This window comes from Pseudomonas sp. WHRI 8519, from assembly GCF_040224055.2.
GTDB classification, from domain to species: domain Bacteria; phylum Pseudomonadota; class Gammaproteobacteria; order Pseudomonadales; family Pseudomonadaceae; genus Aquipseudomonas; species Aquipseudomonas putida_X.
Genome location: NZ_CP167996.1, coordinates 3,424,150 through 3,481,820, shown reverse-complemented (window position 1 = coordinate 3,481,820; position 57,671 = coordinate 3,424,150). Strand labels below are relative to the sequence as shown.

The following is a 57,671-nucleotide window of genomic DNA, read 5'->3' as shown; positions in this document are numbered from 1 at the left end:
GGCGATGTAGTTGAGCATGATGGTGGTGAGGATTTCGTTGGCATTGAAGTGCGTGCGCAGCCAGGCTGCGAGTGCCCCCCATAGCGCACCGGCCAGCGTGCCGGCGAGCAACACCCAGACCAGCGCCCAGCGGCTTTCCCACTCGATGAGGTGGATCGCCACGGCACTCCCGGCCAGGGCGCCGATCAGCAGCTGGCCTTCGGCGCCAATGTTCCAGATGCGGGCTTGGTAGGCCACAGCCAGGCCGAGGGCGCAGAGCAGGATCGGCAAGGCTTTGAGCAGCAGTTCCGAGAGGCCGTAAAGGTCGCTGATGGGTTCGATCAGCAACGTGTGAAAGGTCTGCAAGGGGGCATGCCCCTGGGCGCTGAACAGGATCGCCCCGCTGAGCAGGGTCAACAGGGCGGCAAGCAGGGGTGACACAACGAGCATGGCACGGGACTGCTGGGTACGGGGTTCGAGGGATAGCAACATGAGGGGTTCTCGTCAGGCGGCGTCTTGCGGGGCATCGAACTGGCCGGCCATCCAACCGCCGACCTCCACGGTATGGGCCTGCGCGGTGGCCTTGAGCGGCGACAGGCGGCCACTGCACAGCGCGCCGATGCGGTCGCTGATCTGGAACAACTCCTCCAGGTCTTCGGAAATCACCAGGATTGCTGTGCCGGCGTCGCGCAAGGCAATCAGCGCACGGTGAATCGCTGCGGCAGCTCCGACATCCACACCCCAGGTCGGGTGGGCAGCGATCAGCAGCTTGGGGGCCTGCAGGATTTCGCGGCCGAGGATGAACTTCTGCAGGTTGCCCCCGGACAGGCTACGTGCCGTGGCCCGGGCATCCGGCGCTTTGACCGCGAAGCGCTGGATGATCTGCTCGGCCAGCGCGAACACCTTGCCTGAACGGATCAGGCCGCGGTTGACCAGGCCCTGCTGGAAAGCGGTGAGCAGGGCGTTGTCGGCCAGGCTCATGTCCGGCACCGCGCCATGCCCAAGGCGCTCGGCCGGTACGAAGGCCATCCCCAGGGCGCGGCGGGCGTCGGGGTAGAGGTGGGCCATCGGCCGGTTGTCGAGGGTGATGCGTTCGCGGTCGCTGGCGGGCAGGCGTGTTTCACCACTGAGCAGGGCCAGCAGTTCGTCCTGGCCGTTGCCGGCGACCCCCGCGATGCCTACGATCTCGCCGCTGCGTACTTCCAGGCGCAGGTGTTCGAAGGACGTGCCGAATGGGTCTTTGTTGCGCCAGGTCAGGTCGTCCACCCGCAGGCGTGGCAAGCCCCCGGCGCTTTTCGGGTAACTTGCCTCCAGCCCTTCGGCATCGCCCACCATCATTCGCGCCAGTTGCAGATCGCTGCATTGCGCCGGGTCGCAAGCGCCGGAGACCCGCCCACCGCGCAACACGGTGGCGCCATGGCACAGGGCACGCACTTCGTTGAGCTTGTGGCTGATGAACAGGATGCTGCAGCCCTCTGCGGCGAGTGTGCGCAGGGTGACGAACAGTTCGTCGACCTCTTGCGGGGTAAGCACCGAAGTGGGTTCGTCGAGGATCAGCAGCTTGATCGGCTGCATCAGGCAACGCACGATTTCCACGCGCTGGCGTTCACCGATCGACAGGCTGTGCACCAGGCGCTCAGGTTCCAGGCCCATGCCGTAGCGTTGGGACACTTCGCGGATGCGCGGCGCCAACTGCTTCGGCGTACCGGCATCGCGGCCAAGCGCCAAGGCAATGTTTTGCGCGACGCTCAGGGTTTCGAACAGGGAAAAGTGCTGGAACACCATGCCGATGCCCAACGCGCGGGCGCGGGCAGGGTCGCGCATGTGCACGGGCTGCCCCTCCCATAGCAGCTGGCCGGCATCCGGCGCCGTGACGCCGTAGATGATCTTCATCAGGGTGCTCTTGCCCGCGCCGTTCTCGCCGAGCAGGGCATGGATTTCACCGGGCGCGATGCGCAGGTCGATGCGGTCGTTGGCCAAGGTGCCCGGGTATCGCTTGGTAATGGCACGCAGCTCGAGGCGCAATTGCGAGGGGGATGTGGACATGGGACTGCTCGGGGTCAGGGTGATGAGCAGTTGCACAGCAAAAACATGGCCAATTGGTCAGATTATTGTTCAAGGGCTTGTGTTAGAGGGGCTGCAGGGCGGGAAGGGCGCACGCTTGGTGAGTGGTCTAGCAGCGGTATGTGTGGTTTTGGGGCGCCAAGGTGCCAAATTGGGGCGCCGGGAGCAGGGGCTTGGGCGGCGCGGCAAGGTAGTAGGGTTGTGGCGTCTTAAGGGTGTGTTGGCGCCTTGAAAGTCCGGGTGACTGGGCTGGCCCGATCGCCGGCAAGCCGGGCTCCCACAGGTTCACCGGGGGCCTGAGGGCGTGTGCAACCTCAGGGGCGGCGCTGTAGTAGAGAGCGTGGGGGCGGGGACTATCTGCAACGGCGTGAGTATCTTTTGGGACTACAGGAAAGGGAATAAAACTGAATCCTTTACCCGTCGGCTGTAACGGCATGTAGCGCAGGCCGGTGTCCTTCTGGCTACAGCAGTATCCTCGAGATCGAGTGTCGCCCGCTTGGCGCTGAGCTCAAAGGTATTGAAGGTTCTGCGGCAAGACCCTATGACCTTGACAATTTATTGGTTAACAAAAATAATCGTTAACAATGTTATCCACATACCAATAACAAAGGATATTCTGTGCTCATGCAAGCGTTTATTGCACGTCCCTCAGCGGTCGCCGCTCGGTGCTGTCAAGGATTCCCGCCTCTGTGGTGTGGCGCATCTCGGGGCCTGAACCCTACACACTCCAATATCCATTCACTGCAGGAGGCAGCATGATGAGCCTTGGCAGAGGATTGCTCGTGCTGCTGCTTGGTGTTTGTACAGGTCTTGCCCAGGCTGCCAGTTACGCTCCGCCCCCGCTCAAGCTCGAACCCCTGGCGCGCTTCACGGTGGACCTGGTAGCGCCGGTGTGGGAGTTGGGCGAAACCAGCGCGCAGGGCAAGCGGCGTATCATCCCGATCACAGGCGGCCATTTCGAGGGGGCCAGGCTCAAGGGCACAATCCTCAATAACGGCGCCGACTGGCAGATCGTCAGCCCCGAGGGTGTGGCAATCATCGACACCCGCTACCTGCTGCAGACCGACGACGGTGCACTGATCTACCTGCGCACCGAAGGCTACCGTTACGGGCCGGCTGAGGTCATGAAGAAAGTTGCCGCTGGCGAAGATGTCGATCCCAGCCTCTACCAGTTCCGCATCACACTGCGTTTCGAGACATCGGCGCCCCAGTACGCCTGGCTTAACCGCACGGTCGGCGTGGGTAGCGCAATGCGCTTGGGTAATGCAGTGGTCTACGATGCGTTCGAAGTGAAATAGTTATCTGTATAAACTATCGTTTCACCGCTGCCCGCTTTGTTGCAGGTGAGCAGGCTGTGCTGACGGGTTCATACCGAATCGCCCCAGGCTAGGAAGCACCGGGGGCAGGACCTGCCTGGCTGTCCGGACCATGACGCTGGCCTGGTCCGGGTCGCCTTTTCAGCCTTTAACAAAGCGCTGGAAAACTTCTTCGCCTTGGACGTCGTAACGCACATTGACGAACCGATTCAGGGGCAGCCCGCAAAGTCAGACGATGAAGTTCACCAATCTGTTAGGTACCACGATCATTCTCTCAGCGCCCACCAGATATTTGCTCAATACCGCATCGCAGAGTGCCTGGCCACGGATCGTGTCGTGGTCGGCGTCGGCTTGGACGAGTATTTCCCCACGCAGCTTGCCGTTGACCTGCACCATCATCCTCACTTCATCCAGTTTTAGCGCTTCGCTGTCCGGGGTCGGCCAGGCACTATCATAGATCGCGCCAGGGAACGCGAGTGCTTCCCAGAGTGCTTGGGAAATGTGCGGAGTCACCGGATGCAGCACCTGCAGGAGAATGGCCATGGTCTCCCGACAGACTTGTCGGCCAGCACCGCGGGCTGCTTCGAGCACTTTGAGCATCTTCATCGCGCCCGAGACGACGGTGTTGTACTGCAAGCGCTCATAATCGTAATTGATCTGTTGCAGTAAGCTATGGGTCTGGAAACGCACACGGCTAGCTTGCGCGGCATCCGTCACCAGGTCGTCACTTTCCTGCCAGCGCGCTTGCTCGTCAACGGCGAAGTTCCATAGACGGCGCAGGAAACGATAAGCCCCTTCGACACCGCTGTCGCTCCAGATCGTGCTCTGGTCCGCAGGCCCTGCGAAAATTGTGAACAGGCGGGCGGTGTCTGCGCCGTACCGGTTGATGATGTCCTTGGGTTCGACCACGTTGTTCTTGGATTTGGACATTTTTTCCACGCCGCCCAGGCTTACGGGCATGCCATCTTCGATCGCTGTGGCGCTGACCGGGCGGCCCTTTTCATCGTGGTGAACCGATACCTCGGCGGGGTAAAACCAGCGTCGGCTGCCGTCTTCAGCTTTGCGATAGTAGCTCTCCCGCAGCAGCATGCCCTGGGTGAACAACTTCTTGAACGGTTCACTGAAGTCCACCAAGCCCTCGTCGCGCATCGCCCTGGTCCAGAATCTGGCGTAGAGCAAGTGCAGCACCGCGTGCTCAATGCCGCCGATGTACTGGTCGATGGGCATCCAGTAGCGATTGCCAGATCCGACCATTGAGGTGTGGCAGTCCGGGTCGCAGTAGCGCATGAAGTACCAGCTGGAGTCGACGAAGGTATCCATGGTGTCCGTTTCCCTAAGCGCGGGAGCGGCGCAACGCGGACACGCGACGTGGCGAAACGCATCATGCTGCTGAAGCGGATTGCCAGTGCCGTCGGGAATACAGTCAGTTGGCAATACTACCGGCAGATCCGCATAAGGCACTGGCACATCGCCACAGTGGTTGCAATGGATGATTGGGATCGGCGTTCCCCAGTAACGCTGTCGGGAGATGCCCCAGTCACGCAACCGCCAGGTGGTGGCTTGCTCGCCGCGTCCCAGCTCGGTCAAGGCTTCGCAGATGGCGAGGGATGCCTGCTCCACAGTGAGGCCATCGTAGGTGCCTGAATTGATCAGGCGACCTTCACGACTGGCATAGCGATCCGACCATGCTTCAGGGACGTAGGCTGCTCCTTCGAAAGCGACCACAGGGCGTATGGGCAAGCCATACTGACGGGCAAAGTCGAAATCACGCTCATCGTGGGCAGGCACTCCCATCACGGCGCCTTCGCCATACTCACCGAGCACATAATTGGTGATCCAGACGGCGATTGTCTCCCCGGTCAATGGGTGCTCGACGTGTAAGCCGCTTGGGATGCCGAGTTTCGCTTGGGCAACGTCGGCGGGGCTGGCCTGCGCCGACTGCCGCAACGCCTGTACCTTCGGTTCCAGGCCAGGATCGAGCTCGATGGCTCGCTTTGCCAGAGGATGATCAGGGGAAACTGCGCAGAACGTCACACCCATCAGCGTATCAACGCGGGTGGTGAACACGTACAGCTTGCCCGCGTCGATTAACCGCCCGTTGGTATCTTCGATCGCGTGGAGGAAGGCCAGGCGGACTCCACTGGCCTTGCCGATCCAGTTACGCTGCATGCTGCGAACCATGTCCGGCCAGTCCGCCAGTGTATCGATGGCCGACAGCAGTTCTTCGCCATACTGCGTGATGCGCAGGTAGTAGCCAGGAATCTCACGCTTTTCCACCAGCGCTCCTGACCGCCAACCCCGCCCGTCTACCACTTGCTCATTGGCCAACACGGTTTGGTCGATAGGATCCCAGTTCACTATCTGGGTTTTCTTGTAGGCCAATCCCTTTTCCAGAAGCTTCAGGAAGAACCACTGGTTCCACTTGTAATATTGCGGATCGCAGGTGGCGACTTCGCGTGACCAGTCGAACGCCAGGCCGAGCGGTTGCATCTGGGATTTCATGTCGGCGATGTTCATCCGAGTCCACTCCGCTGGAGGCACTCCCGATTGCATGGCGGCGTTTTCCGCTGGCAGGCCGAACGCATCCCAACCCATCGGCATAAGGACGTTGTAGCCCTTCATTCGCAAGTGGCGGGCCAGCATGTCATTGATCGTATAATTGCGCACATGGCCCATGTGCAGTTTCCCGGAAGGGTATGGCAGCATGGAGCAGGCATAGAATTTTGGCCGGCTTTGGTCTTCGGCAGCCTTAAAGACTTCATCGCGAAGCCATTTGGCCTGAACCGTGCTTTCGACCCAGGCGGGATCATACTGCTGTCGCATAGACGCTCCTCAATGTTAGTGGCGCCGAGTGGCGACCAACCGTTTGGCATATTCGTTTTTGTTGAATATCACTTGGCCTAATGAACTACATCTGTCACCGATGTAGGGGGGCAGGGCAGTTTGATAGAGATCGGATTCGTCAAGGCAGTCTTGGCGTACTGCTCGGGGTGCAGCGCGGAGCGCTACAACAGGCTTCTCGGAGCGGGCTGGCGCATCGTCAAGCGCTCACCCATGGGCAACCGGCAGCCCCTGGCGGGCCCGCTCGACCTCGGCGCGTACAGCATGAACGGACGCTGTCCATCGGTAAAAATGCCGACTGCCAGCAATGGCAACGATGCTACGACCCCCGCGCTGAATGAGGTTGCGGTGAAGACGCTGCACTTGCAGTGGGCAGACATTGCCTGCTCTAGTTCATCCAGTTCTTTCAGGCGGACGCGGATGCGGGAAGTCGGCAGATTGACGGTACCGCTTTGTAATACATAGTCCGCCGCGCGTCTGGCCAGGCGAGGATCGATCTCCAGCCCGAGATAGGAACACGAGCACATGCTCATGAAAGCGTGCCCGTTCTGATCGACCATGCGGCTTCGCTCGGCATGCCTGACGCTCAAGTCGGTCGATCCGGAGTTCTGTGCGAGTTGCCAGGAGGGATTACCAATTTCGACCGTCCTGGCGGTATTTATATATTGATTCTTCACGTCAGACATAAGCCTTCCATTTGCCTTGGTCAAACATCAATAGAATTGTCTTTGTGTGTTCCGAGCGTTACCCGGCATCTCTGGGGTTCATCGTGAAGAAACTGACCTGATGTAAAAGGCCGGTCACCGTCGAGAGTGAGCGGTTGGTTGGTCGGTGAGGTTGAATATGGCCAGCGTCTAACTTTGATGTCAAGCGTTTCTTTTAAGAATGTACGATGAGCTTTGAATAGTAACGCCAAGGGTGATTGTTGTTGAATCATCTAATCCTGGGTGCATGGGCGGCGGTCTCAGGGCTTGGGTGCGTGGTCTCTGAGTATGCTAAGGCCCAATGTTTCTGGTTCGTTGGAAAAGATCGTTGACATGTTTAATAGTGTCGATTGAGCTGTAAGAAAATTCCCGGGAATAAGTAGGACTAATTTCCGCAGTGTTTAGTTTTTGCTGCGGCTCTTGATATCTCCATAATGTCGACTGTAGACGGTTGTTGGTCCAAGTGGCCATCAAGATAGATGCCGTCTAATTGTCGTATGCATTGCGCGGGCATGCGTTCGATGGTGGCAAGTCCATGGTGCTAATCGTCGGCATTATGTCGCCATCGGAGAAAAACCTATGGCCTTGAGCCTCTCTTCTTTCGTGAACTTTACTTCCCCTGCGAAGGCGTGAGGACGATGGACAAGACGGATCAGTTCGGCGCGTATCACGGGCTTGGCCGCCAGAGAGGAGAAAGCGCAGCGGTGTTCCGTTGGCGTCGCAGAACATGTGGGTTTTGAGAGCCAGGCCGCCGCGACGTCGGCTTAGAGCATGAAGGGCAGGCTCGTCAGGCCCCTTTTCCCGGCGCCAGATAAGGCTCGGGTTGCGCGTACTGCGGTTGAGTCGATCATCCAGGTTTGCGGATCGATCAAGCCCTGCTTATTCAATCTCAGGTGCAGACGGTTGAGCACCTGCTCGAACGTCCATTGGTTTCGCCAGCCCCGAGACCGTTGATAGGCCGTTGACCATGGGCCGAAGCGCTCAGGCATATTTCGCCATGCAGCACCCGAGCAGAGCACCCTCAGCACGCCATCGAGCAGCAGTCGGTCGCTCAGTGGGGGCGGCCCCGGCCATGGGTTTCGATGAAGAGATCGGAGACCACATCCGTTAATGGCGCGTGACTATACAAAATCTCAGCGCTGGAGGCGATGATTAGGTTTCACGGGTTTCGTACCGAGCCTAGGTCAATTGCAAAGCGTTCGGCGACGAGCAGCGAGTGATTGTTCAAAAAGCGGGTTGTTGATCGTTAGGCTGGTCTACGACGGGTCTGAAGTCAGGTTTACCCCGTTGCCCGCATCGGCGCGGATGGTTTGCGCCAAGTCCTCCGGCAGGGTGGTGATATTGCGCTCACTCCGGATATCAGCCCCAGCAAATCCAGGAATGCACCGATGCCAGGGGCTTCATGGGAGGCGTCTACGCGGCTGGCAACGACTCCCCCGCGCTTAGGCCGAATGCGATCCTGCCACCAGTGCAGCCGGCATTAGCGCCCGCGATAAGTTGGCTTGCGTTTTTCCAGGAAGGCGGTCATGCCTTCTTTCTGGTCCTCACTGTCGAACAGTTGCACGAACGCGCTTCTCTCAAGCTTCAACATGCCATGCAGGGGCGCATCCTCACCGGTCGACAACAGTTCCTTGATTGCCAACACAGCCAGGGGCGGCTGACCGGCGATACGCGCTGCGATTGCACACGCGCGCTGCAATGCAGCCCCCTCGTCGCACACTTCTGAAAGCATGCCGGCATTGAAAGCCTGTTCAGCGGTGAGAGGTTCACCTGTGAGAGTCAGCAACGCTGTCCGATACTTGCCGATAGTACGCAGTAAGCGCTGAGTACCGCCCGCGCCTGGCATGATGCCAACGTTGATTTCCGGCTGACCCAGGCGCGCCGTCCGCGAGGCAATGATGATGTCGCACGCCAAGGCAAGCTCGCAGCCGCCCCCCAAGGCGTACCCTTCAACTGCGGCGATCACAGGCTTTTTGCAGCGGTCGACGACTTCGAACAAGCGTCCGGTTTGCAGGGCCGTGTGTTGAGTGGGGGTCATGTCACGCATCTCGGCGATATCTGTCCCAGCAACGAAGTAGCCACCGGCACCGGTGATCACCAATGCATGAACGCGTGGGTCGCCTGCCAGCGTCGCTACGGCCTCGGCGAGCAGGTGTTTGATTTCCAGGTTCAGGGCGTTGCGACGCTCAGGCCGGTCGAGGGTAATGATGGCGTAGCCATCTGGATGAATTTGCTGGTGAACTGGGTTTGTTGAAGGCATTTGCGGGCTCTATTCAGCGTGGGTTCCAGGGCGTGTTGGTCAGTGCCTTGCGGCGCAGTAGCGCACTGGCGCGGTAGCGGCCATCGGGGTAAGCCCGGGCCAGGTTGTCAAGGGTTGTGACCACGTTGTGGCTGCCGAAGCCGTCGGCCCAGGTCAGCGGGCCGACGGGATAGTTGACGCCCTTGAGCATGGCAAGGTCGACAGCCTGAGCAGTGGCGATGCCTTGACTGACGGCTTGCGCCGCTTCGTTGGCAAGCATGCAAAGCGTTCGTGTCACGAGCATGCCCGCCACGTCGTCGATCATCACCACCTGCTTGCCTAGCGCCTGGAAAAAGCCGACCGCGCTGTTCACAGAGGAGCGTCTGCAGGTGTCTGCGCTGCTGAGCACAACCAGGGAAGCCGCTTCAAGATTGGTGGAGGCGTCGAACAGGACAACCTGGTCGAGTGCCTGAGCGGTCGCTATCTCAATAGCGGTCACTCCGAGGGACGGGCGTACCTGCACACCGTCAACCATCAGATAACCGTCGCCGTTGTGCCTTTCGATGCGGCATCCGTGCTGCTCGGCCAAGCGCCGCAATGTTTGCGCGCCAGGGAAGTCGCCAAATTGCTGCACCAGGGTCGGCGCCGGGCAGGCGGGTTCGAAGGTGATTTCATTCGGGTTCGACGGCTGGTCGTATCGGTAAAAGCCCCGGCCGGTTTTCCGCCCCAGCCACCCTGCGTCTACCAGTGCTTGCTGGATCAGCGAAGGACGGTAGCGGGGGTCTTGGAAGAAGGCGTCGTAGATGCTTCGCGTCACTGCAAAATTGGTGTCGTGGCCGATCAGGTCCATCAGCTCCAGCGGCCCCATACGAAACCCGCCTGCATCACGCAAAGCGGCATCGATGACCGCAGCAGGCGCAACCCTGTCCTCCAGCGCAAGCAGTGCTTCGGCGTAGAACGGCCGGGCGACGCGGTTGACAATGAAGCCTGGCGTCGACTTGCACTCGACAGGGCTTTTACCCCACTTGATCGCAAGTTCACTGACCTGCGCTATGACGGTTGGGCAGGTGGCTTCGCCTTTGACCACCTCAACCAGCGGCAACACCGTTGCCGGGTTGAAGAAATGCATACCGACCATGCGCTGAGGCTTCTGCAAGGTTGCCGCGATTGCCGTGATCGAGATGGATGAGGTGTTGCTGGCCAGGATCGCGTGTTCGCCAACGACTGCTTCGAGCGCTCTGAACAACTCTTGCTTGATTTCCAGGCTTTCAATGATCGCTTCAACCACGAGTGAACACGAAGACAGTTCGCTCAGCTCGGATGCGAGGGTCAGTCGTGCCAGACATTCGTTCCTTTGATCGCCAGTCAGGTGCCCGCGCTTGACCCATCGATCCAGCGATGAGGTGACGCTTTCGGCGCCCTGGGTCAGCGCTTGTTGGCGGGTGTCGTGCAGGTACACGGCATGCCCGGCTCGTAATGCCACCGCGACGATGCCCGCACCCATCGTGCCTGCTCCTATGATGCCGATGCTAGCTGCTGTGCTCAGTGCGGTACTCATACGTGATATCCGTGTAACAGTGCGAATGATGGCGCTACTGTACGTACACCGGATTTAAAAGGTCAATAGGATGACCTATAGAATTAATTGCGCCCAAAAGGCTAATAATGCAAATCTATGGTTTATGCGATACTGACGGCGCGCGATCAAGGCATGCCCTGCGGGGCTCACAGATGAGACGAATTGATGAAAGACCTAGATGCATTGGCCAGCAAGTCAGGCATTGATTTCAGCCGTAGTGGTGTGGCCCGTTACATTCAGCTAGCCACTTTATTCCGCCGCAGGATCGAGCAGGGGTTGTGGCCGGTAGGGGGGCAGATTCCCACGGTGGATGACCTGGCAGCGGAGTGCAGTGTGGCTCGCGCAACTGTTCGGCAGGCACTGGACATCCTCGAAGAGGACAAGCTGATACGTCGTTTCCGTGCCAAGGGCACCTTCGTCATTCAGCAGCCACAAGAGCAGATGTGGTGTGAAGTGCCCACTGACTGGTCGGGCCTTCTGCTCTCACCGGAAGGGGTCACGACAGAGGTGTTGTCTTTCGACGTCAAGGCCCAGCCTGTAAACGTGCAGCACAAAATCGGTGAAATGGCGCCGGAATACCGGTGCTGGCGGCGTCGCCATCTGCGCGAAGGCAAACCGTATTACATTGGTAACGCATTCATCGACTCGCGGCTGGTGCGCAAGATTCCGGCGAAACTGCTCGAAACCCACACCACCTTGCGAATCCTCAAGGACCTGCCCGGCCTGACGCTCAAGGAGGTGCACCAGACGATCACCATTGGTACAGCGGACCTTGCGACGGCAGAAGCGCTGGAGATCCCGCTCAATGCACCGGTCGCCTATTGTTATCGGTCTGCGATAGATGACCAAGGGCGGTTGGTCTTTGTCGGGGATGGCGTGTACCGAGGAGACGTGGTCAGGCTCGACGTCAAGGTCAGCGTATGACTGCCATGATGACGCTTCATTGGTCGCCACTTTCGCCCTTCGTGCGCAAAGTCATGTGCGTGATCCATGAACACCGGCTAGCAGACGAGGTGCGCTGCGTGCGCACCAAGGTCTCACGGCACGTGCCCAATCCCGCGCTGCTGGCTATCAACCCGTTGTTGCGCATTCCTACCCTGGAGCTGAGTAACGGCGCGGTCTTGTTCGACTCTGTAGTGATCTGTGAGTACCTCGATACGCTGGGGAACGGCGCGAGCCTTTACCCGCAGCAGCCCGACAGGCGCTGGCAGGCCCTGCGCTGGCAAGCCTTGGGGGATGGTTTGTGTGACACGCTGATTCTTTGGCGGCATGAGCGTGAGCGGCCCGAGGCTCAACAGCAACAGGACTTTCTGAAGGCCTCCGCGCTCAAGCTCGCGTCGACCCTGCAGTTGCTGGAGCACGAAGTCGCGCAACTGGACGCGGTTGAGTACGGTATTGGCCATATCGCGATCGGCTGCGCCCTGGGCTACTTGGCTGTTCGTTTCGATGACTTGCCGTGGCGGGACAACTATCGCCAGCTTGCCCGGTGGCAGCAAGGCTTCGAGGCTCGCGAATCCAGCCGGTTGAGCGCACCTCCTCAAGCCTGAGGAAAAAATCATCGGATAGGGGATGGCAAGCCCGTTTCAGATAGGTCTATACTTAAAAGGTCATAAAGTTAGCACATAGGATCAAAAGTGACCTTTGCCTCTTCTTCCCGCAGTGCAAGCGAAGCAATGACGCTGCACTGGTCGCCTCGCTCGCCGTTCGTACGCAAGGTGATGATCGTACTGCACGAAACGGGTCTTCTCGACCGCGTCACCTGCGTGCGAAATGTCGTGGGTATGAATCAGCTCAATGAGCAGGTCATGCACGATAACCCTTTGAACAAGATTCCGACGCTGCTGTTGGCAGATGGCCGCAAACTCTACGACTCGCGCGTCATCTGTGATTTTCTCGACGACCTTCACAGTGGCGCCAGGCTGGTCCCAGTGGATCGTAATCAGTATCTGCAAGCCATGATCTGGCAAGCGCTGGGCGACGGTTTCATCGATGTGCTGTTGCTGTGGCGCAATTGGTATATCGACCGTGGCTTGCCCTACGACTGGCCAGAAGATCCCTTTCTTCATGCATTCAACTTGAAATGCAAAGCCGTGCTCGCGGCCCTGGAAGCCCAGGCTGCAGAGCTTGAAGCTGCACCTTTCGGGCTAGGTCATATCGCTATCGGTTGTGCGCTCGGCCAGCTGGATTTTCGCTGGTCATTCATCGATTGGCGCCCTGGGCACCCGGCTCTGGCGCACTGGTATCAGCAGTTTCAGTCGCGACCCTCCGTAGTTGCGACCGCGATTCGTGATGACAATGCGCCCAGCGCCATCTAATTCTGGAGTCCATAACATGGCAGGTCCACTTTCACATATCCGTGTTCTCGATCTGAGCCGGATCATGGCAGGCCCTTGGTCGGGGCAGGTTCTGGCTGACCTTGGCGCTGATGTAATCAAAGTCGAGCGCCCCGACGTCGGTGATGACACCCGTACGTGGGGGCCTCCCTTCCTAAAAGACAAAGCAGGCAACGCGACGAAAGAAGCCGGCTACTACCTCTGCGTGAACCGTGGCAAACGTTCGGTCACCGTCGACCTCGCGGACCCGGCAGGGCAGCAGGTGGTCAGGGAACTCGCTGCCGCGTCGGATATCGTCCTGGAGAACTTCAAGGTCGGTACCTTGAGCCGCTACGGGCTTGGTTACGATGATCTTAAAGCGGTAAAGCCCGATATCATCTACTGCTCCATCACCGGGTTCGGTCAAACCGGCCCCAAGCGTGACAACGCCGCATACGACTTCATGATTCAGGCCATGGGTGGCTTGATGAGCGTGACAGGGGAGCGAGATGACCTCCCTGGTGGTGGCCCGCAGAAAGTCGGCATCCCGATTGTCGACATCATGACTGGCATGTATGCCACCGTAGCGGTTCTGGCTGCATTGGCCCACCGCGACCGCACCGGTGAGGGCGATTACATCGACCTGGCCATGCTGGATGTACAGACGGCGGTACTGGCGAACCAGGCCATGAACCACCTGGTATCCGGTAAGACCCCGCAGCGCGCTGGCAATCGCCATCCGAACATCCAGCCACAAGACGTATTCAAGTGCGCTGATGGCCATATCGTTCTGGCGGTGGGCAACGATGGGCAATTCCGGCGCTTCTGCGAAGTCATTGCAGAGCCAGCACTGGCCGACGATCCACTCTATGCCACCAATCAGGCGCGGGTCGACAACCTGCCTTCCTTGCTGCACCTCATCTGCGAGCGGTTTGCTGAACGCCCGCTGCAGGAATGGCTGCGCGCGCTGGAAGCGGCAAAAGTGCCGTGCGGCCCGATCAATACGGTGCCCATGGTATTCGCCGACGAGCAGGTCCAGGCACGAGAAATGCTGCGCGAGCTTCCCCACCCCCTGGCAGGCGTGGTTCCGCAAGTGGTCAGTCCGATCCGCATGCGCAATTCCAGCCTGGATTTCAACCGTGCACCGCCCCTGTTGGGCGAGCACACGGCTGAGGTGTTGCGTGAGCTTGGCATCAAGCTAGATGTCCCATCCGCCGTCTCGCAGGAGTGAGTCATGGCCAGAATTCCGTTGTTCGATGCCCGCACCATGTCCGAGGCGCAGGCTGAGGTTTATGAAGCGGTCGTCCGCGGCCCTCGCGGGCGCCTTGTGGGGCCTTTGCGGGCTGCCATGCATAACCCGGTGCTGGCTGACCGCTGGCAGCGCCTGGGGGAAGTACTGCGTTACGACACGGTGTTGCCCAAACGCCTGAGTGAGCTGGCGATCCTGGTGACTGCTCGCCGCTGGAATGGGCAGTTGGAATGGCATATTCACGCCGATGACGCGGCTAAAGCCGGGTTGCAGAGCCAGGTCATCGAGGCGATCGCAGCGGGTGAGGCGCCGGTTTTCGAAGACCCGGAGTCCTGGGACATTTATACCTTCACCCGACAGATGCAGCTTCATGGCGACGTCCAGGAAGATGTGTACGAGCGGATTCATCAGCGCTGGGGGACGGTGGGCGTGGTCGAATTGTCATCGGTGATCGGCTACTACACACTGGTTGCCATGACACTGAACGTGCACCGTATTCCGCTGCCCGATGAGGTCAATTCGCCACTGCACGTGGTAACCGATACCCAGTGCGGTTTACCGCGTCTGACAGAGCCTGCGCCGGCTGTTCTTCAGGCTGGCGCACACCCTGCGATGGGAGAGCGCTGATGGACACGATCGAACCGCGCATGCCTGTGCACACTGCTCGAGGCGTGCCAGCGGGCGCATGTGACGTGCACAGCCACGTATTCGGCCCGCTCGACACCTTTCCCCCTGGCCCGGCCACGTATGCCATCCCGTTGGCGGCGCCTGGGGTTTATCAAAAGATGCTGGACAGCGTCGGACTGGACAGGGGCGTGCTCGTTCAACCGGCACCTTACGGCACCGATACTCGCGCCCTGATCAATGCCCTTGGTGAGCTGGCTGGCCGGGCGCGAGGTATTGCCGTAGCCGATGCGGGCATCAGCGATGCCTCCCTTGATGCTCTGCATCGAGCGGGTGTACGCGGGTTGCGCTTCATTGAGATGCTCGACCCCAGCAGTGGCAAACGCTACGCAGGCAGCATTGGCGTCGATACGCTGCGCCAATTGGCCCCACGCATGCGTGAGCGGGGCTGGCACGCTCATATCTGGGCCAAGGCCCAGGACTGCCCGGGTGTCTTTGAATCGATCAAGGACCTCGACATGCCGATCGTGTTCGATCACATGGGGCAGTTCGATGTGGCGGCAGGTGTCGAAGGGCTGGCCTTCCAGCGCTTTTTGAGCCTGTTCGAAAGTGGCCAGGTCTGGACGAAGCTGTCGCTGTGCCGCGTGTCCCGGCAGTCGCCTGCGTACGACGAGCTGCAGCCATTTCATCAGGCCTTGGTGAACAAGCGGCCAGACAGATTGCTGTGGGGATCTGACTGGCCCTTTGTGCGCATGGCTGAGCAATCGCCGGATGTTGGGCAGTTGCTGGACGTGTTCATGAACTGGGTAGGGGACGATGCACTCATTCGTCAGATTCTGGTGGACAACCCTGCCCATCTTTTCGGTTTCGATAGTGAAGGAAGCGTGTGATGCAAGACTTGAAGCTTGAGATCAACGATGGCGTGGCGGTAGTCACGCTGGACCGTGCGCCGGTGAACGCAATCACCCTGGCCCACTACCAGGCTATCGGCGAATTGTTCACCCGGCTGGGTGATGACCCGGCGGTCAATTGCGTGATTTTTACCGCCGCCGGTGATCGGGCCTTCTGTGCCGGCCTTGATCTGCACGAGTTCCTCGCCGCGACCGTCGATGAAGACCCTGCGCGTGCGGCTGTAGTGCGGCAATGCTTCGCGGCGGTACGCCAGTGTGCAGTGCCGGTGATCGCTGCGGTGAATGGCCCTGCGTTGGGCGCCGGAACGGTCCTTGCGGCGGTTTGTGATATCCGCCTCGCTTCGCAGCGGGCAAAGTTCAGCATGCCGGAGATCAACGTTGGGCGCTGTGGTGGCGGCGCGCACCTTGGGCGTTTGATCGGGCAGGGCAACCTGCGCAAGATGTTCTTTACCGGGTTGCCGATCGATGCAGCAGAGGCGCTGCGCATTGGCTTGGTAGAAGAGGTTCTGGCGCACGAGGACTTGATGTCACGAGCCTTGGAGCTGGCTCGACTGATCGCAAGCAAGAGCCCACTGGGCTTGCGCATGGGCAAGGCATCGCTCAATGAGATCGAGTTCATGCAGGTTGAAGAGGGTTATCAGGTAGAGCAGGGCTACAGTACGCGCCTGATGGCCACAGAGGATGCCCGTGAAGCGACCCGGGCCGTCGTGGAGAAGCGGGCGCCGGTGTTTGTCGGTCGCTGATCAGACGGGGTAAACAAAAGGGAGATCATCGATGATCTCCCTTTTTTTCGTTAACGTTACTCAGGCAACCCATCAGCCCAATCGGCAATGGCATCGGCGGTTTCCAAAGGCTTCTCCGCCGGCAGCGCATGGCTTGCATGGGGGATGACCTTGATTGTCACACGGTCTGCGAATTCCTCTTTGGTTTCCATGCGGGAGCGCTCGGGCCGAAACGGGTCTGCGTCAGCCTGCAAGTCCAGAATCGGAGCGGTCCCGCCTGCCCAATAGCTTTCTTTGGGAGTATTGGCACGTGCCTCACGCTGGCTCAAGGTGACTTGCGGGTGCCACCCCGTAAGCCAGGGGCGGGGATCATTGCCTTCGGCGAAGAACGCCAGGCGCAACGCGGCTAGCTTTTCATCTTGGGACGTTTGCTCGGAGTTGATCCGGGTGATGGCATCTGATAGCTCGCTTGGCCACTGACGCGCACCACCGGCGAGCAGCACGATCCCGCGGACAGCCTGTGGGTGATCGCTGGCGATGGTTTTGGCGATCCACTGCCCGTACGCATGCCCGGCAACGATTGCCGGGCCGCCTTCGGCGGCAATCACTTTGGCGAAGTCATCCCCGAAGTCATGGAAAGTCACGTTTTTCATTGGCCCTTTACTGCCTGCCACACCCCTGGGCTCGGGTAAGACCACGCGATAGCCGCGGCGCACCAGCTGCTCGGCCAATGGGGCGAATTCGGCACTACCTCGGCCAGTGGATGCGAGGATCATCACCAGCGGCCCCTGGCCCTGTACCGAGTACGCGATGGTTGCCTCGGCATTCTGGACTGTACGGTGTGCGATGTTGTCCTGCGACCAGGCGGCAGGAGCGAGCGCTACTGCGCACAAGACGCCCAAGGGCGCGACTAATTTCGACAGTTTCATTGAACAGCTTCCGGTTGTGGAGGACGCCTCTGCAGCCCACCCGACAGAGGGTGGGCCGGAGTGGGGAGAGGGTGGAATGCGCTTGTTTAGAATTTGAAGCTGTAGTCGACGATCAGGCGATCCTGTTCGCTGTTACGCTGGTAATTGCTGCGCATCACGCCATGGCGCCAACGCACGCCGAGGTCTTTGAACGTGCCGCTTTGCACCACGTAGCCGATATCGGTATCGATTTCACGCTCGCGGCCTTCCTGCTGGAACCCCACGACCTGGGCGTCGTCGCTCTTCACATAGCGCACGGTAAGGATCAGCCCGGGAAGGCCTGCAGCAGCGAAGTTGTAGTCATAGCGCGCCAGCCATGAAGCCTGGTTCTGCTTGGCGAAGTTGGTGATCATCATCTCTGTGTGCAGGTAGGTGGCAGTACTCTCCAGCTGAGGGTATGCGCCTTTGCCATCGACTTTCTGATAGCCGGCCTGCAGCGTGTGGCCGTTCCACTCATAGCCGAACAGCCCGCTGTAGACCCAGTTGTCGATAGTGCCGGCGTCGCCGGCGCCAGCTTCCTCTGAAGCAAACAGCCTGACGTCGCTGACGAAGCGCCCCGGCCCCGCCGGGAATTTGCCTTTGATGCCGATGAAGTGTTGGCGATAGACGTCTTCCAGCTCACCGATGTTATAGCTGAGCACTACATCCTTGCTGACTGCGTAGTCTGCTGCGGCATAGTTGAAATCCCGGTTATCGGTGCGTGGGTACTGCCCGTTTGCGTAGGCGATACCGATGCCCTGGTAATCGGTCGAGTCCCGATGACGGGCCCGGTCGAGCTTGCCGGCCCGCAGCGTCAGCCCGGTTATCGAGGTGTTGGTCACCTGGGTGCCGCGGAAATCTTGAGGGAAGAGCCGCGTGGTGCTGGGTTGCAACACGCCCAGGCTCGGGCTGATGGTACCGACCAGCACTTCCGTGTCCTGATAGAGCCTGAGCTTCGCTGTCAGCGCGAGTTTGCTGTATTCGTCCTGGGACTCGCGGGCATAGCTGGGGCGACCCGGGCGGCTCTCGGCGTCGCGCGGTAGAAGACCTGAGCCGCTTCGCTCTGGACTTGAGTCGAGCTTGAAGCCGTACATCAGTGCAGCATCCAGGCCCAGCCCGATGTCGCCCTGCGTGTAGCCGGACTGGAAGCGAAAGGTCAGGCCTTGGGCACTTTCCTCAACGCGGTTCTGGCCGCTGCCGTCGCGGTAATCGTTCTGGAAGTAGAAAGTTCTGGAATCGACCGAGGTCTTGCTGTCATCGAGAAAAGCGGCTTGTACGCCTGATGAAACGGCGAAGGTGAGCGTGGTCAGCGTCAGCAGCTGCCGGTTCAGGTTTGTTGTCATTGTTACCTGTCCTATGTGGGGGCATTTCTGTCAGCTGACATTGAGTCAGCCCGCCACAATTACCGGCGAGGACGGCCTAAAAGTCAATAGGCTATAAAAATGACCTATTGACTTTTAGGTCGTCCAGCGGTCTCATGTGGCCACAGCAAGCGCCCAGGGCTTGGCTGATAGCCGTACACTGAGCGGCACGCTCATGTGATGGCAAAACCGATAACAACAACAGGGCAACCCACAATGATCACAGCGCGCGAAAGTGCAGATGCCGTCCAGGCTTTCACCGACGAACAGTTCGCCCAGCGGACGTTCGCTCGTGTGAAATGGAAGATCCTGCCACTGCTCATGATCTGCTACGTCTTGGCACTGATTGACCGGAACGTCATCGGCTTTGCCAAGCTCGGCTTCATGACTGACCTTGGTTTCGGCGAGATGGTGTACGGCATTGGTGCCGGCATCTTCTTTGTCGGCTACATCCTTTTCGAGATCCCCAGCAACCTGATGCTGCAGCGCATCGGTTTCCGCAAGACGGTGCTGCGCATCATGATCATGTGGGGTATCGCCTGTGCGGCATTCTCGATGATGCAAAGTGAGACCATGTTCTACATCCTGCGCTTCGCGCTGGGTGTGGCCGAAGCGGGATTCTTCCCGGGTGTGTTGCTGTTCCTGACGCTTTGGGTTCCGCGTAACCGTCGAGCGAGCGTAACGGCGATGTTCATGGCTGCGATCCCTATTTCAGGCATGATCGGTGGCCCGCTGGCGGGCGGCATCATGCAGCACATGGACGGTTTGTTTGGCCTGAAGGGATGGCAGATTCTGTTTCTGGTCGCCGGTCTGCCGGCCTGCGTGATGGGCGTCGGCACCTACCTGCTGCTGGACAACTCGCCCAAAGAAGCCAAGTGGCTTTCCGAGCAAGAGCGCAAGGTCATCCTCGACGAGTTGGCGGCAGATGACACCAGCAACGCCAATGAACACCATTCCCTCTGGGGCGCGCTCCGGGACAAGCGTGTGTATGTTTTGGCCTTCACCGCGCTGGCCGTTTTCAGTGGCGCGGTTGCAGCTGCTTTCTGGGTGCCGACCATCATTCGTAAAACTGGCATTACCGACCTTTTCCATGTTGGTCTGCTGTCGGCGCTTCCTTTCATGGTCGGCGTGATCGCTCAGTATCTTGTAGGCAAGCATTCGGACAAGGTCATGGAGCGCCGCTGGCATGTTGCGGTCTGCTTGAGTATCTCGGCGCTAGGCTGGTTGACCCTGGCCATCCTGCAACCCAGCACAACCGTCTCGGTCATTCTGCTTATTATCGCCACCGCATCGGTTCTGGGTGCGACCGGTCCGTTCTGGACATTGCCCGGCAGCCTGCTCACCGGTAAGGCAGCAGCAGGTAGCATCGCTTTGGTCACCACGCTGGCCGGTGTCGGTAACGTGTTCATGCCGGCGCTGGTGGGCGCTTTGATCGATGTTACCGGCAGCATGGCCGCATCCCAGGCCGCCTATGGCGTGCTGATGCTGACCGGCGCCGCAACGATCCTGCTGGGTACCCCGGCTGAAGCCGGCAAGCCAGTCGTCAAAGCCAACTGATTCGATTCAAGATCTGCACAGGAACGACACACATGCGTGATGTTTTCATTTGCGATGCGGTCCGTACGCCAATCGGGCGTTTTGCTGGTGCCTTGGCGGGCGTGCGCACGGATGACTTGGCCGCTGTTCCTCTTAAAGCGTTGATCGAACGCAACCCTGGGGTCGACCCGAAGGCCATTGACGAAGTGTTCCTGGGCTGTGCTAACCAGGCGGGCGAGGACAATCGTAATGTTGCGCGTATGGCCGCGCTGCTGGCCGGGTTGCCGGAATCTGTGGCGGGGGTGACGTTGAATCGCCTGTGTGCCTCAGGGCTCGACGCTGTTGGCACTGCCTACCGGGCGATTGCTTGCGGCGAGATGGAGCTGGCAATCGCGGGTGGCGTCGAGTCCATGTCCAGAGCACCTTTTGTGATGGGGAAGGCTGAGGCCGCTTTTTCTCGTGCGCTGAGCATCGAGGACACCACCATTGGCTGGCGCTTCGTCAACCCGGTCATGGCAGAGCAGTATGGCGTCGACAGCATGCCCCAGACCGCGGACAACGTTGCCGCGCACTACGGTATTTCCCGTGAAGACCAGGATGCCTTTTCCAGCCGTAGCCAGGCACGCGCGGCGCAGGCCCAGCTCAGTGGTTTCTTCGCAGAAGAAATCGTCCCTGTAGTCGTTCGCCACCGCAAGGGCGAGCGGATCGTCGCACAGGACGAGCACCCACGCCCGGAAACCACCGTGCAGACGCTCTCGGCGTTGAAGCCGGTCAACGGGCCAGGCAACACCGTGACCGCAGGCAATGCATCGGGTGTGAACGATGGCGCTGCCGCCATGTTCATTGCCAGCGCAGCTGCGGTCGAGCGCCACGGCCTCACCCCACGAGCACGCGTGCTGGGCATGGCCAGCGCGGGGGTTGCGCCACGGGTCATGGGTATCGGGCCTGTGCCTGCCGTGCAGAAACTGCTTGCCCGACTTGAACTCGAAATTGGCGACTTCGATGTCGTAGAGCTCAACGAGGCGTTCGCCAGCCAAAGCCTCGCGGTGGCCAGGGCATTGAACATTGCCGACGATGCCTTGCAGCTGAACCCGCATGGCGGCGCTATCGCTCTCGGTCACCCACTGGGCATGAGCGGTGCACGGCTGGTGATGACCGCCATACACGCCCTGGAAAAGCAGGGCGGCCGACGCGGCCTGGCAACGATGTGCGTAGGGGTCGGCCAGGGCCTGGCACTGGCCTTCGAGCGCGTCTGATGCGATACCTCGAGCCAGGCTTTGCTTGAAGGAAGCCCGCGAGCTCGCCCGGCGGACAGCCCGATTTATCGTTGCTGGCGATGAAGTACCAGGTTTGGTACGAAAAGTAAGGTCATCCAAGATTGTGGGCGCTTGCTTGCCCCGCAAGGGCACTCGCGGCATGGAAGCGTTAGGAATGGACTATGGGCACGGTGAGGTGGTGGCCAACCACTGCCACGCCGATGATCAGCTGATCTACGCCGCCAGAGGTGTGATGCGAGTGAGCAGCGACGGCGGCAGGTGGGTGATCTCCTACGGCCACGCGCTGTGGGTTCCAGCGGGGTAAGCCTGGAGATCCGTATGGGAGGCGATGTCTCCCTGCGCACCTGCTGAGCTCGCAGGTCGACCCCTGCCAGATGACCGTGGTGTCCGGCTTGTTGCGCGAGCTGGAAACGGCGCAGCGGATCAACGCGTTCGTAGCGGTGCCACACCCCGCGAGACTGCGTGCTTGGTGTGAACACTTCTTCGATGAACCCGTGCAGGACCTCACACTCGACAGTCAGGCCAGACTTTTTGCGGCAATCTATGGGTTGGCCTCTTCCCAATCGCTTCGCGTTGCAGTAATCAGCGCATCCCAGTCATCAGCAGGGTTGTCGCGGCCCAGCATCTTCTCGAATACGGCTTAGGGATCGGATTTACTGCCTGCGGAGCGTAGCGTGTTTTCGTCTTTGACCCCTGCATAGACGATGACTTTGGACCTTGAGTCATAGCGAAAGAATAGCCGAAAGCGCCTGCCGATTTTTGCACGGCGCCAATGTCGGTAGGCGGTGCCCAGCGTATTGCCTTGGCGGAACTCATCACGGCCCGGATCGGCAGGCACAGCCTCCAGGATCAGATGGCTCAATGCCCGAAACAGCTTCACGTTGGCGTTGCTTTCAAAACCTTGCGGGTCGTTCTGCTCGGCCCGGGCGGCGGCTTCTTGCAATTTGCGTAGCTGTAAAATCACACCTTCATGGAACAACAGTGTCCAGCCATGTCGCAGCATCAGAGCGCGACCTCACCATCGATATCTTCGTCCAGGTTTACGGAGTGGTTTGCGTTGGCGAGCATGGTGTGCGCCAAGTCTTCCGGCAGGGTGGTGAGGTTGCGTCCGCTTCGGATATCAGCCTCTAGCAAACCCAGGAATGCACCGATGGCAGGGTCTTCGTGGGTGGTCTCTACGCGGCTGACCACGATTTCGCCCCCGCGTACGTCGAATGCGATCTTGCCTCCAGTGTCTATGCCCAAAAGCTGGCGAACGGATTTGGGCAGTGTGATCTGCCCCTTCGAGGTTAGCGTTGCGATTTCGTGGATGGCAGGCATGTGCGTTCTCCCGGATGTATTTATTGGAGGGTAAGGAATAATCCTTACTTGGTCAATCTTGGTTTTCTGCTGACCAAGCATAAGCAGAGTGAAAGCTCGGAAGCACATCCGGATGAGTTACACCACCTCCTGGGACACGATCCAGTAAATGTCACGAAGCATTGGGCGCGACAGACGCTGCGATCGCGCAAACGGAGGCAGCGCTTGAGTCGTGCCAGGCAGGCAAGTATAGGGATGCGTTGTCGGGGAGGTTGGAAGAGCTGAAACGGCGAGCAAGTACCCACTGACCGAGGACTTAGAATTGCCTCGGGCCATTCTCAAACGGCTGCATTTGTCCGATTTCTGCCGATGGACACAGGCAGCAATCGGCCGACTTCAGGCGGTCTAGGACAAAGCCCTAGAGGCTGTCAGGGTCGCCAAAAAACATTTGGACAGGGCTCTAGGGCGGTATTTCTTTGGTGAAGAAGGAGAAATGTACCCCCAGAAATACCCTCTGATACCCGCAGCAGGATGCGCGATCGAGAATGGCGATTTTTGACAGCTGTCGAGGTGGCGCATACAAGACTTCAGTGTATCTCCATGGCGGGTGGCCTGGAGCAGGGTGGGGCTGCATTCGTATGGGGCCGTTTGTCACGAACGGCAGCTATCGACCCATAGCTGCCGTTGGGGGCGTTCCATAATCACCGCTTGCCTCAGGATCAACTGGCGCCCTGTATGGACGGGCAGTACCCTGCACACTTCGTTAACATATGGAATGCCGAAGGATCACTGCGAATGACCCGCCAAGCCCTCAAGTTCTGGTATCTGGTGCACAAGTGGACAAGCTTGGTCTGCACCATGTTCCTGCTCCTGTTGTGCCTGACTGGCATGCCGCTGATCTTCCACGAGGAAATCGAGGCGGTCTTCGATTCGCACCCGGCGCCCAAGGCGCTGCCCGTCGGTGCGCGAGCCATCGATTACGACAAGGTCATCGCCGGGGCGCTCGCTGCGCGCCCAGACGAGGTGGTGCGGTTTGTCGGGCTGGATCCGGACGACACCTACGGTGCGGTGTTCACTGGAAAGACCTTGATACCGCCGCCGCTGGACGGCCATGTGCACTTGTTCGACAAGCGCAGCGGCGACCTGTTTGCCCCCGAGGCGCCCGAAACTGGATTCATGGATGTGGTGCTACGCCTGCATACCGATCTGTTCATCGGGCTACCTGGCTATTTGCTGCTGGGTACGATGGGGATATTGCTGGTGGCTTCGCTGGTGTCGGGCGTGATTGTCTACACGCCGTTCATGCGCAAGCTGGAATTCGCCACCGTGCGCACCGGCCGCAGCCGCCGGCTGCAATGGCTCGATCTGCACAATGTATTGGGCATGGTAACGCTGGTATGGGTGATGGTGGTGGGCGTGACTGGGGTTATCAATACCCTGGCGCTGCCTATCGTGGGGCTCTGGCAGAACGGTCAATTGGCCGAGATGACTGCGCCATACAAGAACGCGCCGCCGCTGAAAACACTCGGCTCGCTGCACGCGGCGCTAGAGACGGCGCGGGCCGCAGCACCTGAACTGGAGCCAGTTTTCGTCGCGTTTCCCGGCACCCTGTTCAGCAGCCAGCACCATTATGCGGTGTTCATGCGTGGCAAAACCCCGGTGAGTTCGAAGCTGCTCAAGCCAGCATTGATCGACGCCCAGACCGGGCAACTGACCGACATGCGTGACATGCCGCTGTATGTGCGTGCGCTGCTGATCTCGCAACCGCTGCATTTCGGTGATTACGGACGTTTGCCATTGAAGTTCGTATGGGCGGTGCTCGATATGATCGCCATCGTGGTCTTGAGCAGCGGCGTTTACCTGTGGTGGGGGCGCCGTCGTTTGGTGCCGGGAGCCGAACCGGTAGTAGAGCATGAGGCAAAGGCATGAGGCGCGGGCTATGGATGATCTTTCGCTGGCCGCTGCTGATCGGCCTGGCGGCAGTGTTGGGGGTGTTGTCGGCATTGCTGGGCGATGGGGTTTACGACGTCGTGTCTTGGCTCGCACTGGGGTTGCCGCTGATAATCGTTGGCGCAGTTCGGATGTGGCGTCAAAAACGCCTTAAACATCGATCGCCTAAAGCTCAGCGCGTTCCTTTCTAGCATCCTGCCGTACGAAGGGTTCTATGAGCGGCCCTCGTGTTCGCTTCTGATATCGTGATAATTACAGCGCCTTCTCCCGGCAATGCTGCAATGCATCGCGGATCATTGCATTTACCAGCGATGGCGACACGTCGAGGATCTTGGCGATCTCCCGTTGCGTCATGCCATGGATCCTGCACATCTCAAAAGCCTTGCGGGTGCGCTCGGGCAGGTCGGCAAGGGCTCCGGAGACGCGTTCCAGCACTTGCTGATCCGATACCAGTGCCTCTGGGGTTTCACCGAATATAACCGGCGATTCGCTGCTGTCGGCGTCGCTGCACATCAGCCGTTCTTCGAACTGGCGTCGGCGGTAATGATCGATCGACAGGTTGCGCACTACCCGCGTGAGGTAGGACGCCTGGGAGTGGATTTGCTCCTCTCCGGCAGCATCGTCCACTTTCATGAATGCCTCGTGAACGATGTCCTCAGCATGACTGCGGCAGCCAATGATCTTCGCGGCAAGCCCGATCAGGCGTGAACGCTGTTCAGAGAACACGTCAAGCAATGTGGGCCCACTCTGGGCTGCACCGTGTTTCTGCATGAGGCACCTGATCCATTCGTGAAGTCTGGTAGCAAGGTCGGAGAATCTAGTATTACTAAGAATTGTTTGCAACAACTCTCAACTTCTCGCCTGCACAATCTTATAAACGGACAGGGGCAAGTCTCCGGAAAATATTTCGTACTTATTCATGGTCAAGAATCGCACTTAGACATCAGTGCAAGGCGCGGACAAGCGACCAGAACAGGTCATCAGATGAGCATGGTGGCTGCGGCGGCGCCTTGGCAGGCGGAGCGACTACGCCATGTCCGGGTTGATTCTTAAATACGCAGAGTGGGTCCGCAGGCACAAGGCGGTCACATGGAGTAAGCTTGACGAAATTTCTTCACCGTCAACCGTACATGCCAACCCCTTCCCAAGCCCGAAAGACACCCATCGAAATGGCCGCCGACTGGTGCGTGCGCTTGCATCTTGATGAGTGCACCGATGCCGACCGCGCCGAGTTCTTGCGCTGGCACGATGCCGACCCGGTGCATGCCCAGGAATACCGAAAGATGTGTCGTGTATGGCAGGTCAGCGAGCAGTTGCCACCGCGTCACTCCACGCCGATGGCGTCGTCTGCCCGCCGACGCCGGCCAGCCGCGTGGGTGGCGCGGGCCGCGGTTTTGCTGCTGGCCGTGGGAGGTGTCTGGGCGGCAGGCTGGTCCTGGGGTGTACTGCCGGGCAGTGTGCATTACTACATTGCCGAGGAAAGTCGGCGCCAGGTGCGGTTGCCGGACCACAGCGAGGTGGAGCTGAACCGCCGCACTGGCCTGTTGTACCTGGGCTATCGCGACCAGCGCGAGGTGCTGCTGCACGACGGAGAGGCCTACTTCGATGTGCGCCGCGACCTCGACAAGCCCTTCATGATCAGCACTGACAACGCCCACGTGCGGGTCACTGGCACCCATTTCAATGTATGGACCGCTGAGGCACAGACCATCGTTACAGTCACCGAGGGTAACGTTCTGGTGTCTCGTACCGACGGCGGCGAGGGGCGTAACCAGGGGGCTGATCTCACTGCAGGCATGCAGGCGGTGGTGCGCCATGGGCGCACGCCGCAGTTGGGGCGCACCGACCCGACCCGTGCGCAGGCCTGGCGCAACGGCAAGCTGGTACTGGACGACATCAGCCTGCGCGATGCCTTGCCGCAGATCAATCGTTACCTCGATGTACCGCTGCAGCTAGACCCCAGCAGCCCGGCCGGCGAGCTGCGCTTCGGTGGCATCTACGACACCGGTGACCTTGTCCAGTTGGTTGATGCCCTGCCACGGGTGCTGCCGGTGAAATTGCGCCGAGGTGACGGCGTGATCATGATTTCGTCGCGCTGATCTCCTCGGTTGCGGCGTTCGTTCCTGCCAACCAGTCATGGTGTTCCTTCAAACGTCCTCTTCTGACACTTGCGAGTCTCTTGCTATAGCCCTGACAGCAATCTCGGAAAATTTCTGAACAAAAAAAAACCTCATTCGTCATCTAGGCAAGACCCGCCTAGAGCCCACGACGATGAGCACTCATGAATGGACCCAAGTGCGGCAGCCCCCAGCCTGTCGCTTCGCAGCCCAGCGCTGCTGCCTGGGTGAGCGCTGCCGCTGGAACGCTGCGTGGCCTGTCCTGGCCGGGCGCCAGAACCCCATCAACATGCCAACATAACCATAATCATCAGGATCATCAGGATCATCATGAGCGCCTTCTTGTTGAATCACACAGCACACCGGCTGCGCCGTTGTATCGCCGCCGCCACGCTGGGGCTGACCATTACTGCCGCGTTGCCGGCGCAGGCAAAGCCCGTGCAAATCGACATTCCAGCCAAACCTCTGGCTTCAGCGTTGTCGGACCTTGGTAGCCAGGCCAACCTGCAGATCGTCTACAACCAGGACACAGTCTCGGGCCTGCGCAGCAGCGGCGTGTCGGGGCAGATGGAGCCGGAGCAGGCCCTGCGCCAGCTGCTGCAGGGCACCTCGATCGCCTACAGCATCGAAGGCAACCACGTAACCTTGCAGGGCAGCAGTGATGACGCGGCGAGGTTACTGCCGAGCACCAGCATTCTTGGCCAAGCCTATAGTTCGGTTACTCCGGACGACGGTTATGTGGCCAAGCGTGCCTCGGCCGGCACCAAGACCGACACGCCGATCCTCGAGACGCCCTATTCGGTGTCGGTGGTGACCCGTGAACAGATCCAGACCCAGCAGCCCAAGACGGTGGCCCAGGCTTTGCGCTATTCGCCAGGCATCAACGCCGAGCTGGCTGGCCCACAGTTCGTGACCGATCAGCTCACCATCCGCGGCTTCCAGCAGGGCACTGGGCGCATGTTACGCGATGGCACCCGCACGTTCCTGCCGGACTTCCTCGGTTGGGATGCCCCCGAGCCTTACGGCCTGGAGCGTATCGAAGTGCTGCGCGGGGCCAGCTCGGTGTTGTATGGCGCCTCCGACCCCGGTGGCCAGATCAACCTGGTGAGCAAGCGTCCGACTACCGAGCCGCTGCGTCAGGTGCAGTTGCAGGCGGGCAACCACGACTACAAACAGGCAGCCTTCGACCTGGGTGACAAGCTGGACGAGGAGGGCGTGTGGAGCTACCGGCTGACCGGCCTGTTCCGCGAGGCCGATGCCCAGGCCGACCACATCACCAACCGTCGCGAATACCTGGCTCCGGCCATCAGCTTCCGGCCCAACGCCGACACCGAGCTGACCGTGCTGGCCGAGTACCAGAAACAGACCGGCAACTTCGCCAACCCGCTGCCCGCTCAGGGCACCGTGTTCCATGACCCACGTGGCCGTCTGGACCGTGACACCTACGTCGGTGACAGTGCCTACGACTTCATGACCAACGAGAAGACGTCGCTGGGCTACGTGTTCGAGCACCATCTGGACGAGGTCTGGACCCTGCGCCAGAACGTGCGCTACAGCGACTACCGCCAGTCCAGCGCGGAAATCGCTCTGCTCATGCCGGTGGGCAACGAGTACATGCGCTACGCCGACGAGCGCAAGGGCGACGGCCGCTTGTTCACCATGGACAACCAGGTGCAGGCTAACTTCGCCACCGGCGCCGTGGAGCACACCTTGTTGACCGGCGTGGACTACAACAACGGCAAATTCGACCAGGACCAGGCGCTTAACCTGCTCAACGGCACCTTCGATGTGTTCAACCCGGTCTACGGCCAGCCACTGAGCTTCATTCCGTTCAACCGCGCGAGCTACGAGCAAAGGCTTTCGCAGACAGGTGGGTACCTGCAGGACCAATTAAAGGTGGATAACTGGGTATTCCTGCTCGGGGGGCGCTACGATTGGGCCAGCAACCAGAAAGATGACCGCGACCCGCAGACCCAGAAGGATGAGAAGTTCAGCGGCCGTGCAGGCATCGTCTATCTATTCGAGAACGGCATCGCCCCGTATGCCAGCTACAGCGAGTCGTTCCTGCCAGTCATGGGTATGACGGCTGACAACTCACAGCTCGCCCCCGAGATCGGCAAGCAGTACGAAATAGGTGTGAAGTACGAGCCGCCAGGCTCCAACAGCCTGTACACCCTGGCGGTCTTCGACCTGACCAAACAGAACGCCACCGAAAACATCAACGGCTTCTCCCGCCAGGAAGGCGAGGTGCGCTCCCAAGGCGTGGAGTTAGAGGGCAAGACCGAAATTGCCAAAGGCTTCAATGTGATCGGCAGCTACACCTGGAACGATGTTGAGGTGACCAAATCGGAGGCCGGAAACAAGGGCAACACGCCATTCCGCATTCCCGAGCACATGGCCTCGATCTGGGGTGACTACACCTTCCAGGGCGGCCTAATGGAAGGAATGCGCCTGGGCGCCGGCGCTCGCTACGTTGGCAGCACCTATGGCGATACAGCCAACAGCTTCAAGGTTGACAGCTATACCGTGGTTGACGCGTTGGTGGCCTACAGTCTGGGCAAGGTGGACAAGTCGCTGGACGGGCTGGAGGTGTCGTTGAATGCTACCAACCTGTTCGACGAGGACTACGTGGCAGGGTGCTTCAGCAACGTAGGTTGCCAATATGGGCAGCAGCGCACTGTGTACGGGACCGTTACCTACAACTGGTAAATCCGTTGCCACCAAAGCGTGCACCTCTGCAGCAGCGATCTTGTGTGGCGATAGGCCGAGCAGCAGCCCCACTATCATGCGTGAATGCACATATAGTGAGGCCGCTTTGCGGCTTTCGCTGCACAAGGTCGCGAAAGTACCCAATTCATTTCCACTCGATGTCCGCTATGGGTCGATAGCGGTCAGTCGCGAGCGGCAGCTTACGACCCAGACTGGTCAGATGAAAATCCTGCCAGGCTACGCATAACTCTCAGGCCGGTCGAAGAACATTTTGGCAGGTCTCCAGGACGCAACTTTGGGTTTGTAGAAGTAGCCATGTACCTTCACTTAATTCTTCTTAAGTAGTACGTTAGAAAACATTATCTATATTGTGCTGGAGCAATACCCTCACCTTAAACCATCATGCGCCAACTCTTCGACATTGATGAGGCACCATGAGCAAGGTATGGCGTACGCTTAGGCAGCAGGCTGAGCAGTTTGCAGGCTGGAATCCCGTTATGCGTTGGAACGTGGAGTATCGCGTTCTTGAACATGACTGCTTCGAGGCAGCCTTGGGCGCCAACCTTGGTTTCAGTCTGAGGCATTTGGGCGGTGACAAGCTTCATGCCTGGCTCACCGCGTTGCTTCGGTCTGAGCCGGTCATCGCCACGCAGTCCGCGGCGGACATCGATCGCTTCGTGAAAGATGACCCTTCCTGTGTCGACCTGTATGTCGCGTTGTCTTCGTGCTCGGGCTTCCAGGCATTGCAGCTCTATCGCATCAGCCACATGCTCTGGCTCAATGGCGAGCACCATAACGCCATGATGTTGAAGAACTGGGGGGCTCAGGTGTGGGGTATTGATATTCATCCCGGCGCACAGATTGGAAAGGGGGTCGTCCTTCGTCATGGGCAGGGGCTTGTGATTGATGACGGCGTGGTAATTGAGGATGAAGTTACCTTATGGCATGCAGTCAGTATTCTTCGCAGCCCTGTAGGGGCGTGCAAAAGCCCGGTTCTGAAAAGGGGAGTTACTATTCATGCACAGTCGGTACTGTGTGGGGAGGTGACAGTCAAGAAGGGCATTACCCTGCCTGAGTGCACCCTGTTCACAGAATCCGTTGCCCATGTGAGCTAGGCGGATTGCCGCAGGAAATAGCGCTCAAGGCACTTCAGCAGGTTTCGGATCTTCGTCACGGATTCCTGGTACTCACTCCGTGCGGTCGATTCGGCCACAATCCCTCCGCCACCCCAGCAACTGACTGTCCCATGGCTGGCGAGCACGGTGCGGATAGTGATGGAACTGTCCATATGGCCGGCTCTGTCGAGGTAGAACATGGCGCCGCAGTAGATACTGCGTTCACTCGCTTCCAGTTCATCGATGATTTGCATGGCACGTTTCTTCGGTGCTCCGGTGATTGACCCACCCGGGAATGCATCGAACAACAGATCTATTGGATCTCTGCCCTCTGCCAGTAGGCCCTGGATGCTGCTGACCAAGTGATGAACGTTTGGGTATGACTCAATGCTGAAAAGCTCGGGAACGATAACTGAGCCGAATCTGCAGTTTTTCCCGATATCGTTGCGAAGCAGGTCAACGATCATCAGGTTTTCCGACCTGTCCTTGTCGCTGGCTGCGAGTTTGTCTGCGTAGTGCTGATCTTCAGCTCTCGTCCGACCTCTGGGCATGGTGCCTTTGATAGGCCGAGTCTCAACCCTCCCTTCGCGGCACTGAATGAAGCGCTCAGGGGAAAAGCTCATGATTGCGTCATGCCCCCCTAGGTTGATGTAGCCACCGAAAGGGGGTGCGCAGTGGTTGCGCAGAGCCAGATAGGCACTCCATGGATTGCCCGAACAGCTGGTGGAAAACCTCTGTGTGAAATTTACCTGGTAGCAGTCACCTGCAGCGATGTAGTCCTGGATGCAGGAGATCGCATTTTTATAAGTGTCATAGGTGATGGTCGGCGCGAATCGGGCGTGGAGCGTGAAGGGCTCATCCTTTTTCGTCGCAGTGCTCGACTGAAACAGCGAAATGATGCGTCGGCGCTCCTGATGCTTTACAGCCGGATTGAAGATCAGCCTGGATTGGCGCACTTCATGATCTGAAACCAGGGCCCAGGTATACAGGCCGATGCGGGCAGTGGGAATCTGTCCGTCGCTCGCGGTCTGTAACCCCAGCATTGTGCGGCCCAAGTCATAACCGAGATACCCCATGAGCCCGCCTGTGAACGGCAGCGCCTCATCCGGTTGCCTGCCTTCCAGACCTTTGAGTGCTGAGCGCAAACGCTCTGCAAATGTTCCTGCTGGCTCATCTTGGTATGGCTGGAAGCTTCTTGCCGGCCAGGCGCTCATCAGGTCGTAACGGCCTCGTTGGGAGGTGGGGCGACCCGAGTCGAACAGGATTGCGCCAGGTGCATTGCGGATCGCTGCAAAGAAGACAGTGGGATCTGCGAAGTAGGGGAGAGGATGAACGTGAAAAGGCAGCATGCAGGGCTCCAGCACGTTCAGTGCGTATGTGTTGTCAGCGGGGTTTTCTCGTAAGCTGCGCTCTGGCACGGATCGCCAGGACGTTGAAATCCGCCGGCTTGACTTGCAAGACGAAACGAGCTGACGCCGAAGGGGTGACGGACAGACGACAACTGCGGACCAGGCCGCAACTGACGCCACAGTTCGGCGAAGGAGACGCCCAGCCTTGGGTGCTTGAGGTGTGGGGCGATTTGTTGCAGCGGATAGAGCACGAATGCCCGGTCAAGCATTTCTGTCCTGGGCAGCTCTATGCCTTCATGGAGGCCCGTGAGTTCATCGAACAGCAGGATATCGATATCAAGTGGAATGAGGCGTTGAGCGCGGCCGGTACGCCCGTGAACAAGCTCGATGTCTTTTATCCATGCCTGGAGTTCCGCCAGGCTGAGGTCGGTGCCGCCACCGACAACCAAGTTGTAAAACGGGCATTGTCGAGGATCGATCGAGACGCTTTCATAAACCGGCGAACGGCGAAGACAGCTAATGTGTTCTTCAAGCATCTGCAAGGCCATCTCAATGTGGATTTCCCGCTCTACATTGCTGCCGAGGCCAAGATAAACGTGATGTGCAGGCATGGGTTGGATTCACACGTTCTCGCCTGTTTGACGCCTATTCCATTTGGCGTCAAACAGGTTGGGGGAGGGCGCCGTCAATGGCGTTCAGCTTCTGTCAACCTACGAAGTAGTTCAGCAGCAGCGTGGTTAGCAGGGCGACGATGGAGGCAACCACAGTGCCTCCGGTGAATTTCTTCAACGCTTCCGATAGGGAGACGTTCAAGTACTCTTTCACTACCCAGAATGCCGAGTCCGTAACGTGAGCCCAGCCAATTGAACCTGCTCCGATCGCGATCACCAGGATCTCTGGCTTCAGGTGGGGGTCCGCTGCCAGCATCGGGTTGATCATGCTTGCAGCACTGACCATGGCGACGGTGGCTGAGCCCACGGCGAAGTGCATCAACCAGGCAATGAACCAGGCCAGGATGATCAGGTTTATGTCTGTGCCGGCCAGCATGTTCGAGATGGCCTTGCCGACGCCGCTCTCGATCAGTACTGCGTTGAAGGCGCCGCCGGCACCGATCACGAAGATGATGTTCGCCAGAGCCGGGAAGCTGCGCTGAGTGATTTCCAGTAGCTGCTGCATCGTGCGGCCTTGCCGCACTCCAAGCGACCAATAGGCGAAAGCCACCGAGATCATCAGTGCGGTGAGTGGGTTACCTACAAACTGCGCCACGTGCTGCACCAGAGAGTCCGCTGGCAGTCCAGCCGCAGCGGTTTTAAAGACCATCAGAATAAGTGGTAATGCAATTGTGAGCAGGGTTATGCCGATGCCAGGGAGCGTTCGTTCAGCAGTCAGGTGCTTGCCGTGCGATTCAAGGAAGGTCTGCTGCTTTTCACTGGCGTTTTTGCTGCAAAACAGGCTGACCCAGATCGGCCCGGCAATGATCATGGTCGGAACGCCAACCAGAAGGCCATAAAGGATTACAGTGCCAACATCGGCATTTAGCATGCCGGTGATCGCCATCGCGGCTGGGTGAGGGGGCAGGATGCAGTGAATGGTCATCAGGGAGATGGCCAGGGGGATCCCGAGGAACATCAGGTTGATCTTCGTTTCGCGGGCAACGACGTAGACCAATGGGATGAGCAGTACGAACCCTACTTCGAAGAATACCGGTATGCCCGCGATCGCACCGACGATGGCCATGACCCAGTGGGCTCGTGTAGATCCCAGATTATCAAGCAGCGTCTTGGCCAGCCGCTCGGCTCCGCCAGACTCTTCAAGCATTTTGCCCAAGATCCCGCCAAGCCCGATGATGGCGATCAAGAACCCGAGGGTTCCGCCGATCCCGGCCTCCAGAGATTTCACGATTTGCGTGGCCGGCATACCGGATCCGAAGCCGACAACGAAGCACGCAATGATCAATGCCAGGAACGCGTGAAGTCGTACTTTCATGATCAAGAAAATGATCAGTGCAATCGAGGAGAAAAGTACTCCTAACAGCCAAGTTGTATCTTGCATTTCTATGCCTCGCACCTTGTTTTCTTTATTTGTGCAGCTATAAATGAGATGGATAAAGTGCCGAAGCTTTATTGAGTGGGCATGCTGTAATTCAACTTGATGGTCTTGAATAGTAAGAATACCCCCTTGGATTGATGCCCAAGAGGGTACGAGTCACCTACACCACTGTTTGATCAAACACGTAGATGCCATGGAGAAATGAGCGCGAGCCGCGATCATCTCAACCGATAGACTCAGACGAATACGAGTCAGGCGAGGGTGGGAACACGACCGTCTTCTTCTCGTTCATGAATACACGGCCATGGACGTAGGCGTGGATTGCACGAGCCAGCACCTGGCTTTCGACGTCACGACCCAGGGATACATAGTCCTCCGGGCTTTGCGCGTGGGTGATCCGGACGATGTCCTGCTCAATGATCGGGCCTTCGTCGAGGTCGGCGGTGACAAAGTGCGATGTGGCACCAATCAGTTTCACCCCACGCTCGAAGGCTTGTTTGTAGGGACTGCCGCCCTTGAAAGACGGGAGGAACGAGTGGTGGATGTTGATGATACGGCCCGACATCTGCTGGCACATCTCATCGGACAGAATCTGCATGTAGCGCGCAAGCACGATCAGCTCGGCGCCGGTCTCGCGCACGATGCGCATCTGTGCGGCTTCGGCTTCGGTCTTGTTCTCCTGGGTCACTTTGATGTGGTGATAAGGAATGCCATGGCTTTCGACCACTTTTTGGAAATCCAAGTGGTTGGAGATCACACCGACAATGTCGATTGGCAGGGCGCCGACGCCCCAGCGGTACAGCAGATCGTTCAGGCAGTGGCCGAAGCGGGAAACCATCAGGATGACTTTGCGCTTGGCGCGCTCATCAAAGAACTCGAACGCCATCTTGTATTTTTCAACAAGAGGCTGGAACTCGTTCTTCAGGTCTTCCAGCGACTGACCTTCTTCTGGGCGGAAGGTGATCCGCATGAAGTAGTGGTTAGTGCTTTCGTCGTCGAATTGGGCACTGTCGCGGATGTTGCAGCCGCGAGAGGACAAGAAACTGGTTATATCAGCGGTGACGCCACGGATCGAAGGGCAAGTTACCCGCAGTACGTAGTTGTTTTTAGTCTTGGTCATTCGAATCACCTTAAACGGCAACAGCTTCTTTTTTAGTTACGATTTTGTGCTGACGCTTGAACGCGGTCACAGTGTTTGCCAGCAGGCAAGCAATGGTCATTGGGCCTACTCCCCCAGGGACCGGAGTGATCGCTGACGCGTGGCCCGCCTCGTCGTAGGCCACGTCGCCGACAATGCGCGAGCGACCGTCACGCTCAATGCGGTTGATACCCACGTCGATCACGACCGCGCCTGGCTTGATCCAATCGCCCTTGACCATCTCTGGTCGACCCACTGCCACCACCAGAATGTCGGCGGTGCGGCAAAGGGCCGGAACGTCGAGGGTCTTCGAGTGCGCGACGGTAACAGTGCAGTTTTCAGCCATGAGCAACTGCGCCATAGGTTTGCCGACAATGTTGGACTTGCCGACAACCACGGCATTCATTCCTGCAAGGCTGCCCAGGCGGTCTTTGAGCATCATCAGGCAGCCCAATGGGGTGCAGGGCACCAGGGCGTCCTGGCCTGTCGCGAGGCGGCCAGCATTGAGGATGTGGAAGCCGTCTACATCCTTGTCTGGTTCAATCGCGTTGATGACTGCGTTGGTGTCCAGGTGAGCTGGCAGCGGCAACTGCACCAAGATGCCGTTTACTTCCGATGCGACATTCAGCTCCGCCAATAGCGCCATCAGTTCGGCTTGAGTGGTATCAGCAGGTAGCTTATGGACAAATGACTGCATACCCATGGCGAGTGTCTGGCGATGTTTAGCACTCACATAGACGCCACTTGCCGGATCTTCACCCACCAGAACAACAGCCAGTCCAGGGGTAAGACCAGTTTGTTCTTTGATGTCGGTTACATCATCTGTCAGTTTTTCGACGAGACTAGCCGCAAAGCTCTTACCGTCGATACGGTCGGCCAAGAATTGGTTACTCATGGAACTATCACCTCAACGTCATTGACTGGCGTAATTGGTTTCTTAGGCGCTATGTTTCTGAAAAGAGGAGATATGAGGGAACATATCCCCTGGGATTGCGTTGGTCTTATTTGACCAGAGAAGCTCCGCGCGCCATGAATTCCTTGAATTGCTCTTCAGGAACGAAAGCACCACCCGTAGTCCAAACGACGTGTGTTGCCTGAGCAAGTTTATTACTCAGTCCATGAGCTTTTTGATAAGCGCGACCCTGATCGCTGTTCACGATAAATTCAGGGCCGGCAAAACCTGCGGTTGCCGATGGCTCAAGACGGATTTCCTGGGTGGTTTGAGCCATCCAGAGCCAGCGGAACAGATCATCGTCGTCGACTGTGAAAACACCTGAAAGCATGGGCTTCATAACGTCGGCAACGAACTCCGACATGCGAGCCACCGCCATACCATCGGCCTCAGTGCGATTTGTCAGGCCTACATCGTAGACCGACACCAATTCCTTGGAACCGCTCATCATGTGTACGAGCGCACATGGGGACTGCACGGGTTCGACGAAGAATGCGTGCGCCGCGTTGCCAAAGATTGCTTTCAAACCATAGGCAACCCCACCTGGCGCCCCGCCGATGCCGCATGGCAGATAGATGAACAGCGGATGGTCTTCATCGATGGTGACGCCCTGATCCTTCAACTGCGCAGCCAACTCGCTGGCTGCGGCGCTGTAGCCGAAGAAGAGCATCTGCGAACGCTCGTCATCCACGAAGTAGATGGTGGGATCCGCCTCGGCATCAATGCGAGCGTGTTCGACAGCTGTGGTGTAGTCAGCCTTGTGCTGTACGACCTCTACACCCATGCGAGTGAGGCGATCAACTTTCCATTGCTTGGCGTCCGAAGACATGTGCACGACGGCGCGAAAGCCCAAGGCACGAGCAGCGATACCAACACTGAGCCCCAGATTGCCCGTGCTGCCCACGGCGATCGTGTGTTGAGCGAAGAGGGCGCGGGCCTGTTCTCCCGCCAGAACAGTGATGTCACCGCCAGGAGTCAGGATGCCGCGTTTTTCAGCCATCTTCTTGGCGTACATGAAAACTTCGTAAACGCCGCCACGTGCTTTGATGGAGCCCGCGACAGGTAAATCGCCGTCAGCTTTCACGAACACTCGACCGTACTGCGAGGTGCTGTAACCCAGGGCACCGCGAAGGTCTTCGGCTTCGATCAGTTTGGACTGGATCCGGCCTTTCGATGCTTTGAGTTCGGGGAAGCAGGTCTCCAGCAGTGGAGCCAGCATTTGCCAATTTTCTTCGGCTTCTTTGACCTGAGAAGACCGGATCGGCAGCGACGGATCAGCGATGCCATTGGCTTTCAGGCTCGGGTTCAGCCAAAGCGCGGGTCGGCCAGCCAATACATCGTCACGCGCTGGATCATTGGGAAGTTGAACGCTCATTTTTATTTTCCTACAGCGTGGGGGCAAGCGGGTGAAACGCACCCGCCACAAACCCCTTTAGGCATAGATTGGGAAGTCAGCAACGAGTTTGGCAACAGCTGCGCGGCTCTTCTCGATAACAGCAGTGCGAGCGGCTTCGTTGGCGTCCTGGGCATCGAAAATATCTGCGATCAGATTGCCGATGACTTCGAACTCTTTGGTACCGAAACCGCGCGTGGTACCCGCCGAGGAACCCAGGCGCAGGCCCTTCCACTCTGATGGTTTGGCGCTATCGAACGGAATCGGGTTTTTGTTCGAGGTGATGTTGATTTCCGACAGTGCGTCTTGGGACTGCTGGCCGGTCAGGTTTTTGGACGAAACGTCTACCAGAACAACATGAGTATCAGTGCCACCACTGACGATGCGGACGCCACGCTTGTGCAGAACTTCTGCAAGCAGGCGAGCGTTGGCTTTGACGTTTGCACCATAGGTCTTGAATTCATCGCTCAGGGCCTCGCCGAGGCAAACAGCTTTACCGGCGATGGTTGCCAGGTGAGCACTGCCTTGCACGCCTGGGAACACCGCTGGCTGAATTTTCTTGAACAGATCTTCGCGGTTGGTCATGACCAAGCCGCCGCGAGCACCACGCAGGGTTTTGGTGGTGGTGCAGGTCACGATGTCTGCGTGTGGAATTGGCGAAGGGTGTACGCCGGCAGCGACCAAGCCAGCGAAGTGAGCCATGTCCACTAAGTAAGTAGCGCCAACCTTGTCGGCGATTTCCCGCATACGTGGGAAGTTAATTTCACGTGGGTAGGACGAGCCGCCCGAGATGATGAGCTTCGGCTTGTACTCCAAGGCCAGGGCTTCGACGTTGTCGTAATCGATACGACCGGTTTCGCGATCCACACCATACGACACGATGGTGAACCAACGTCCGGATTGGTTCGGCTTGGCGCCGTGGCTCAGGTGGCCGCCTGAGGCCAGATCCAGGCTCAGTACGGTGTCGCCTGGCTGCAGCAGGGCAAAGAACACGGCCTGGTTGGCTTGAGTGCCGGAGTGAGGTTGAACGTTCACGAAACCGCAGCCGAACAGCTCTTTGGCGCGATCAATTGCGGCCTGTTCAACAACGTCAGCGAAATCAGCGCCGCCGTGGAAGCGCTTGCCTGGGTAGCCTTCAACGGTCTTGTTGGTGATGACCGAGCCGATGGCTTCCAGAGAGGCCAAGCTTACCGAGTTCTCGGAGGCGATCAGTTCGATCTGGCCTTGCTGACGTTTTTTCTCGTCCTGGAGCGCCTTGAAGATAAGCGGGTCGCGTTCAGCAAGGTTGTCGTTTAAGTAGGAGTGGGTCATTCCGGCGGTACCTTTCTTGGGGTTTTTTTCAAACCTATACCATGTCCAGGATCAAAAAAAGCGAATAATATTTCAATAATACGTAAGCAACACTTAACTATCGATTAGGCGCTGATCTTGACGGAGAAAGAGCATGGATATCAGTAAATTGCGTGCTTTACGCGAGCTCGCGGTACGCAAAACCATGGCTGCTGTAGCTGAAGCGATGCACGTGTCGCCATCCGCCGTTTCGCAACAGATCTCCCTCTTGGAGCAGGAGGTGGGTATCGACCTGGTTGAGCGCCGTGGTCGGGGTGTCGATTTGACTATCGCTGGCAAGAAGCTCGTCGAGCGTGCAAATCGGATTTTTGAGGAGCTCGAATCGGCCAGGGCGGACATGGCCGAGTTGAAAAAGGTTGTGGCGGGAGACTTGCGGATCGCCGCCTTTCCCTCGGTTGCGGCGGCACTCATACCCAAGACCATTCAGACGCTTCATTCCACCCACCCCCGACTCGAAGTGCTTTTCGAGGAAATGGAGCCGGAGGAGGGGATGAACGCGCTGCGCAGTTGGCAGACGGATATCGCGTTGATCGATGACCTCAATGTGCCACCGGGCCTGCTTGACCCCAGCATTGAAATCACGCCACTGATCGAGGATGTGTTCAACGTGATGATGTCACCTGGCCACCGGCTGGCTCGAATGGAAACTGTCACCTGGCAGAATCTTGAGCATGAAGATTGGGTCATGGACACGGCTTCCTCCACTTACACCAGAATGCTCACCGACGCGTGCCAAAAGTCCGGCTATACACCCAACATCATTGCGCGCTGCAAAGGGTTCGAGGTCACACGCGCGCTAGTAAGTGAAGGTTGCGCCATCGCCATACTGCCTGGGCTGCGGGCGCGCACTGATATGCAGGGCATGCGGATCTGCAGGATGGAACCGGAAATCCGTCGAAGTATCTCCATTGCCTATCGCAAGGGTGAGAAGAAGAGTCCGGCCCTGAAAGTTTTTATTGAATGCCTTGAGCGGCATGCTGCTGAGTTCCGCTGAACAGAAACGAAAGTCTGCGAGAATCAGTCGCGTGGTGGCGCGACGCCTCATTGGTAAGCTGCGCTTACGTAATATTGCAAAAATAGTCGCTTTTTCTCTTTGCCTTTAGGCGCTAGGTTCATCTCAGCCGGGGGTAATCCTCGGTTGGGCACGCTCAATTACTGACCCTGACATTCAGTAATTCGGTAGGTCTGACGGTGCTTCATCTTCGCCCCGGCGACGGGGCTTTTTGAACAATAAAAAGAGGGCAGACTATGCCACTTAAAAAATATCTTCTGATGTTATCTCCAGGCCGTTTTGGCCTATCTGTTGTTTTCTGCCTCTGAAAGTCAGTTGAATACCTGCCCGAGCCTTAGTGCTCAGGTGGAATGTCTGTGCTGCAATCCATGAGAGCAATAACATGAAAAAAGAAAACAAGACCTTCAACGTTGGCCTGACAGTCGTAGCACTGACGCTGGGTTCGATGATGTCGATGGGTGCCATGGCAGGCACAACGCTGGATAACGTCAAGAAGAAAGGATTTGTTCAATGCGGTATCAGTGATGGTCTACCGGGTTTTTCCTATGCCGATACCAAAGGCAATTTCCATGGCTTCGATGTCGATGTGTGCCGTGCGGTTGCAGCCGCTATTTTTGGCGACGCTAACAAAGTCAAATACACACAGCTGACCGCCAAGGAACGCTTCACTGCCCTACAGTCGGGTGAAGTCGACTTGCTTTCACGTAGCACCACCTGGACGTCCTCGCGCGATAGTACGATGGGTATCTTGTTCGCGGGCGTTGCGTACTACGATGGCCAAGGCTTCTTGGTAAATAAAAAGCTCGGTGTGAGCAGTGCCAAGGAGCTTGATGGGGCAACGTTCTGCATTCAGGCCGGCACCGTGACCGAGCTCAATCTGGCGGATTACTTCCGCGCCAACGGTATCAAGTTCACACCGATCTCCTTCGACACTTCCGATGAGTCGTTCAAGGCGTTGGAGTCGGGGCGCTGCGATGTGCTGACCGCTGACCAATAGCAGCTCTACGGCCAACGGCTGAAGCTCGGGGCGCCGGACGAATACACTGTACTGCCAGAGATCATTTCGAAAGAGCCGCTCACCACTGCTGTCCGTCGCGGTGATGAGGAGTGGTTCTCGATAGTGCGCTGGACGCAGATCGCAATGCTTAACGCCGAAGAGCTCGGTGTGACTTCAAAGAATGTTACCGAGATGGCGAAGGGCACCAAGAATCCAGATGTGGCGCGCCTGTTGGGTAACGAGGGCAGCCTTGGCAAGGATCTGAGCTTGCCCAATGACTGGGTGGTAAAGATCGTTTCCCAGGTCGGCAACTACGGCGAGTCGTTTGATCGCAACCTGGGAGCAGGCAGCGACATGAAGATCAAGCGTGGCCTGAACGCACTATGGAATCAGGGTGGGATTCAGTACGGCCCACCTGTTCGCTGATTGCGAGTTTGCCCGGCCCACGCTGGGCAAATTGTTCCCTAGTCGTTTTGGTAGAGCACAATCATGCAAAATCTTGCCCCCACGGCGCGCAGGATCTCCCTGAGCGATCCTAGGCTTCGCGCCTTGATTTTCCAGATCGTTACCGTTGTAGCTGTCTGCGCGATCGGTCTATATCTGTTCAACAACACCCAAACCAATCTGCAACACCGAGGGATCACATCCGGCTTCGATTTTCTGGAGCGCAGTGCCGGCTTCGGCATTGCTCAACATCTCATCCCCTATGCCGAGTCCAACACCTATACGCGGGTGTTTGTCATCGGCTTGCTCAACACGCTGCTGGTGACCTTCATCGGTATCGTCCTCGCCACTGTCCTGGGGTTCATCATCGGCGTCGCGCGGCTGTCTCCCAACTGGATGGTGAACAAGCTGGCTTGCGTTTATGTCGAGACCTTTCGCAATATCCCGCCGTTGCTCCAGATACTGTTCTGGTACTTCGCCGTTTTCCTGACCCTTCCCGGGCCACGCGGTAGCATCAATATTCAGGACATGTTCTTCATCAGTAACCGTGGACTGAACATGCCAGGTGCATCGGTTGCCGAGGGCTTCACAGCCTTCGTGATCGCCACGGCGCTGGCGGCCTTTGCGATCATGCTGATGGTGCGCCATGCCAACAAGCGGTTCGATGAAATTGGGCAGCCGTTTCACAAGTTCTGGGTTGGTCTGGCGATCGTGGTGGTTATCCCAGGTGCGTCTGTACTTGCATTTGGCAGCCCGCTGCATTGGGAGGTGCCGCAGCTCAGCGGTTTCAATTTTGTCGGTGGCTGGGTACTGATCCCCGAGCTGCTCGCTTTGACGCTGGCCCTCACCCTCTATACAGCGGCATTCATTGCCGAGATCGTTCGCTCGGGGATCCGTTCGGTCAGTCATGGACAGAGCGAAGCCGCTAGGTCGCTCGGCTTGAAGGAAGGCCAAGCCCTACGAAAGGTGATCATCCCGCAGGCGCTGCGCGTCATCATTCCGCCGCTTACCAGCCAGTACCTGAACCTCGCCAAGAACTCCTCACTCGCTGCCGGTATCGGTTATCCCGAGATGGTCTCGCTGTTTGCTGGCACCGTGCTCAATCAGACCGGTCAGGCCATCGAAGTGATTGCCATCACCATGAGCGTGTATCTGGCCATCAGCATCTCCATCTCACTGCTGATGAATTTCTATAACAAGCGCATCGCGCTGGTCGAACGGTGAGGTGCCCAGGATGAATGCTTTTGTTTTCAAACCCGACATGCCGCCTCCCGTGAAGACGGTTGGTGTCATCGCCTGGGTGCGCGCCAACCTGTTTTCCAGCTGGCTAAACTCCCTGCTGACCCTGCTTGCCCTCTATCTGGTCTGGCTCATTGTTCCGCCAATACTGCAGTGGGCGTTCATTGATGCGAACTGGTTGGGGACAACACGCGCAGACTGCACAAAGTCCGGTGCGTGTTGGGTGTTCATTCAGCAGCGTTTCGATCAGTTCATGTATGGCTACTATCCCGAGGCCGAACGTTGGCGGGTGAACTTCACGGTGGCTTCGGCAATAGTGGGTGCCGCGCCGCTGTTCATCCGGCGTTTCTCCCGCAAGGCTTTGTATGGCGTTGGCTTCCTGGTCACCTACCCGCTACTGGCCTTCACCCTGCTGCACGGCGGCTACTTCGGCCTGCCGGCGGTTTCGACCAGCCAATGGGGTGGGCTGCTGCTGACCCTGGTGATTGCCACGGTGGGCATCGCGGGAGCGCTGCCGCTGGGCATCCTGCTCGCACTGGGGCGCCGCTCGAACATGCCTGCAGTCAAGGTCGTGTGCGTGACCTTCATCGAGTTTTGGCGTGGCGTGCCGCTGATCACCGTATTGTTCATGAGCTCTGTGATGTTGCCGCTGTTCCTGCCCGAGGGCATGAGCTTCGACAAGCTGCTGCGCGCCATGATCGGTGTGGTGCTGTTCCAGTCTGCCTACGTTGCTGAGGTTGTGCGCGGCGGGCTTCAGGCCATCCCGAAGGGGCAGTACGAAGCCGCAGCGGCTATGGGACTGGGCTATTGGCGTTCAATGGCGCTGGTGATCCTTCCCCAAGCGCTGAAGCTGGTGATTCCCGGCATCGTCAACACGTTCATCGCATTGTTCAAAGACACCAGTCTCGTGGTGATCATCGGATTGTTCGACCTACTCAACAGTGTGAAGCAGGCCGCCTCAGACCCAGCATGGTTAGGTATGGCCACCGAGGGCTATGTCTTTGCCGCCCTGGTGTTCTGGATATTCTGTTTTGGCATGTCCCATTACTCCCGCAGTCTGGAGCGCAAGCTCGACACTGGCCACAAGCGTTAGGAGCATTTTCATGAGCCAAGCTATCAAGTCGTCCGGGGTGTCTGAGCCTATCATCCAGATCCGCGACATGAACAAGTGGTACGGGCAGTTCCATGTCTTGAAGAACATCAACCTGAACGTCCAGCAGGGCGAGAGGATTGTGTTGTGTGGGCCTTCGGGCTCAGGTAAATCGACCACCATTCGGTGCCTCAATCGCCTTGAGGAGCATCAGCAGGGGCAGATCGTGGTTGACGGGGTGGAGCTGACCAATGATCTCAAACAGATCGAGGCGATCCGTCGTGAGGTAGGCATGGTGTTTCAGCATTTCAACCTGTTCCCGCATTTGACGATCTTGGAAAACTGCACCCTGGCGCCCATGTGGGTGCGCAAGATGCCTCGGCGGCAGGCTGAGGAAATCGCCATGCACTATCTAGAGCGTGTCCGCATCCCCGACCAGGCACTCAAGTACCCTGGGCAGCTTTCAGGTGGGCAGCAGCAACGGGTGGCGATCGCACGCGCGTTATGCATGAAGCCCAAGATCATGCTGTTCGATGAGCCGACCTCGGCGCTCGATCCGGAGATGGTCAAGGAGGTGCTCGACACCATGGTAGGCCTGGCAGAGGACGGAATGACCATGCTTTGTGTGACCCACGAGATGGGGTTCGCCAGGACTGTCGCCAATCGAGTGATCTTCATGGACAAAGGCGAAATCGTCGAGCAGGCGACGCCAGACGCGTTCTTCGACAACCCGCAGAACGTGCGTACACGTACGTTCCTGAGTCAAATTATTCACTAGGGGCCGGTTATGGCGTAGACAAGTTGATGCTAGAACGCGTGATTAAAGACTTGCCTACAAGGTCGGGCAAGTCTTTGGTTTGGTCACCTTCGGTCACTGTGTTCTGCGTTTTGGCATTCTGGGTCGCCAGAAAGCCTTTTTTATTTTGTTATGATGTAAAGAGGTGGAAATATGGCGCATTACTATGTTAGCAAAGTACCCAAGGCAACTGGCGACTACGAAGTCCATGCCAGTATGTGCATCGCCCTGCCGTGTTCAGAAGAGCGTTTGGCGCTTGGCTATCATGAGAATAGCCGCGAGGCTGTCGAGTACGCGACCTTGAACTTTCGACAGGCGATACCCTGTAAGAAGTGCTGTTAAGTTTGATGTTCGCGCCAGGTGCCAGGATTTTCAGACCCAGTAAGTGCAAGGCAGTGGTTGATGATCGAATTTATTGGTTTTTACCAACCCTGCCTGAAGTCTTTCAAGTGAGGTAAGTCTATGCTCGACCCCAAACAGATACGTGCCCAGCTTCAGGGCATCGCTGATCGTCTGGCCACCCGTGGCTTGTGCCTCGATACCTCGCGTATTGAGGTGCTGGAAGAGCGTCGCAAAGTCGTACAGACCCGCACCGAGCAATTGCAAGCCGAGCGTAACGCTCGCTCCAAATCGATTGGGCAGGCCAAAGCTAAAGGGGAAGATGTGGCTCCTCTGATGGCGGACGTTGATCGCATGGCGGCGGAGTTGGATGCAGGTAAGGCTGAGCTGGACAGCATCCAGGCTGAGCTGGACAGCATCTTCTTGACCATTCCCAACCTGCCGGATGCAAGTGTGCCGGTGGGTGCTGGTGAGGAAGAAAACGTCGAGGTACGTCGATGGGGCACTCCTCGACAATTCGACTTCCAGATCAAAGACCATGTCGCGCTGGGTGAACTCAGCGGGGGGCTGGACTTCGAAACCGCTGCGAAGCTGTCCGGTGCTCGTTTCTCAGTGCTGCGGGGACCGATAGCGCGCCTGCATCGAGCGTTGGCGCAGTTCATGATCAATCTGCACACCGCTAACCATGGTTACGAGGAAACGTACATCCCTTACATGGTGCAAGCTCCCGCCATGCAGGCTACGGGTCAACTCCCCAAGTTTGAGGAAGACCTCTTCAAGATCACGAGAGAAGGGGAGGCTGATTTCTATCTCATCCCGACATCCGAGGTGCCGCTGACCAACCTCGCCGCAGGCCAGATCCTGGAGGCGAAGGAGCTGCCCAGGAAATTCGTGGCTCATGGGCCGTGCTTTCGCAGTGAGGCTGGTGCATCAGGTCGCGACACGCGCGGGATGATTCGCCAGCACCAGTTTGACAAGGTCGAGATGGTTCAGATCGTGGAACCATTGAAGTCCATGGAGGCACTGGAGGAGATGACTGCCTGTGCTGAGCGTGTGCTGCAGGCGCTTGAGCTACCCTATCGCGTCCTGATGCTCTGCACGGGCGATATAGGTTTCAGTGCGGTGAAAACCTACGACTTGGAGGTATGGGTGCCCAGTCAGGACAAATATCGCGAGATCAGCTCGTGCTCGAACTGCGGGGATTTCCAGGCGCGTCGCATGCAAGCCCGGTGGCGCAACCCTGAGACCGGCAAGCCGGAGCTGGTGCATACGCTGAACGGTTCAGGTCTCGCGGTCGGTCGTACCCTGGTAGCGGTCTTGGAAAACTATCAGCAGGCAGATGGCTCCGTTCGGGTGCCGGAAGTTCTCAAGCCGTACATGGGTGGCGTTGAGATCATCAACTGAGTACCGACGCGGGCCTGATGTTTCCGTCTCTCGCTGACGCAGGGAGTGCCCACTAAGGTGATTTCGCGTTGTCCGAGTCATCGGCGATCACTGGGTATCTGGAGGAGCTATTCCCGCACACGCCGATTTACCCAGAGCACTCACTGCAAGGTTCCAGGGCGCGGCAAGTTCAGGGTGGCTACGTAGCGACAGCCATGTCGCAGCATCAGATAGCGACCTTACCGTCGATATCTTCGTCCAGGTTTACGGAGTAATTTGCGTTGGCGAGCATGGTTTGCGCCAAATCTTCCGGCAGTGTGGTGAGGTTGCGTCCGCTTCGGATATCAGCCTCCAGCAAACCTAGGAACGCACCGATAGCAGGGTCTTCATGGATGGCTTCTACGCGGCTGACCACGATGTCACCCCGCGCACGTCGAATGCGATCTTGCCGCCTGTATCAAGGCCCAAAAGCTGGCGAACGGATTTGGGCAGCGTGACTTGACCCTTCGAGGTCAATGCGGCGATTTCGTGGATGGCAGGCATGAGCATTCTCCCGGATGTGTTGAATGAGTGGTAAGGAATAATCCTTGCAGGGTCAATCTCGGCTCTACGATGATTTACACCACTTCCCGGAACCCAGGAGTGCGCCCTTTGCATCATCCCCGATCAGGAGGGGGCATTAGTGCGTCGCGTATATATGCTGTAGATTCTCAATCTGACGCACTAAGCGATACACACCTCTCGCCAACCCGCTGCTCACCGGCGGGTAGCCACTCCTGAGACAATCGCCATGGACTCATCGAATAACCTCGCTGAAAATCTCCACACGCTATGTGAGCAGGGAGGGTCGGTCTCTGAATTTTGCAGGAAGGTCGGCATCAACCGGCAACAGTTCAACAAGTACCTGGCAGGGAGTCACGTCCCTTCCAAGGGGAATCTCAGGACGATTGCCAATCATTTTGGCCTGTCCACCGAGGTCTTGTTTTCCGCGCCTGCTGACTTCAGAACGATCATTGACGGTAGCCATTTCCATCTTTTTCGCAGCTTGATCCAGGCGCCGAAAATGGTCAGTTTCATCAACGAGGTGACTAGCGCCGCCAGCCCCCCCCCAAGCAGTATCGTGGGCGTGTACGAGCGATACCATTACTCATCGATTTACACGGGGCAAATCGTTCGCTCGATCTTCTGCATCTATGAGCACGAGGGAAGCCTCATGCATTATTACGTAGAGAGGTTCCCCAGCGCTGATGGTACGGGGAAGATGGATTACCATTTCAAATACCATGGTTTGTGCTTCCCTGTGGCAGGTCGAATCTTCGCCATCGATTTCGAAACGATCCAGCGCAATGAGCTCACCTTCAGCAACCTGGCCTCCGTGAGCCGCAACTCCAACAAATTCATCTTCGGCGTGATAAGTGGCGTTGCGGCGACGATGATGCGGCAACCGGTTGCGGCGAAGGTCGCGATGGCCTATGTCGGCAAAGGCCTGATCCGCAAGTCACACATCAGAAGGGCGACAGTGCTGTCCCCGTCCGACCCTTCCATTCCTCGCGAAGTGATCACTTACCTCGATACGGACAATTCATTGATCGATTCTGCCCGGATCTAGCTCCGCATCCGCCACGCCTGTGTACGGCTCCAGTTAACTGGCTTTGGTCCAGTCAGCGTTCACTGTGCGTCATATTGCGTCATATTTCGTGCTCTTGAGAAATTGTGACGCAGTAGGCCAGGCCGTAATTTTATCGGTAGGCAGATCATGACCTCTGGTTGTGATGCTTCACGGCACTGTCTGTTGAGCCGGTTTCCATGCCCGTACCAGCGAGCGATATGTCACCGGCTCTCTTTGGTTTGGTCAACCAAAGCGATGCGATAAGGCGTTTGTCTCAAGAAATTTAAAGCGTAACCAAGCGTCGCCATCAGGTTCGACGCAAGGGTTCTGCTACCTACAAGAAAGGTGAAGTGATGGCTGAGTGGATCAAAAAGGCGAAACCTACGGAACAGCAAGTAGCCGCCAATGACAAGGTAAAGTCGGACGTCTCCCGCATTCTCCTGGATATTGAGAAGCGCGGTGATGCCGCTGTTCGCGAGCTGTCGATGCAGTTCGATGGCTGGGATCGTACTGATTACCGACTGAGCCCAGCGGAGATTCAGGAGTGCATGAACAAACTGACTGATCGAGAGCGCGACGATATTCTCTTTGCTCAAGCTCAAGTACGTCGCTTTGCTGATGCTCAACGCGCCTCGATGCTTGATTGCGAAATTGAGACAATTCCCGGTGTGGTTCTGGGCCACAAGCACATTCCGGTCAGCGCTGCCGGCTGCTACGTACCTGGCGGCAAGTATCCTCTGCTGGCCTCCGCTCACATGTCGATCGTCACCGCAAAGTCGGCTGGCGTTCGCAACATCACGACTGCTGCTCCTCCCTTCCAAGGTAAGCCGGCGCCATACATCGTGGCTGCCCAATATCTGGCAGGTGCAGACTCGATCTACTGCCTTGGCGGCATCCAGGCTGTAGGCGCAATGGCTATCGGCACTCAAAACATTGACCCGGTGGATATCATCGTGGGCCCAGGCAACGCCTACGTGGCTGAGGCCAAGCGTCAATTGTTCGGTCGTGTGGGCATCGACCTGTTCGCCGGCCCGACTGAAACGTTGCTGATTACTGATGACAGCGTTGACGGTGAGCTATGTGCGACCGACCTGCTGGGCCAAGCGGAACACGGCAAAGATTCTCCTGCCGTCATGCTGACGACATCCCGCGAACTGGCCGAGGACACCCTGAAGGAAATCGCACGCCTTTTGGAGCTGCTGCCGACCTCTGCCATTGCCTCGGAGGCATGGGAGAACTTCGGTGAAATCATCCTCTGTGAGTCCTATGAGGAAATGGTCAAGTTTTCGGACGAGTATGCTTCTGAACACGTCCAGATCATGACCCGTGATGACGACTATTTCGTCAAGAACCTGGAAAACTATGGTGCTCTGTTCGTAGGCGCCCGCACCAATGTTTCATATGGCGACAAGGTAATTGGTACTAACCATACCCTGCCAACCAATAAAGCAGCTCGTTACACTGGCGGCCTGTGGGTCGGCAAGTACATCAAGACCTGCACTTATCAGCGTGTACTTACCGACGAAGCTTCGGCGCTTATTGGTGAGTACTGCTCCCGCCTGTGCCTGATGGAAGGGTTCGTTGGCCATGCTGAGCAAGCCAACATTCGCGTCCGCCGGTACGGCAAGAAAGACGTACCGTTTGGCGCGCCTGCGCTGTAACGGAAAGTGAGCGAAGGGGGGCGAAGCGAATACTTCGGCCCCTTTATGTATAGGGAAGGCCAATTCATTGGCACACAAAACAGACCTTGCATCTGATCGATAACTTACTAAGGGAACGCTCGGCCAAACTTGCCGGGTTCGGTTCAAGGAAGGCTAAACATCCTCTGGCACTGATTCGCCTGGTTGATGTGCATGGATAGATGGTTGGAATCCATGCCTAGTAGTTATGAGTTAACGCCCCTCAGCTGCGCGGTCTGAAACTATAAAAATAATCCCAATATTGAGGTGAAACGGATGGACGGTGTATCTAATGGCACTCAAGCCGCCGGGCAACTTGGTCACGGGCTGAAGTCTCGACAAGTTGCCATGATATCCATCGCGGGCGTGATTGGCGCTGGACTTTTCGTAGGCTCATCAAACGCGATCGCAATTGCGGGCCCTGCGGTAATTGTGTCTTACCTTCTTGCAGCGACGCTCGTTGTCCTGGTGATGCAAATGCTCGGTGAGATGGCAACTGCCAGACCGGACACAGGTTCATTTTCGTCCTATGCCGATCAAGGGCTGGGCCGCTGGGCCGGCTTTTCCATCGGCTGGCTCTACTGGTGGTTCTACGTCCTGGTCATCGCGATTGAAGCAATCGTAGCAGGGGAAATCCTGGCCGGATGGCTCGGGATCTCACCTTGGATCGCCGCCTTTGCAATTACGTTCGCGCTAGTGGCTAGCAACTGCTTGAGCGTAGGTAATTATGGTGAAATCGAATACTGGCTGGCCTTGGTCAAGGTCATTGCGATCATGTCATTCATTGGCTTGGGCGTGCTTGCAATCTTTGGCATGCTGCCAGGCTCCGCCACCAGCGGTATTCATAACCTTTACTCCAATGGTGGGTTCGCCCCTCAAGGGTACGTTGCGATCGTGGCAGCGCTGCTAACGGCAATGTTCAGCTTCATGGGCAGTGAAGTCGTCACCATTGCGGCGGCGGAGTCCGAGAATCCAAAGAAAAACATCAAGCGAGCCATCCGCTCGGTTGTCTGGAGATTGGCGCTGTTCTACCTGGGCTCCATCACGGTTGTCGTATGCCTTGTGCCATGGAACGGCCCTGATCTGGCAAAAGGTTCGTACCAGGCAGTGCTGGCGGCGATGAACATACCGGCGGCTTCGCAGATCATGAGCGTCGTGGTGCTCGTTGCGGTGGTCAGTTGTCTGAATTCCGCAATCTATACCGCCTCACGTATGTGCTACTCGTTGGCCCGGCGCGGTGATGCCCCGCAATCCGTTGCTGTCACCAGCCCCAAAGGTGTTCCATTTACTGCGATTGGACTGACAACCGTTGCGGCCTGCCTCGCCCTTGCTGCCAACTACGCTCTGCCCAAGCAAGTGTTCACTTTCCTGCTCGCTACGAGCGGCGCTATTGCCTTGATCATGTACCTGGTAATCGCGCTTACTCAGCTGGTGATGAGGAAAAAGTTGATCGCTGCGGGCGAAAAACTTGAGGTGAAGATGTGGCTGTTCCCCTACCTCACAATCTTTACCATCATTTTGATCCTGGCGATTTTCGGCGTCATGGCGGCCTTCCCAGGGCAGCGTTCTGAGTTGATCGCGACATTTGGACTCACTGCAATAGTTGTAGCCATTGGTGTTTGGCTGCAGATCAAGCAGCCTCAGCTGTCTCAAACTAGATCTCGAAACCTCTCCACCACTGCCCTTTGAGGGTGATGAACAAGCCCGCGCTAGTGCGCGGGCTTGTTTTGTGTGCGCCAGCCATAGTGCGTGCGCATTGCCACTTTTCAGCTTGGCTGTGGTGGCTTCACCGGTAACTTGGAGGTTAGAGTTCTCTAGTAATTGATAAGGGATCGCGGGGTGACGATGGCATGGCGGACGCCGATTTAGCGAACCACGTGAATCAGTATTGGCCAATCCTCAAGTCCCGGCTGCGTGCCTGTGACTACCATTCCCAGGCCGTGCGTTCGATTGAAATTCCCAAACCACGGGTTGGTACCCGGCAGCCTGATATTCCCTGTGTCGTGGATTACCTGATCCAGCAAGCCTTGCTGCAGCAACTCACGCCACTTCTACCCACTGTTTTCAAACTACACCTGGAGTTCTCTCCCGAGCAAAGCGCCCATCAAGCCGTCAAGATAGCCCGTGCCCATGGGGCATCCGGGTACCGGTGGTGTGTGGAAATCGATGTGGAGAGTTTTTTGGTCGGGTAAACCACGACATACTGATGGCCTGTGTTGAACGCCGTATCGAAGACAAGCGTGTGCTTAGACTGCCCAGTCGTGACCTTTAAGCCGGGCCATGTAGTGTGGCGTCGCCAGCCCACGGCAGGGTGGGCGCGGCAAGATGGGCGGCTATCGCCGTTGCTGTCTAACGTCCTGCTCGATGAATTTGACTGCGAGCTAGAGGGCCGGGGCCATCTCTTCGTACACTATGCGGATGACGCGAACAGCTATGTGTGCAGTCCTCGGTCTGGCCGAACAGGCGCTGGCCAGTCTCGAGCGCTTCCTGAGACAACGCTTGAGAAGTCGGCGGTTAACCGAAAGAAGAGTTGAGTGGCAAGGGCCCTTGAAGTGCAACCACCTGGGTTACGGAATGGGCTGGCATCAGCAGCCGAGGGCGCGGATGGCGACGATGAGTCTGGGTCGCCTGCGCGAACGGCTCACGGAGTTGCTGAGCAGAGCTCGGGGCCACAAGAGGAAAATACCATCGGGCGAATAGACCCTGTGCCACGAGGTTGGGCGGGCAACTTCAAGTTCAGTCAGATCACGCGGCCGCTTGAGGAACTGGATGGTTGGATCAGGCACAAACTGCGTTGCGCGATCTGGCGCCAATGGAAGCAGCCGTCTATTAGGGCGCGCACTCACTGCGGCTGAGATCACAGTGAGTGGCCCAAGAGCAGAGCTCTCAGGCCTTCAGCAGTATTACTTCGCGTAGTCGCCGGCCAGCTTGGCTGCGGCATACTTGAACGATGCCTTCATCTCCTCGATCACTTCCGGGGAGTGCTCAAAGGAAATGTACAGACGGCCATAGGGCGATGGCATGATCAAAAGGCCAGCTTCACGAAGCGCAAGGTGTAACGACTTGGTGAAACTTGGATTGGCCAGCTTCGCTGCTTGTTCGTAGGTTCGGGGGTCTTCGTCACCCAGCCAGATGGCGAATACATTTCCATAGCCGCTGGTGGTGATGGTGATGCCCGCGCCGTTGAAAATCTCAACGATCGACTCACGCAGCTCGTTGCCACGAGCGGTGAGCTCTTCGTAATTTGCTGCGTCGAGCTTAGCCAGGGTGCTGGTAACAGCAGCGCAAGCCATGGGGTTGCCGCTGAAGGTACCGCCACGTGCGGCACGGCCAGCCTCAACCACCGTCATCACTTCTGGTTTGCCAACTACAGCGGAAACCGGGATGCCGTTGCCGATTGCTTTGCCAACCGAAGCCAGATCCGGGTCGAGACCTTCCAGGTGAGAGGCGAGACCGGCGTGGCGACGGAAGCCCATCAGGACTTCATCACTGATGACCAACGCGCCGTATTTGCGAGCTACGTTCTGGACATGCAGCAGGTAGCCTGGCTCGGCCATGATGCAGCCAGCGTTTGCCAGCATGGGCTCCAGTATGACCGCTGCGATGTCACTGTCCTCCTGGAAGAGGCGCTCAACGTCATCGAAGTCATTGAAGCGAAGCAAGGTGGTGCGTGGGGTGCTGGGACGCTCACCGTCTTTGAAAGCTGCTTCGTGCGTGGACACGTTGCCGAACGCAACGTCGTCGAGCCAGCCGTCGAAGCCAGCCGCCATCTTGGCGATCTTGCCTTTGCCTGTGTAGGCGCGGGCAATGCGGCATGCCAGGTGTACCGCTTCGCTACCCGAGTTGTTGAAGACAACCTTGGTCAGGTTCCCGGTATGGGCAGCGAGCGCTGAGGCTGCGCCGTGTTCGCGGATGTGAGCCCAGGAAGGCGATGCAGACCCGGCGAGCGCTTGAGCTACCTCGTTATTGATGTCATCTACAGCGTGACCCACGAGTACGGCGCCGAAACCGAGTGCGGTATCAATGTATTTACGACCTTTGTCGTCCCAAAGATACGCACCCTTTCCGTGGGAGATGAACAGGGCTTCACCGTTGAGATCAGGCAAAATACGGGCAGCACTGGAAACATCACCGACCAGATTAAACATAACAAACTCCATATCTAATATTTGAGCGGTTCGCTCAATAAACTAATTCGGAATGAAAGTGGTCTTTGGTTGTTCTTGTTATTCGACCTCGGTTTTAAGCCGCAGCTTTTCACTCCGACGGCGCAATTTCTCGATGGTGAGAAGCATGAGCACCGATAGCACAACCATGATGGTCGCTACTGCAGCAATACTGGGGCTGATGTTTTCGCGAATGCCGGAGAACATCTGGATGGGAAGCGTTTTTTGAGTTGGGCTTGCCAGGAATAAGGTAACTACCACCTCATCGAAGGATGTCGCGAACGCAAACAAGGCGCCCGAGATAACACCAGGAGCAATCAAGGGTAGTACCACTTTAAAGAAAACAGTCAGCGGTGGAGCGCCGAGGCTGGCGGCAGCACGGCTGAGGTTGACATTAAAGCCTTCCAGCGTTGCACAGACGGTGATGACTACGAACGGCACACCCAGCATCGCATGAGCCAGGATCAGGCCGACATAGCTATTCAGCAGCTGAAGCTTTGCAAAATAGAAGTAGAAACCAACTGCAACGATGATTGTCGGCACGATCATTGGCGAAATGATGAACGCCATGATGATGCGCTTGAACGGGAAGTTGCCTCTGGAGAGGCCCACCGCTGCGAGCGTGCCGAAGACCATCGACAGGATCGTGGCGAATGGCGCAATGATGAAGCTGTTCTTGAAGGCCAGCATCCAGTCTTGGGACGACAGGAGTTCCTGATACCAGCGCAGCGAGAACCCATCCATTGGGTATGTCAGGAACGACGTGGAGTTGAAGGACAGCGGGATGATTACCAGGATCGGTATCACCAGAAATCCTAGAATCGCCCAGCACAGCACGACCAGCCCGAGGTGGACGATTTTCTCTAACGGAGTTGCATAGAGGTTCATAGGGGTCACCGTGCCTTGCTGGCCGAAGAGTCAAGCAGCTTGGTGTAAACGAAGTAGAGGATCAGCGTGGCAAGCAGGAGCAGTGCGCCCAACGCCGAGGCCATTCCCCAGTTCACGGTTTTGTTGGTGTAGAACGCGACGAAGTAACTGACCATTTGATCCGCAGCGCCGCCAACCAAGGCTGGGGTCACGTAGTAACCGATGGCCATGATGAAGGTCAGGATGCCGCCGGCGGCGAGGCCTGCGAAAGTTTGGGGTATGTACACCCTCACAAACGCAACAAACGGATGGGCGCCCAGCGAGACGGCTGCGCGGACATAGCTCGGAGAGATACTTTTCATCACGCTATACAGCGGAAGGATCATGAATGGCAGCAATACGTGCGTCATTGCGATAACCACACCGATCCGATTGAACACCAGTTGCAACGGAGCGTCCGTGATGCCCAATGCCATAAGCGAGCGGTTGATCAGTCCATCGGACTGAAGGAGCACGATCCAGGATGCGGTGCGGACGATCAGCGACGTCCAGAATGGCAGTAACACCATGATCATCAGCAGGTTGCTGCGGTGGTCTGGGAGCGTGGACAACCAGTAGGCGACAGGGAAGCCCAGGACGATGCAGAGAGCCGTGACGATCCCACCGATCTGGAATGTCCGGACGAAGATGTCTAGATAAATTGCCTGGTTCGGGCTGGCTTTGACGATCTCGCCGGTTTGGGCGTCCACGCGACGATCCATCGCAGCGAGCAGGTAGTAGCTCGTTACTGCAGATGAGGCCTGCTTGATGCTTTTCCAGGTCGAAACTTCACCCCATCCCGCATCGATCTCCCGCAGCGCTTGCTGCTTGGATGCCACTTCAGTTTCTGGCAACTGACGCATGGTCTTATTGAGGAGCGAACGCAGCGTGGCATTTTCGTAGCTCAGGCGTTTCACAAGTGCCCCTGCCGAACCCGACTCCGTTGCTGAGCGGAGGTCTTCCACGATGGCCGCGTAGACTGGTTCAGGTGGCAGCTCGGCGCCATTCCAGCTAGCCAGCAAAGTCGATGTCTGAGGGAGTGCGGTGTGCACTTCCGGGTTGTCGACGCTGCGGCTCAACATGGTGCCAATAGGAAAGGCAAAGCAGGTCAGTACGAACAGGAACAATGGTGCGATCAGAGCCAGGGACTTCGCCTTATACAGGCGTTCGGCGCGGCGCAAACCAGCTTTCAGGCTGGTGCCGCGACCTTGTTCAGTGGGATTAGGTATTACGAGGGAGTCAGTCATGGCGCACCTCACAGAGCCGGATCAAGGGCGCGGGCGTGCTCAATGTCCCAATCGAGCGTCACCAGGCTGCCGGATGTCCAGGCCGGGTTCATCTGCGAGATCGGCAGCTTGACCATGAAGTCCTTATTGCCCGCTGCCTCGGTGATCATGCGGACGTGATCGCCCAAGTAGATGTACTCGCGAATTTTGGCCGGAATCTGTCCGCCGCTATCGGCTACCTTGATCCGCTCCGGGCGAATGCACATCGAAACTTTGTCACCTACTTGGTTGAGGTCGACCAGCTGTGCGTGGGCTTTGGTTCCATCCGCGAGCTGGATCTCGCCGATCGCTCCTTCGACCTTGGTGATGACGCCTGGGATGGCATTGTTTTCACCAATGAATCGCGCCACGAACGATTTGTTCGGTGCTTCGTAGATCGTGGCAGGGCTATCGATCTGCTGGATCATGCCGTCGTTAAACACGGCAACCCGATCCGACATTGTCAGCGCTTCGCTCTGGTCGTGTGTCACGTACACCACAGTCAAACCCAGCTCTTTGTGCAGGTGTTTGATTTCCAGTTGCATGTGCTCACGAAGCTGCTTGTCCAGTGCCCCCAAAGGCTCGTCCATCAGAACAAGCTTGGGCTGGAAAACGAGTGCGCGTGCGAGTGCCACACGTTGCTGCTGGCCACCTGACATTTGCGCAGGGTAACGCTTAGCGAGGTCTTGGAGCTTCACCATCTCCAGCGCCCGTTTAACCTTCTGGGCAGCATCGATGCGATTGATCTTGCGAACCGACAGTGGAAAGGCCAGGTTCTGCTCAACGGTCATGTGAGGGAACAGGGCATAGTTCTGGAAAACCATGCCGATGTTGCGTTTGTGGGGCGGTTGGGTATGGAGGGGCTGGTTCTTGAGCAGGATCTCGCCCTGGGTTGGCCGCTCAAACCCTGCGAGCATCATCAGGCTCGTTGTTTTTCCGGAGCCGGACGGGCCCAGAAGTGTGACAAATTCGCCTTCGGCAATATCAAGGTTTAGATCTTTTACGACGAGTTTTTCACCGTCATAAGTTTTTTGTATTTTTTTAAAAGATACTAAGCAGGTCACGATGAACCTCTACTCAATGTAGGAGCGAATACGTTGCCGCAGACCAGCACTCCGCCATCGAGCAAAGTGCATGAATCACAGCCCATTATTACTATTGGTTAAGCCTGAACTTGCGCCCCTTGATGGGGCGCAGCCCTAATTATTATTTCTGGGCAATCCATGCATTGAAGCGTTCGGTCAGGGGTTCGATATTGTCGACCCAGAAATCCACGTCCAGCGGGAGGGATTGTGCTTGGTTCTCTGGGGTGGTTGGCAGGTCAGCTCGAAGCTCCGCTGGGACAAGCTCGTTCGCTTTCTTGTTGGTAGTACCGTAGGCAATGAACTTCGGCAGCTTGGCCTGGTTTTCTGGCTTGCTGTTGTAGGCAATGAAGTCCATGGCCGCCGCTTTGTTCTCCGAGCCTTTCAACACAGTCCAGGAGTCAATGGCAGCAACACTACCGTTCCAGACAAATTTGAAGTTCTTGCCCTCGTTGCGGTTGAAGCCAGTGATGCGACCGTTGTAGGCCGAACTCATGACGACGTCGCCAGCCGACAGCATTTGCAGTGGCTGTGCGCCGGCTTCCCACCAAACGATGCTGGACTTGATGCTGTCGAGCTTTT

Annotated in this window: 47 protein-coding genes and 5 pseudogenes (2 of these 52 only partly in view); 27 read left to right on the top strand and 25 right to left on the bottom strand. The window is 57.8% G+C overall.

Features of this window, described 5'->3' with window-relative positions; translation table 11 throughout:
• Together ABRP30_RS15855 and ABRP30_RS15850 are read right to left on the bottom strand one after the other, a co-directional pair.
• Positions 1-471: the beginning of an ABC transporter permease gene (locus ABRP30_RS15855; protein WP_241803751.1), read on the bottom strand. It extends 630 nt beyond the left edge of the window; 471 of the gene's 1,101 nt are visible here — the first part of the coding sequence; its start codon is at positions 469-471; its stop codon lies off the left edge, out of view.
• A gap of 12 nt (positions 472-483) precedes the next feature.
• Entirely contained in the window at positions 484-2,025 is a 1,542-nt protein-coding gene (locus ABRP30_RS15850) for an ABC transporter ATP-binding protein (protein WP_349975750.1), read from the bottom strand.
• Positions 2,026-2,798: 773 nt separating this feature from the next.
• Here ABRP30_RS15850 and ABRP30_RS15845 point away from each other — a divergent pair.
• Positions 2,799-3,341 carry a DUF3237 domain-containing protein gene (locus ABRP30_RS15845; RefSeq protein WP_349975751.1) on the top strand — a complete coding sequence of 181 codons (543 nt, stop codon included), beginning with the start codon at positions 2,799-2,801 and terminating at the stop codon, positions 3,339-3,341.
• 246 nt (positions 3,342-3,587) lie between these two features.
• Here the strand turns inward: ABRP30_RS15845 and leuS are convergent, their stop codons facing one another.
• The 5 genes and pseudogenes from leuS to ABRP30_RS15820 form a co-directional block, all read right to left on the bottom strand.
• The gene (gene leuS, locus ABRP30_RS15840) at positions 3,588-6,182 is read right to left on the bottom strand and encodes a leucine--tRNA ligase (protein WP_349975752.1); all 2,595 of its coding nucleotides are present in this window, start codon (positions 6,180-6,182) and stop codon (positions 3,588-3,590) included.
• Between the two features lie 182 nt (positions 6,183-6,364).
• Positions 6,365-6,886, bottom strand: a complete 522-nt coding sequence (locus tag ABRP30_RS15835; protein ID WP_349975753.1) for a hypothetical protein — start codon at positions 6,884-6,886, stop codon at positions 6,365-6,367.
• A gap of 684 nt (positions 6,887-7,570) precedes the next feature.
• Positions 7,571-7,971 (bottom strand): annotated as a pseudogene (locus ABRP30_RS15830) (IS5 family transposase); the annotation flags it as partial.
• Positions 7,972-8,384: 413 nt separating this feature from the next.
• Positions 8,385-9,164: an enoyl-CoA hydratase-related protein gene (locus ABRP30_RS15825; RefSeq protein WP_267816544.1), complete on the bottom strand. Its 780-nt coding sequence runs from the start codon at positions 9,162-9,164 to the stop codon at positions 8,385-8,387.
• Between the two features lie 13 nt (positions 9,165-9,177).
• On the bottom strand, positions 9,178-10,701 hold the full coding sequence (locus ABRP30_RS15820; protein WP_349975754.1) for a 3-hydroxyacyl-CoA dehydrogenase: 1,524 nt from the start codon (positions 10,699-10,701) through the stop codon (positions 9,178-9,180).
• A gap of 186 nt (positions 10,702-10,887) precedes the next feature.
• On the opposite strand from ABRP30_RS15820, the gene ABRP30_RS15815 reads away from it, so the two are divergent.
• The 7 genes from ABRP30_RS15815 to ABRP30_RS15785 all read left to right on the top strand — a co-directional run bounded on the left by ABRP30_RS15815 (position 10,888) and on the right by ABRP30_RS15785 (position 16,561).
• Entirely contained in the window at positions 10,888-11,646 is a 759-nt protein-coding gene (locus ABRP30_RS15815) for a GntR family transcriptional regulator (protein ID WP_267816540.1), read from the top strand.
• Complete coding sequence (locus tag ABRP30_RS15810; protein WP_267816538.1) at positions 11,643-12,269, top strand: glutathione S-transferase family protein; 627 nt, start codon at positions 11,643-11,645, stop codon at positions 12,267-12,269. The genes ABRP30_RS15815 and ABRP30_RS15810 overlap by 4 nt, the downstream gene beginning before the upstream one ends.
• Before the next feature lie 87 nt (positions 12,270-12,356).
• Complete coding sequence (locus ABRP30_RS15805) at positions 12,357-13,037, top strand: glutathione S-transferase family protein (RefSeq protein ID WP_349975755.1); 681 nt, start codon at positions 12,357-12,359, stop codon at positions 13,035-13,037.
• Positions 13,038-13,053: 16 nt separating this feature from the next.
• Positions 13,054-14,265 (top strand): CaiB/BaiF CoA-transferase family protein, encoded by a 1,212-nt coding sequence (locus ABRP30_RS15800; RefSeq protein ID WP_267816534.1) that lies wholly within the window; start codon positions 13,054-13,056, stop codon positions 14,263-14,265.
• Between the two features lie 3 nt (positions 14,266-14,268).
• Entirely contained in the window at positions 14,269-14,910 is a 642-nt protein-coding gene (locus ABRP30_RS15795) for a carboxymuconolactone decarboxylase family protein (protein ID WP_349975756.1), read from the top strand.
• Positions 14,910-15,797, top strand: a complete 888-nt coding sequence (locus tag ABRP30_RS15790) for an amidohydrolase family protein (protein ID WP_349975757.1) — start codon at positions 14,910-14,912, stop codon at positions 15,795-15,797. The genes ABRP30_RS15795 and ABRP30_RS15790 overlap by 1 nt, the downstream gene beginning before the upstream one ends.
• Complete coding sequence (locus ABRP30_RS15785; RefSeq protein WP_349975758.1) at positions 15,797-16,561, top strand: enoyl-CoA hydratase-related protein; 765 nt, start codon at positions 15,797-15,799, stop codon at positions 16,559-16,561. The genes ABRP30_RS15790 and ABRP30_RS15785 overlap by 1 nt, the downstream gene beginning before the upstream one ends.
• Before the next feature lie 56 nt (positions 16,562-16,617).
• Here the strand turns inward: ABRP30_RS15785 and ABRP30_RS15780 are convergent, their stop codons facing one another.
• Positions 16,618-17,469, bottom strand: a complete 852-nt coding sequence (locus ABRP30_RS15780) for an alpha/beta fold hydrolase (RefSeq protein ID WP_267816527.1) — start codon at positions 17,467-17,469, stop codon at positions 16,618-16,620.
• Positions 17,470-17,555: 86 nt separating this feature from the next.
• Positions 17,556-18,830 (bottom strand): OprD family outer membrane porin, encoded by a 1,275-nt coding sequence (locus ABRP30_RS15775; protein WP_267816525.1) that lies wholly within the window; start codon positions 18,828-18,830, stop codon positions 17,556-17,558.
• Positions 18,831-19,028: 198 nt separating this feature from the next.
• On the opposite strand from ABRP30_RS15775, the gene ABRP30_RS15770 reads away from it, so the two are divergent.
• The 3 genes from ABRP30_RS15770 to ABRP30_RS15760 all read left to right on the top strand — a co-directional run bounded on the left by ABRP30_RS15770 (position 19,029) and on the right by ABRP30_RS15760 (position 21,965).
• Positions 19,029-20,405: an MFS transporter gene (locus tag ABRP30_RS15770; protein ID WP_349975883.1), complete on the top strand. Its 1,377-nt coding sequence runs from the start codon at positions 19,029-19,031 to the stop codon at positions 20,403-20,405.
• Positions 20,406-20,437: 32 nt separating this feature from the next.
• On the top strand, positions 20,438-21,640 hold the full coding sequence (gene pcaF, locus ABRP30_RS15765; RefSeq protein WP_349975759.1) for a 3-oxoadipyl-CoA thiolase: 1,203 nt from the start codon (positions 20,438-20,440) through the stop codon (positions 21,638-21,640).
• Positions 21,641-21,800: 160 nt separating this feature from the next.
• Positions 21,801-21,965, top strand: a complete 165-nt coding sequence (locus ABRP30_RS15760; RefSeq protein WP_349975760.1) for an AraC family ligand binding domain-containing protein — start codon at positions 21,801-21,803, stop codon at positions 21,963-21,965.
• Between the two features lie 237 nt (positions 21,966-22,202).
• Here the strand turns inward: ABRP30_RS15760 and ABRP30_RS15755 are convergent.
• Together ABRP30_RS15755 and ABRP30_RS15750 are read right to left on the bottom strand one after the other, a co-directional pair.
• Positions 22,203-22,664, bottom strand: a pseudogene (locus ABRP30_RS15755) (type II toxin-antitoxin system YhaV family toxin).
• Positions 22,664-22,981: a type II toxin-antitoxin system PrlF family antitoxin gene (locus tag ABRP30_RS15750; RefSeq protein ID WP_267816519.1), complete on the bottom strand. Its 318-nt coding sequence runs from the start codon at positions 22,979-22,981 to the stop codon at positions 22,664-22,666. Before ABRP30_RS15750 ends, ABRP30_RS15755 begins: the two are co-directional and overlap by 1 nt.
• 774 nt (positions 22,982-23,755) lie before the next feature.
• On the opposite strand from ABRP30_RS15750, the gene ABRP30_RS15745 reads away from it, so the two are divergent.
• Entirely contained in the window at positions 23,756-24,889 is a 1,134-nt protein-coding gene (locus ABRP30_RS15745) for a PepSY domain-containing protein (protein ID WP_349975761.1), read from the top strand.
• 273 nt (positions 24,890-25,162) lie between these two features.
• Here ABRP30_RS15745 and ABRP30_RS15740 read toward each other — a convergent pair whose 3' ends face one another.
• Positions 25,163-25,681 (bottom strand): RNA polymerase factor sigma-70, encoded by a 519-nt coding sequence (locus ABRP30_RS15740; protein ID WP_349975763.1) that lies wholly within the window; start codon positions 25,679-25,681, stop codon positions 25,163-25,165.
• A gap of 398 nt (positions 25,682-26,079) precedes the next feature.
• Between ABRP30_RS15740 and ABRP30_RS15735 the strand changes: the two genes are divergently transcribed.
• The 3 genes from ABRP30_RS15735 (at position 26,080) to ABRP30_RS15725 (ending at position 30,851) form a co-directional block, all read left to right on the top strand.
• Positions 26,080-27,009 carry a FecR domain-containing protein gene (locus ABRP30_RS15735; RefSeq protein ID WP_349975764.1) on the top strand — a complete coding sequence of 310 codons (930 nt, stop codon included), beginning with the start codon at positions 26,080-26,082 and terminating at the stop codon, positions 27,007-27,009.
• Between the two features lie 348 nt (positions 27,010-27,357).
• Positions 27,358-29,736 (top strand): TonB-dependent siderophore receptor, encoded by a 2,379-nt coding sequence (locus ABRP30_RS15730; RefSeq protein ID WP_349975765.1) that lies wholly within the window; start codon positions 27,358-27,360, stop codon positions 29,734-29,736.
• A 434-nt stretch (positions 29,737-30,170) separates the two neighbouring features.
• Entirely contained in the window at positions 30,171-30,851 is a 681-nt protein-coding gene (locus ABRP30_RS15725; protein ID WP_349975766.1) for a serine acetyltransferase, read from the top strand.
• Here the strand turns inward: ABRP30_RS15725 and pabB are convergent.
• The 7 genes from pabB to glyA all read right to left on the bottom strand — a co-directional run bounded on the left by pabB (position 30,848) and on the right by glyA (position 39,043).
• The gene (gene pabB / locus ABRP30_RS15720) at positions 30,848-32,200 is read right to left on the bottom strand and encodes an aminodeoxychorismate synthase component I (protein WP_349975767.1); all 1,353 of its coding nucleotides are present in this window, start codon (positions 32,198-32,200) and stop codon (positions 30,848-30,850) included. The genes ABRP30_RS15725 and pabB overlap by 4 nt on opposite strands.
• A 17-nt stretch (positions 32,201-32,217) precedes the next feature.
• Complete coding sequence (folK, locus tag ABRP30_RS15715) at positions 32,218-32,811, bottom strand: 2-amino-4-hydroxy-6-hydroxymethyldihydropteridine diphosphokinase (RefSeq protein WP_349975768.1); 594 nt, start codon at positions 32,809-32,811, stop codon at positions 32,218-32,220.
• Between the two features lie 94 nt (positions 32,812-32,905).
• The gene (locus tag ABRP30_RS15710) at positions 32,906-34,252 is read right to left on the bottom strand and encodes a gluconate:H+ symporter (protein ID WP_349975769.1); all 1,347 of its coding nucleotides are present in this window, start codon (positions 34,250-34,252) and stop codon (positions 32,906-32,908) included.
• 220 nt (positions 34,253-34,472) lie between these two features.
• Entirely contained in the window at positions 34,473-35,369 is an 897-nt protein-coding gene (purU, locus tag ABRP30_RS15705; protein WP_349975770.1) for a formyltetrahydrofolate deformylase, read from the bottom strand.
• Positions 35,370-35,379: 10 nt separating this feature from the next.
• A complete protein-coding gene (gene folD / locus ABRP30_RS15700; RefSeq protein WP_349975771.1) occupies positions 35,380-36,282 on the bottom strand; it encodes a bifunctional methylenetetrahydrofolate dehydrogenase/methenyltetrahydrofolate cyclohydrolase FolD in 903 nt (300 codons plus the stop codon).
• A gap of 106 nt (positions 36,283-36,388) precedes the next feature.
• On the bottom strand, positions 36,389-37,714 hold the full coding sequence (locus ABRP30_RS15695; RefSeq protein ID WP_349975772.1) for a D-serine ammonia-lyase: 1,326 nt from the start codon (positions 37,712-37,714) through the stop codon (positions 36,389-36,391).
• A 57-nt stretch (positions 37,715-37,771) separates the two neighbouring features.
• Entirely contained in the window at positions 37,772-39,043 is a 1,272-nt protein-coding gene (gene glyA / locus ABRP30_RS15690; RefSeq protein WP_349975773.1) for a serine hydroxymethyltransferase, read from the bottom strand.
• A gap of 133 nt (positions 39,044-39,176) precedes the next feature.
• On the opposite strand from glyA, the gene ABRP30_RS15685 reads away from it, so the two are divergent.
• The 7 genes and pseudogenes from ABRP30_RS15685 to ABRP30_RS15655 form a co-directional block, all read left to right on the top strand.
• Complete coding sequence (locus tag ABRP30_RS15685) at positions 39,177-40,076, top strand: LysR family transcriptional regulator (RefSeq protein WP_349975774.1); 900 nt, start codon at positions 39,177-39,179, stop codon at positions 40,074-40,076.
• 463 nt (positions 40,077-40,539) lie between these two features.
• Positions 40,540-41,517 (top strand): annotated as a pseudogene (locus ABRP30_RS15680) (amino acid ABC transporter substrate-binding protein).
• A gap of 63 nt (positions 41,518-41,580) precedes the next feature.
• Positions 41,581-42,759 (top strand): amino acid ABC transporter permease, encoded by a 1,179-nt coding sequence (locus ABRP30_RS15675; protein WP_349975775.1) that lies wholly within the window; start codon positions 41,581-41,583, stop codon positions 42,757-42,759.
• Between the two features lie 10 nt (positions 42,760-42,769).
• Positions 42,770-43,867, top strand: coding sequence for an amino acid ABC transporter permease (locus ABRP30_RS15670; protein WP_349975776.1), 1,098 nt, complete (start codon positions 42,770-42,772; stop codon positions 43,865-43,867).
• Between the two features lie 10 nt (positions 43,868-43,877).
• Positions 43,878-44,642, top strand: coding sequence for an amino acid ABC transporter ATP-binding protein (locus tag ABRP30_RS15665; protein ID WP_349975777.1), 765 nt, complete (start codon positions 43,878-43,880; stop codon positions 44,640-44,642).
• A gap of 480 nt (positions 44,643-45,122) precedes the next feature.
• Positions 45,123-46,403, top strand: coding sequence for a serine--tRNA ligase (serS, locus tag ABRP30_RS15660; protein ID WP_349975778.1), 1,281 nt, complete (start codon positions 45,123-45,125; stop codon positions 46,401-46,403).
• Between the two features lie 56 nt (positions 46,404-46,459).
• A pseudogene (locus ABRP30_RS15655) lies at positions 46,460-46,593 on the top strand (glutathione S-transferase); the annotation flags it as partial.
• A 15-nt stretch (positions 46,594-46,608) separates the two neighbouring features.
• Here ABRP30_RS15655 and ABRP30_RS15650 read toward each other — a convergent pair.
• Positions 46,609-46,925 (bottom strand): annotated as a pseudogene (locus ABRP30_RS15650) (type II toxin-antitoxin system PrlF family antitoxin).
• Between the two features lie 247 nt (positions 46,926-47,172).
• On the opposite strand from ABRP30_RS15650, the gene ABRP30_RS15645 reads away from it, so the two are divergent.
• The 5 genes from ABRP30_RS15645 to ABRP30_RS15625 all read left to right on the top strand — a co-directional run bounded on the left by ABRP30_RS15645 (position 47,173) and on the right by ABRP30_RS15625 (position 52,525).
• Positions 47,173-47,991 (top strand): helix-turn-helix transcriptional regulator, encoded by an 819-nt coding sequence (locus ABRP30_RS15645; protein WP_349975779.1) that lies wholly within the window; start codon positions 47,173-47,175, stop codon positions 47,989-47,991.
• A 353-nt stretch (positions 47,992-48,344) separates the two neighbouring features.
• Complete coding sequence (gene hisD, locus ABRP30_RS15640) at positions 48,345-49,652, top strand: histidinol dehydrogenase (protein ID WP_349975780.1); 1,308 nt, start codon at positions 48,345-48,347, stop codon at positions 49,650-49,652.
• Positions 49,653-49,946: 294 nt separating this feature from the next.
• Positions 49,947-51,359, top strand: coding sequence for an amino acid permease (locus ABRP30_RS15635; protein ID WP_349975781.1), 1,413 nt, complete (start codon positions 49,947-49,949; stop codon positions 51,357-51,359).
• A gap of 161 nt (positions 51,360-51,520) precedes the next feature.
• Complete coding sequence (locus ABRP30_RS15630) at positions 51,521-51,862, top strand: hypothetical protein (protein ID WP_349975782.1); 342 nt, start codon at positions 51,521-51,523, stop codon at positions 51,860-51,862.
• Positions 51,863-52,204: 342 nt separating this feature from the next.
• Positions 52,205-52,525 (top strand): group II intron maturase-specific domain-containing protein, encoded by a 321-nt coding sequence (locus tag ABRP30_RS15625; protein WP_372490321.1) that lies wholly within the window; start codon positions 52,205-52,207, stop codon positions 52,523-52,525.
• Between the two features lie 48 nt (positions 52,526-52,573).
• Here the strand turns inward: ABRP30_RS15625 and ABRP30_RS15620 are convergent, their stop codons facing one another.
• The 5 genes from ABRP30_RS15620 to ABRP30_RS15600 all read right to left on the bottom strand — a co-directional run.
• Positions 52,574-53,818: an aminotransferase class III-fold pyridoxal phosphate-dependent enzyme gene (locus ABRP30_RS15620; RefSeq protein WP_349975783.1), complete on the bottom strand. Its 1,245-nt coding sequence runs from the start codon at positions 53,816-53,818 to the stop codon at positions 52,574-52,576.
• A 78-nt stretch (positions 53,819-53,896) separates the two neighbouring features.
• Positions 53,897-54,724 (bottom strand): ABC transporter permease, encoded by an 828-nt coding sequence (locus ABRP30_RS15615; RefSeq protein WP_349975784.1) that lies wholly within the window; start codon positions 54,722-54,724, stop codon positions 53,897-53,899.
• A 5-nt stretch (positions 54,725-54,729) separates the two neighbouring features.
• Complete coding sequence (locus tag ABRP30_RS15610) at positions 54,730-55,989, bottom strand: ABC transporter permease (RefSeq protein ID WP_349975785.1); 1,260 nt, start codon at positions 55,987-55,989, stop codon at positions 54,730-54,732.
• 8 nt (positions 55,990-55,997) lie between these two features.
• Positions 55,998-57,071: an ABC transporter ATP-binding protein gene (locus ABRP30_RS15605; protein ID WP_349975786.1), complete on the bottom strand. Its 1,074-nt coding sequence runs from the start codon at positions 57,069-57,071 to the stop codon at positions 55,998-56,000.
• A 142-nt stretch (positions 57,072-57,213) separates the two neighbouring features.
• Positions 57,214-57,671, bottom strand: partial view of an ABC transporter substrate-binding protein gene (locus ABRP30_RS15600; protein WP_349975787.1) — the final stretch only. 595 nt of this gene lie beyond the right edge of the window; the window shows 458 of its 1,053 coding nt (coding positions 596-1,053); the start codon falls outside the window, past its right edge; it ends in the stop codon at positions 57,214-57,216.

Excerpts from the sequence above, each read along its gene's own strand:
- ABRP30_RS15850 (WP_349975750.1), bottom strand. The coding sequence starts at position 2,025 with ATGTCCACATCCCCCTCGCAATTGCGCCTCGAGCTGCGTGCCATTACC.
- ABRP30_RS15845 (WP_349975751.1), top strand. The coding sequence starts at position 2,799 with ATGATGAGCCTTGGCAGAGGATTGCTCGTGCTGCTGCTTGGTGTTTGT.
- leuS (WP_349975752.1), bottom strand. The coding sequence starts at position 6,182 with ATGCGACAGCAGTATGATCCCGCCTGGGTCGAAAGCACGGTTCAGGCC.
- ABRP30_RS15835 (WP_349975753.1), bottom strand. The coding sequence starts at position 6,886 with ATGTCTGACGTGAAGAATCAATATATAAATACCGCCAGGACGGTCGAA.
- ABRP30_RS15825 (WP_267816544.1), bottom strand. The coding sequence starts at position 9,164 with ATGCCTTCAACAAACCCAGTTCACCAGCAAATTCATCCAGATGGCTAC.
- ABRP30_RS15820 (WP_349975754.1), bottom strand. The coding sequence starts at position 10,701 with ATGAGTACCGCACTGAGCACAGCAGCTAGCATCGGCATCATAGGAGCA.
- ABRP30_RS15815 (WP_267816540.1), top strand. The coding sequence starts at position 10,888 with ATGAAAGACCTAGATGCATTGGCCAGCAAGTCAGGCATTGATTTCAGC.
- ABRP30_RS15810 (WP_267816538.1), top strand. The coding sequence starts at position 11,643 with ATGACTGCCATGATGACGCTTCATTGGTCGCCACTTTCGCCCTTCGTG.
- ABRP30_RS15800 (WP_267816534.1), top strand. The coding sequence starts at position 13,054 with ATGGCAGGTCCACTTTCACATATCCGTGTTCTCGATCTGAGCCGGATC.
- ABRP30_RS15795 (WP_349975756.1), top strand. The coding sequence starts at position 14,269 with ATGGCCAGAATTCCGTTGTTCGATGCCCGCACCATGTCCGAGGCGCAG.
- ABRP30_RS15790 (WP_349975757.1), top strand. The coding sequence starts at position 14,910 with ATGGACACGATCGAACCGCGCATGCCTGTGCACACTGCTCGAGGCGTG.
- ABRP30_RS15785 (WP_349975758.1), top strand. The coding sequence starts at position 15,797 with ATGCAAGACTTGAAGCTTGAGATCAACGATGGCGTGGCGGTAGTCACG.
- ABRP30_RS15780 (WP_267816527.1), bottom strand. The coding sequence starts at position 17,469 with ATGAAACTGTCGAAATTAGTCGCGCCCTTGGGCGTCTTGTGCGCAGTA.
- ABRP30_RS15775 (WP_267816525.1), bottom strand. The coding sequence starts at position 18,830 with ATGACAACAAACCTGAACCGGCAGCTGCTGACGCTGACCACGCTCACC.
- ABRP30_RS15770 (WP_349975883.1), top strand. The coding sequence starts at position 19,029 with ATGGCAAAACCGATAACAACAACAGGGCAACCCACAATGATCACAGCG.
- pcaF (WP_349975759.1), top strand. The coding sequence starts at position 20,438 with ATGCGTGATGTTTTCATTTGCGATGCGGTCCGTACGCCAATCGGGCGT.
- ABRP30_RS15760 (WP_349975760.1), top strand. The coding sequence starts at position 21,801 with ATGGAAGCGTTAGGAATGGACTATGGGCACGGTGAGGTGGTGGCCAAC.
- ABRP30_RS15750 (WP_267816519.1), bottom strand. The coding sequence starts at position 22,981 with ATGCCTGCCATCCACGAAATCGCAACGCTAACCTCGAAGGGGCAGATC.
- ABRP30_RS15745 (WP_349975761.1), top strand. The coding sequence starts at position 23,756 with ATGACCCGCCAAGCCCTCAAGTTCTGGTATCTGGTGCACAAGTGGACA.
- ABRP30_RS15740 (WP_349975763.1), bottom strand. The coding sequence starts at position 25,681 with ATGCAGAAACACGGTGCAGCCCAGAGTGGGCCCACATTGCTTGACGTG.
- ABRP30_RS15735 (WP_349975764.1), top strand. The coding sequence starts at position 26,080 with ATGGCCGCCGACTGGTGCGTGCGCTTGCATCTTGATGAGTGCACCGAT.
- ABRP30_RS15730 (WP_349975765.1), top strand. The coding sequence starts at position 27,358 with ATGAGCGCCTTCTTGTTGAATCACACAGCACACCGGCTGCGCCGTTGT.
- ABRP30_RS15725 (WP_349975766.1), top strand. The coding sequence starts at position 30,171 with ATGAGCAAGGTATGGCGTACGCTTAGGCAGCAGGCTGAGCAGTTTGCA.
- pabB (WP_349975767.1), bottom strand. The coding sequence starts at position 32,200 with ATGCTGCCTTTTCACGTTCATCCTCTCCCCTACTTCGCAGATCCCACT.
- folK (WP_349975768.1), bottom strand. The coding sequence starts at position 32,811 with ATGCCTGCACATCACGTTTATCTTGGCCTCGGCAGCAATGTAGAGCGG.
- ABRP30_RS15710 (WP_349975769.1), bottom strand. The coding sequence starts at position 34,252 with ATGCAAGATACAACTTGGCTGTTAGGAGTACTTTTCTCCTCGATTGCA.
- purU (WP_349975770.1), bottom strand. The coding sequence starts at position 35,369 with ATGACCAAGACTAAAAACAACTACGTACTGCGGGTAACTTGCCCTTCG.
- folD (WP_349975771.1), bottom strand. The coding sequence starts at position 36,282 with ATGAGTAACCAATTCTTGGCCGACCGTATCGACGGTAAGAGCTTTGCG.
- ABRP30_RS15695 (WP_349975772.1), bottom strand. The coding sequence starts at position 37,714 with ATGAGCGTTCAACTTCCCAATGATCCAGCGCGTGACGATGTATTGGCT.
- glyA (WP_349975773.1), bottom strand. The coding sequence starts at position 39,043 with ATGACCCACTCCTACTTAAACGACAACCTTGCTGAACGCGACCCGCTT.
- ABRP30_RS15685 (WP_349975774.1), top strand. The coding sequence starts at position 39,177 with ATGGATATCAGTAAATTGCGTGCTTTACGCGAGCTCGCGGTACGCAAA.
- ABRP30_RS15675 (WP_349975775.1), top strand. The coding sequence starts at position 41,581 with ATGCAAAATCTTGCCCCCACGGCGCGCAGGATCTCCCTGAGCGATCCT.
- ABRP30_RS15670 (WP_349975776.1), top strand. The coding sequence starts at position 42,770 with ATGAATGCTTTTGTTTTCAAACCCGACATGCCGCCTCCCGTGAAGACG.
- ABRP30_RS15665 (WP_349975777.1), top strand. The coding sequence starts at position 43,878 with ATGAGCCAAGCTATCAAGTCGTCCGGGGTGTCTGAGCCTATCATCCAG.
- serS (WP_349975778.1), top strand. The coding sequence starts at position 45,123 with ATGCTCGACCCCAAACAGATACGTGCCCAGCTTCAGGGCATCGCTGAT.
- ABRP30_RS15645 (WP_349975779.1), top strand. The coding sequence starts at position 47,173 with ATGGACTCATCGAATAACCTCGCTGAAAATCTCCACACGCTATGTGAG.
- hisD (WP_349975780.1), top strand. The coding sequence starts at position 48,345 with ATGGCTGAGTGGATCAAAAAGGCGAAACCTACGGAACAGCAAGTAGCC.
- ABRP30_RS15635 (WP_349975781.1), top strand. The coding sequence starts at position 49,947 with ATGGACGGTGTATCTAATGGCACTCAAGCCGCCGGGCAACTTGGTCAC.
- ABRP30_RS15630 (WP_349975782.1), top strand. The coding sequence starts at position 51,521 with ATGGCGGACGCCGATTTAGCGAACCACGTGAATCAGTATTGGCCAATC.
- ABRP30_RS15620 (WP_349975783.1), bottom strand. The coding sequence starts at position 53,818 with ATGTTTAATCTGGTCGGTGATGTTTCCAGTGCTGCCCGTATTTTGCCT.
- ABRP30_RS15615 (WP_349975784.1), bottom strand. The coding sequence starts at position 54,724 with ATGAACCTCTATGCAACTCCGTTAGAGAAAATCGTCCACCTCGGGCTG.
- ABRP30_RS15610 (WP_349975785.1), bottom strand. The coding sequence starts at position 55,989 with ATGACTGACTCCCTCGTAATACCTAATCCCACTGAACAAGGTCGCGGC.